A 41,848-nucleotide genomic window follows, 5' to 3' on the forward strand; every position below is an offset into this window, starting at 1 on the left:
GGGCGCTGGACCGCAGCGGCACCGGCTCGCCCGCCGGTCGCGGCAGGCCGGGACGTTCCAGCAGCGCGACGAGCATGGCGCGCAGGTGCACGCGCGCCAGCCGCGCGCCCAGGCAGGCGCGGCGCCCGAACCCGAAGCACAGGTGCGGCCAGGCGCCCTGGAGGAAGCGGTCCGCGACGAACCGCCCGGGCTCGGGATACACCTCCTCGTCGTGGTTCGCGGACACGAGCCACAGCGTGACCTGCTCACCGGCCAGCAGCGGCACACCGCCGATGACCGTCCCGCGCCGGACGGTCCGCCACACCTGGAGCACCGGCGTCCACCAGCGCAGCATCTCCTCCACGGCGCTGTCGACGAGCTTGTCGTCGGCCCGCTCCTCCCGCAGCCGGACGTACTCGGCGGGATGGCGCAGCAGCGCGTACAGGCCGCCGGCCAGGGTGTTGCGCAGCGTTTCGGGCAGGTCGCGGGCGACCTCTCCGACGAAGTCCACCGGTTCCCGGGACGGGATGCGGGCGAGCATGGCCCGCGCCGGAGGATCCATGTCGATGAGGGCCGCGTCGTGCGCATCGTCCGGGCCCGCATCGTCGCGGAACGCGTCCGCGTCGCTCGCCGGGCCGTGCAGGATGCCGTCCGCCTGCGGCGAGAACAGTTCGGGATGCACGAGGGCGTGGTGGACGTCGGCGTAGCGCAGCACGGCCCAGGCGCCCGGCCGTCCCGCGGTGCGTCCGTCCAGCCACACCACCGGTGTCCGCGCCCGCAGCCGTTCAAGCCGGTCATGGGGGACCCCGCGGGCATAGGTGTCCGCGCAGTCGAGGGCCCAGGCGTCGGAGATCGGTGGCGCGCCTCGCCGTTGCGGCATGGGAGACCTCCTCTCCGAGGCAGACGCTAACGCGTCCCGGCCGAACCATGAAGGGCCGGATTCGGCCGTCCCGGACAGTGTCGCCTGTCGGTCCGGGGGCGCCCCCTGGAACCCCCGTACGGCGAGCCGGGCGGGGGGTGGGGTGTGGCGCGTCCAGCTTGGGGTGGTGTGGCGGGTAACAAAGGGGTTGCTTCTGGGGTGGGTGGGGGTGATGGGGCCTGGGAGGTAGATCAACTTGGGTAAGGTTTGACCTGCGTATCTGGGGGTTGAAGGGGTGCGGGGTTGAACCGCAAGAGGCTCGGTCTGCTGGCCGTCGCGTTCATTCTGGTCGTCGGTGTGTTGGAAGTCGCGGTCCTGCGGATCGGGTCGCTGGAGTTCCCGGTGCCGCCCGGCTCACAGCATCCGGCCGTCGCCGACAATCCGGGTGAGCACTAGTTCCGTGTCGACGCCGGAGCGGTCGCCGGTGTTCGGCTCGTCCGTCAGGTGCCAGCCGTAGACCCTCGGGTCGTGCCCGAACTGCCGGACGGCCCGTTCTGCCGGGTCGCCATCCGCCGCTCCCTCCAGGGGGCTGAGCTGCACCGGCATCACCAACGCCTGGAACGCCCGCGTTTGGGGCCAATGTGCGAAAGAATGGGGGTGGCCGAGCGAGGAGGCGTTTTGAACGGCGATGCGCGGTTCACCGTCACGCGGACGCTGAGCAAGGATCAGCAGGCGCGCCGGGAGCGGCTGATCGAGTCGGCGCGGGAACTCGCGCTGGAGGGCGGCTACCCGGCCGTCACCATGCACGACGTGGCGGACCGGGCCGGGGTCGCCCGCGCGACGGTCTACCGGTACTTCGCCACCAAGGACCACCTGCTCACCGAGGTCGCGTCGGCGTGGGCGCACCACGTCACCGACGACATCGACGCGCTCGCGGTCGGTGACACCCCGCTGGAGCGGCTGACCGCGCTGCTGGAGCGCATCGTCCACGTGGCGGCGCGGGAGCCCACCCTCACGTCCGCGATCATCCAGGCGGTGACCTCGGACGACTCCAGCGTGGACGAGGCCCGCACCGTGCTGTTCCTGTTCCTGCGGGACCGGCTCTCGACGGCGATCGGCGACCCGGTGCCCGAGCGGGACGAGGTCGAGATCGTCCTCGGGCACATCCTGCTCGCCGCGCTGATCAGCCTGGCCTCGCTGCGGCAGCCGGTCGAGGAGGTCGCCGCGATGGTGCGGACGGCCGGACGCCTGGTGCTGGCGGGCGCGCTGTCCACCACCGCGCGCACCTGATTGGTCCATGTTCCAGCGGATCGATTGGACCTTTGGTGAGGTCCATCGCCGTCCGTAGCGTTCTGGCGTGACGAACCCTCTGCTGTTCCTGCTGGCCGCGTTCACGCTGGTCGCCATCCCGGGCCCGAACCACCTCTACATCACCACGCGCAGCATCGGTGAGGGCCGCCGTGCCGGCGTCGTCTCCGTGCTCGGCGTCGAGACCGGCACGCTCGTCCACATCGCCGCCGCCTCGGCCGGGCTGTCCGCCGTCGTCGCCGCGTCCGCGGCCGCCTTCGGATTCCTCCGCTACGCCGGTGCCGCATACCTCGTCTACCTCGCGTACCGGACGTTGCGCAGCCGCCAGGACCTCGGCGAGATGGACCTGAAGCCGCAGCCGCTCCACCGCGTCTACCTGGACGGCGTGCTCGTGAACGTCCTCAACCCGAAGGTCGTGCTGTTCTTCCTGGCGTTCCTGCCGCAGTTCGCCGACCAGGACGCGGGCGCGGTGCCGCTGCAGATCGCCGTGATGGGCCTGGCCACCGCGCTGATCGGCCTGCTCGGCGACCTCGGCTACGCGCTCGCCGCCGGCTCGATCGGCTCGTGGCTGCGGGCCCGTCCCGTCTTCCGGCGGCGGCAGCGGTACCTGACGGGCCTGATCTACCTCGGCCTCGGCGCCGTCGCCGTGTTCGCCGGGCCGAGCGCCCGCCGCGCCTGACCCGCCGCCCGGCCGGCGCGCGCCGGAGGCCGCTGCGGGCGCACCGGCTCCGCGCGTGATCAATCAAGCGATTGACCGAATGCGGGCCGCCGCCTAGCGTGAGGGTATGACCGGCAACGAATCGGGTCGGGAGCGGATCCTGGACGTGGCCACCCGGCTGTTCGCCGCGCTCGGCTACGACGGGACGTCCACCCGGATGATCGCCGAGGCGGCCGGGCTCAACGTCGCCACCGTCGCCTACCACGTCGGCGGCAAGCGCGATCTGTACCTCGCCGTGATGGAACGTGCCCACCTGGCCGAACGTGCGGCCCTGGAGGGCGCGCTCGCCAAGATCACCTTCGATGCGGAGGGCATCCTCACCCTCCTCGACGCCTACATCGACTTCTGCCTGTCGCGGCCGGAGATCCCGGCACTGTGGATGCACCGCTGGCTGTCGGACGCCAGCGACGTCGCCCACCTGGAGGAACAGTACGTCCGGCCGTTGATGGAGATTGTCGTCGACGCGGCCCGCAAGGTCGTCCCCGACGGCATCGACATCGAATACGCCGTGTGGACGGTCATCTGGTCCACCCACGGGTTCGGGTGCGGCGGTGTCCTGAGCGTCGACGGGCAGCGCCGCGGCCGGGAGGATCCGGACGCCGTCGCGCGGTTCCGCAGCCACATGCGCCGCACCGTCGCGCTGGGGCTGGGGCTCACCGACCGGCTCGCCGGATGACGACGGCGCTGCCCCGGCGGCGGCTTCTCGGCTACGGCGTCGGCTCGGTCGGCACGGGCGTGTTCTCCGCCGTTCCCGGCCTGCTGCTCCTGTACTACCTGACCGATGTCCTCGGTGTCTCCGCCGCGGTCGCCGGGGCCGTCCTCGTCGTGCCGAAGGCGTGGGACGTCCTGCTGAACCCGATCGTGGGCGCGGCCAGTGACCGCGAGGCCGTCCGGACCGGCCGCCGCACCCGGCTGCTGCTGCTCGGCGCCGGCACGCTGCCGTTCCTGTTCGCCGCCATGTTCGCCGTGCCCGCCGATTCGCCGGGGCTCGCCGCCGCCTGGGCCGGGGTCGCGTTCCTGCTGGCCGCGAGCGCGTTCGCCTGTTTCCAGGTGCCGTACGTGGCGCTGCCCGCCGAGATCTCCGCCGACCCGTCCGAGCGCGGGCGCGCCATGGCGTGGCGCGTCGTCTGCCTGACGCTCGGCATCCTCGTCGCGGGCGGTGTCGCGCCCGCCCTCACCGACGCCGCGGGCGGCGGACGCGCGGGATACGCCCTGATGGGCGGCGTGATCGGGCTCGTGATGGGCACCGCGATGGTGGCGAGCACGCTGGCGAACCGGTGGATCGCCTCCCGTCCCGGGCCCCGCCCGCTGGGGCTCGCCGCGGCGCTGCGGACCGCACGCGGCAACCGGCCGTTCTTCATGCTGCTCGGCGCGTACGTCTCGCACACCCTCGCCGTCGCGATCATGCTCGCGGGGGCGCCCTACGTCGCGGCGTACCGGCTGGACGACTACGGGCTGACCTCGGCGATGTTCGTCTGCATGGTCGGGCCGAGCGCGTTCGCGGTGCCGCTGTGGCGACGGCTGGCCCGCCGGTACGGGCTGGTCGGGTGCTATGTGGCGGCGCTGGTGCTGTTCTGCGCGGCGACCGTCGCGCTGTTCCCCCTGATCACGTCGCCGGTGGGCGTGCTGCTGCTCAGCGCCCTGATCGGGGTCTGCTACGCGGCCGTCCAGTTGCTGCCGCTGTCCCTGCTGCCGGAGACCGTGCACGCCGATACCGGACGTACCGGGCATGCCCAGTCCGGGGCGTTCACCGGACTGTGGACCGCCGCCGAAACAGGCGCGCTGGCCCTCGGACCCGGGATTTTCGCGCTGATCCTCGCCGCGTCGTCGTTCAGTTCGTCCGATTTCGAGACTCCCGTCGTCCAGCCGGACTCGGCGCTGACCGGGATGTCCGCCGGGTTCACCTTCGCCCCGGCGGCGCTGCTGCTGCTCAGCGTTCCCCTGCTGCTGGCGTACCGCCGGCTCGCCGCTCTCCACCGCCGCCCCGAGGAAGCACGGGAACATGCCGTCTGACACCCCCTCCGCCGTGCTCGCCGAAGAGGGCCGCCCGGCCGCCGAACTGCTCGCCGAACTCGCCCGGCTGCGGGAGGCGGACCTGCCCGTGCGCGGCGGCCAGGTCACCGCCTACGTCTACGACACCGGACGCGAGGCCGTGCACGACCTCGCCGCCACCGCCTACCGGGAGATGCTGGAGGTCAACTGCCTCGACCCGACCGCGTTCCCCAGCATCGTCGCGCTGGAACGGCAGATCATCGGGTCCGTCGCGGCCGAGCTCGGCGGTGGTTCCGGTGTTTTCACCAGCGGCGGCACCGAGTCGATCATGCTGGCGGTGAAGGCGGCGCGGGACGTCCACCCGGTGGAGGGACGGGCCCAGATCGTGCTGCCGACGACGGCGCACCCCGCGTTCCACAAGGCCGCGCACTACCTGGGCATGGACGTCGTGCACGTGCCGGTGGACGCCGCGTATCGCGCCGACCCCGCCGCGACCGCCGCCGCGCTGACCGCCCGCACCGCCCTCGTCGTCGTTTCGGCCCCCTCCTATCCCCAGGGCGTCATGGACCCGGTCCCGGAGATCGCGGCGCTCGCCGCGTCCGCCGGCGTCCCCTGCCATGTGGACGCGTGCGTCGGCGGCTGGGTCCTGCCCTGGCTGCGGGACGCGGGACGCGACGTCCCGCCGTTCGACCTGTCCGTGCCCGGGGTGACGTCCCTCTCCTGCGACCTGCACAAATACGGGTACGCACCGAAGGGGGCGTCGGTCGTGCTGTTCGCGGACGAGGCGCTGCGCCGGCATGCCTACTTCGCGTCCGCGCAATGGCCCGGCTACACCGTCATCAACGCGACCGTCCAGAGCAGCAAGAGCGCCGGCCCGCTCGGCGCCGCGTGGGCGACGCTGAACGCGGTCGGCGCACGGGGCTACCGCGACCTCGCCGAGAACGCGATGCGGGCGGCGGAACGTCTCATCGCGGGCGTCGCGTCCATCCCCGGTCTGCGGGTCCTCGGCGAACCCGTCGCGCCGCTCGTCGCCGTCGCGTCGTCCGACCCCGCGCTGGATGTGTTCGTCATCGCCGACGAGGCCCGCCGGCGCGGCTGGTTCTTCCAGCCGCAGCTCTCCTACCAGGGCATCCCGCCGAACCTGCATTTCACGCTGACCGGCGTCAGCGACGTCGGCGCGCTCCTTGCGGCGCTGACCGACGCCACGAAGGCCGCCCGCGCCGCCGGGCCGCCGGGCGTCCCGTCCGGACTGGTCGAGGCGCTCGCCGACCTCGACCTCGACAGCCTCGACGACGCGGGTTTCGCCGAACTCCTCGCCTCCGTCGGCGTCGACCTCGCCGGCGGCGGCGAACCCGAGATGGCCGTCGTCAACACCATCCTGGACGGTCTGCCGCCCGCCACCCGCGAGGCCCTGCTGATCCGCTTCCTGTCGGCCCTCTACGCCTGAGCGGGCCGCGCCCGGGTCCGCTACGTCTAGGCGAGCCTGATCAGCCGCTTGAGGTAGGACGGTTCGTCCAGCGTCCGGCCGAGTTCGAGCGGGATGGTCGCCGCACCGGCCCGCACGGCGCCGACCCGCTCACCGCCGTCCCCCCGGTGCGGCGGACGGCCCGTGGCGCCGACCGGCACGGTCAGCCCGGACCAGCCGACCACCGTCACCGGCGCCGCGGCCCGCAGCGGTGTCGTCCCGCCGAGCCCGTCGTCGACCCGCCCGACGGCGGCTCCCTTCGGTGCCAGCGTCACCGCGGTCAGCGCCCCCGCGGCCGCGGTGACGAGCCGCCCCGCCGCGTCGACGGCGCCCGCCGCGCTCGGCGAACGCTGCCCCATCACCGCGCCCACGATGAGCGTCCGCGCACCGCCGACGCTCCTGCGGGCCGCGAACACGAAGTTGCCGCCCGCCGCGTCCGTGTACCCGGTCTTGCCGCCGACGATGCCGTACTGCCCGAGGAGGAAGTTGCCGCCCGCCCGTGGGGCGCCGCCGTTGTCCGGCACATACGCCCGGTTGTTCACGATCTCCGTGAACGCCGGGATGGCCATCGCCGCCCGCAGCAGCTTGACCTGGTCCTGGGCCGTGCTCACGGTGCCCGAGTCGTAGCCGCTGGGATCGGTGTAGCGCGTGCTGGTCATCCCCAGCTCCGCCGCCGCCGCGTTCATCTTCGCCACGAACGCCTGCTCGTTCCCCGAGTCCCACCGCGCCAGCTCGTGCGCGACGTCGTTCGCCGAGATGACCAGCAGCGCCTCCAGTGCCTTGCGCTGCGTCAGCTGCTGGTTCGCGGTGACGCCGAGCAGCGACTCGCCCCGCTTCTTGCGCATCGGGATCTGCGCCGCCGCCTGCGGCGACACCGTCAGCACCGGCCCCGCCGCACCCGGCCGCAGCGGATGGGCGCGCAGATACACGTACGCCGTCATCACCTTCGCGACGCTCGCGGTGGGGATCGGCGCCGACCCGCCCGCCGCGCCCATCGTCCCGAGCCCCTCCACGTACACGACGGACTGCCCCGCCGTCGGCCACGGCAGCGCGGGCGCCTGCCCGGGGAACGCGTGACTGGACGCGAGCGCCAGCCTGATCGTCGGCTGCGGCACGGGCCGGACGAGCTGCCCCGTGACGACGCCGGCCACCAGCACCAGCATGGCCACGAGCACGATGAGCCAGCGCCGCCCCCGCTTGGCCCTCTCCTGGGGCGCCGCCTGGACGGGCTGGACGGGCTGCTGGGGGTGCTGGGGTTGCGCCGGTTGCACGGCGCCGTCCCACGGCATGCCCCACTGCTCGGACGACCGGGCCCCCGGCTGTTCCCCGGGCCTCTGCGGCAGCGGCACCGGCAACCGCTCGACCCGCGTGGGCCCGGCCGGATCGTCCAGCCGCGCAGGCGCGGCGTCCTGCGGCGGAGCCCCTTGCCAGGCCCCGTACTGCGGCGCTCCGGCATCGTTGACAGGACGATTCTCCGCAGGGCCACCGTGCGGCCGGGCGGCGTGCGGCGGTGGGGCGGCGTGCCAAGGGCCGCCGTGGGGCGGGCGCCGTCCCGGTCCGTCATGTGTCTGCGGGTGGTCCGTGCGCGTCTCGGAGACGCCGTCGCGGTCCTGCTCCTGAGCGCCCGCCGGTGGGACTCCACCCTGCGGCCGTTCTTCTCGCGCGGTTCCCCGCGCGTGCGCGGCGCGTTCCGGCTCGCCTCGCGGGGACGCGGGCTGTGCGGAGTCCGTGCGCGTGTCCGAGGTGCCGGCCTGCGGCCGTTCGTCTCGTGCGCTCGGGTCCTCGGCCGGGAGCTCCCGCCGGTGGCGGCCCTGCGTGGGCGCGGGCTGCGGCGGCTCGGCGGGCGTGTCCGAGATGTCCTCGTCAGGACGGTCCTGCCGGGCCTCGGGCCGCGCCGCGGCTGCTTCTTCGTCTTCCGGGGCGTCGTCTTCGGGGGCGGTGTCCGCCGCGGCCTCGTCCTGCACGGGCTCGTCCCGCGCGGCCTCCTCCTCCGCGGGCTCGTCCTGCGGGGGTGGGGCGGGTTCGTCGTCCGGGGCAACGGATCCGTCGGGGTCTTCCTCCGCGGGGGCCTGCGGAGTGCCGGCCTGCCCGTCCTGCGAGGGGAACTCCACGTACCACGTCCCCGAAGCGGTGGTCGGCCGCTCCGCCGCCGGCCTGGGGCGGCGGACCGCGATGTCCGGCCTGGTCAGGTTGACCTTGGGGACCTGGAACTCGGCGGTGGCGGTGCGGGAGGAGTCATGTTCGTCCTCGGTGCCGGGCGTGTCCGGTTCCCGCTCGTCGTCGTCCACGTCCCCGACCCTCTCGACTTGAGCCCGACAGGCACGCGCGGAGCGGTCTCCCCCGACAACCCCGTGCATAGTGAAGGATGCGCAGTTTATCGGGAAGGTTCGCGCCGATCGGCAGCGCGATCACGGTGTTCCCGGGCGGGCGTGAACCCGGAGGGGACGTTGCGGAGATACATCGCTGACAACGTCCCCGCACGGGAAGGCCCGGTGCGCATGCCATGGTGGCCGCGATGACCGTACCTCCGACGGCTCAGGACAGTGACGCCGCCCTCATCGAGGGTTCGCTCACCGATCCCGAGTCGTTCGCCGCGCTGTTCGACCGTTACTCCGCGATGCTGTACCGCTATGTTTCGCGCAGGCTGGGGCCGGAGGCCGCAGAGGACGTCGTGGGGGAGTCGTTCCTCGTCGCGTTCAGCAAGCGGCACCGCTACGACCTGGCGCAGTGGGACGCGCGCCCGTGGCTGTTCGGCATCGCGACCAAGCTGGTCGCGCGGCATCACCGGACGGAGGCCGCGCGCTACCGGGCGCTGCGCCGCAGCCCCGCGGACGGCCCGGTGGAGGGGCCCGCCGACCGGGTGGCGGCGGGTGTGACCGCGTCGGCGTCGCGTCCGCGGCTGGCGGAGGCGCTGGCCGTCCTGCCGAGAAGGGACCTGGACGTCCTGCTGCTGGTGGCGTGGGGCGATCTGGCGTACGAGGAGGTGGCGCGGGCGCTCGGCATTCCGGTCGGCACGGTCCGCTCCCGTCTCAACCGGGCCCGGCGCAAGGTGCGCGCGGCGCTGGGCGACATCGACCCGACGCGTGAGGAGGCGTGAGCATGGACGACCTGGACCTGATCCGTGACCTCGGCCGGGACCTGGAGCACGAGCCGCCGGCCTCGTTCGCCCGGCAGCGCAGCCGGTTGCTGGACGCCACCCGGCGGCGGCGCCGCGGCCCGGGACGCTGGGCGCTCCTCGGCGTGGTCGCGGCCGTCACGGCGGCGGCGATTCTCGTCCCGGTGACGATCTTCCAGGGGCGGCACGCGAGGCCGGTCGCGACGAATTCGGCCGAGCCGGCGGCGGGGCGGGCGATGAACGTGCTGGTCATCGGGGTGGACCGGCGGGTGGCCGCCCGCCCGCCGCGTTCGGACACGCTGATGCTGGTGCACGTCCCGGCCGACCGGAGGGAGCTGCGCGCGGTGAGCGTCCCCCGTGACTCGCTCGTCCGGATCCCCGCGTGCACGACCGGGAGCGGGAAGACGGCCCCGGCCCAGCTGGGAATGATCAACGCGGCGTTCTCGCTGGGCGGCGCCGACTGCACGGCGAGAACGGTGGAGTCGCTGACCGGCGTCCGGATCGACCAGACCGTGATGATCGATTTCGACGGCTTCCGGAAGGCGGTGGACGCGCTCGGCGGGGTCCGGATGACGCTGCGCCACCCGGTCGTCGACCCTGCGGCCGGGTTGAAACTGCCCCAGGGCGAGCAGCGGCTGAACGGGGCGCAGGCGCTCGCCTATGTCCGGGCCCGGCGCGCTCTCGGGGACGGCTCGGACCTGGGGCGGATCAAGCGGCAGCAGCAGTTCATGGCGGCGCTCGTGCGGGAGGCCAAGGAGCAGATGGGCGGGAACCCCGTCCGGTTCGCCAAGTTCCTCGTGGTCGTGACCGGTTCGTTCGAGACGGCGCCGAGGCTGGACGCGGGCAGGCTGCAGGCGCTCGCCCGCGCATTCGGGAAGGGGGGTTCGGTGGAGTTCAGCACGGTTCCGGTCCATCCGGCGCGCAGCGACCCGAACCGCCTGGAGTGGGATCGGGCCGGCGCGGCACGGTTGTTCGCCACGTTCAAGACGTCATGAGTGAGCCAAGGCGCCCTCCATGGTCAAGACGCCATGAGTGACCCCGTTTCCGTCGGGTAGGGGCGAGTCATCCCCGGGCCCGCAGAAACGATCCACGAGGCTCAAGGAGTGTGCGATGGCCACGAAGGTCCGCGAAGTCATGACCGGCTCCCCGACATCGGTGTCCCCGGAACTGGACATCGTGACGGTGGCGCGGGCGATGCGCGACGAGGACATCGGTGCCGTGCTGGTGGCGGAGGGCGACGACCTGCAGGGGGTCGTCACGGACCGCGACCTGGTGATCCGCGGGCTCGCGGCCGGCGGCGACCCGGCCCAGGCGAGGATCGGCGGCATCGCCAGCAGGGTCACCGCGACCGTCGGACCGGATGACACGCTGGACAAGGCCGCGCAGATCATGCGGGAGCGGGCGGTGCGCAGGCTCCCGGTCATGGAGGACGGCCGCCTGGTGGGCATCGTGTCCATCGGTGACCTGGCGATGGAGGAGGGCTCGACGTCGGCGCTCGCCGACATCAGCGCGGCGCGTCCCACCACCTGACGCCGGCCGGCACCCGACCGGTGGGCGCGTCCGGAGGCCGCCATCGGTGCCCCATCTCCCGGTCCCGGGCGCGCTCACTTCCGGGGCAGGGCGGAGAGCAGCCGGTCGAGTTCCTCTTCGGTGTTGTAGTAGTGCACGGAGGCCCGCACGGCCGTGGGAAGGACGTGCGGGTCATATCCGTGTGAGAGCGGATACGTGACGTTGATGTTGACGGCGCGTTCCCTTGCGGCGTCCTTGATGGCGGCGGGGTCGTGGCCGTCCACGGTGAACGTGACCAGCCCGGACGGCCGCGCGCCCTTGTCGAGGACGGTCACCCCACGACGCGCGGACAGTTCCTCACGCAGCTTGGTCGCGAACCCGGTCACACGGGTCTCGATGTCGGTCATCCCTAGGTCGGCTGCATAGTCGGCGGCCACGCCCAAGCCGATCTGACCGGCGGCATACCGTTCCCATGTCTCGAAGCGTTGGGCGTCGTCGCGCAGGTCGAAGCCGTCCGGTGCCTTCCAGGTGGCGGCCTGCAGATCGATGAACGGCGGCACGAGCGTCCGGACGATTCCCCGGCGCACGTACAGGAACCCGGTTCCGCGCGGTCCGCGCAGGTACTTGCGGCCGGTCGCCGACAGCATGTCGCAGCCGATCTCGCTGACGTCGATGGCGAGCTGGCCGACCGACTGGCACGCGTCCAGGAGATAGAGGACGCCGTGCTCACGGCACAGTTTCCCGACCTCCGCCGCCGGGTTGACGAGCCCGTTGTGCGTGGGGATGTGGTTGAGCGCCACCAGGCGGACATCGCCTTTGACGAGTTCGGCCTCCAGCGCCTCCAGCGAGAGCGTGCCGTCGGCCTGGTCCGGGACGACGTCCACCTTCGCGCCCTTGGCCGCCGCCACCTGCTGGTAGGCGATCGCGTTGCTGGAGTACTCGCTCGTGGTCGTCAGGATGCGGTCGCCCTCGGCGAAGGGGATCGAGTAGAACGCCATGTCCCATGCCCGGGTGGCGTTCTCCACGTAGGCGATTTCGTCTGCGCGCGCGCCGATGAGCCTAGCCACGGCGTCGTAGAAGTGCTGGAGTGCCGCCGCGTTCTGTTCGGCCGCCTCGTAGCCGCCGATCGTCGACTCCAGCGCGAAGTGGGCGGACACGGCCTCGATGACCGGACGGGGCGGCAGCGCCGCGCCCGCGTTGTTGAAGTGCGCCACCTTCGCGCAGCCGGGGGTGTCGGTCCGGATCTTCTCGATGTCCACGGTCGCCCTCCGGGAAATGTCGTACCCCCGCGCGATGCTGGGCGCGGCGACGGCTTGACCTCAACCTTCCTTGAGGTCACATGCTTGCCGTTCCAGGCTAACGATCACAGGGGGCTCCATGGACATGGAAGTCACGGCGTGGATGTCGCTGCACCACGCCATGAACGCGCAGGACGGCAGGCCCTTCTCCAAGGCGACCCTGCGCCGGATCAGAGGCTTCGCCCGCCCGCACGCCCGTCCGCTGGCCGCGTTCCTCTTCCTCAGCGTGGTGATGGCGGTCATCGCGGTCGCGACGCCCGTCCTCGCCGGATGGGTCGTCAACGCGATCGTCGACCACGCCGCCACGTCCACCGTCGTCCGGCTGTCCGTGCTCATCGCCGTGCTCGCGCTCGCCGAGGGCGGGCTCGGGCTCGCCAACCGGTGGCTGTCCGCCCGCATCGGCGAGGGGCTGATCCTCGACCTGCGCACCGCCGTTTTCGACCACGTCCAGCGGATGCCCGTCGCGTTCTTCACCCGGACCCGCACCGGCGCCCTGGTCAGCCGGCTCAACAACGACGTGATCGGCGCCCAGCGCGCCTTCAGCGACACCCTCTCCGGTGTGATCAGCAACCTGGTCACGGTGCTGCTCACCTTCGCGGTGATGGTCCGGATCTCCTGGCAGATCACCTTGCTCGCCCTGGTCCTGCTGCCCGTCTTCGTCCTGCCGGCCCGCCGCATGGGCACCCGCCTCGCCCGCCTGGAACGCGAGGCCGCCGCGCACGACGCCGCGATGAGCACGCAGATGACCGAGCGGTTCTCCGCCCCCGGCGCGACGCTGGTCAAGCTGTTCGGGCGCCCGTCCCGCGAGTCCGCCGAGTTCGCCGCGCGGGCCCGCCGCGTCCGCGACATCGGCGTCCGCACCGCGATGGTGCAGCACGTCTTCATCACCGCGCTGACCATGGTGTCCGCCCTGGCGCTCGCCCTCGTCTACGGGCTCGGCGGCTACCTGTCGCTGCGCGGCCACCTCGACGCCGGCGCCGTCGTCGCCCTCGCCCTCCTGCTCACCCGCCTCTACGCGCCGCTGACCGCGCTCGCCAGCGCCCGCGTCGAGGTGATGAGCGCCCTCGTCAGCTTCGAGCGCGTCTTCGAGATCCTCGACCTGGAACCGCTGGTCGCCGAGCGTCCCGAGGCCCGTGCCGTCCCGGACGGGCCGGTCGCGGTCGAGTTCGAGGGCGTCCGCTTCGCCTACCCGTCCGCCGACAAGGTCTCCCTCGCCTCCCTCGAAGAGGTCGCCACCCTCGACACCCGCGGCGGCGTCGACGTCCTGCACGACATCTCGTTCCGCGCCGAACCCGGGCAGATGATCGCGCTGGTCGGCTCGTCCGGCGCGGGCAAGTCGACGATCGCCCAGCTCCTCCCGCGCCTCTACGACGTCGGGTCCGGCGCCGTCCGGCTCGGCGGCGTGGACGTCCGCGACCTGTCCTTCCAGACCATCCGCGAGACGCTCGGCATGGTCACGCAGGACGGCCACCTGTTCCACGAGTCGATCCGCGAGAACCTCCTGCTGGCCCGCCCCGAGGCCACCGACGACGAACTGTGGGACGTCCTGCGCCGCGCCCGCCTCGACACCCTCATCGAGGGCCTGCCGGACGGCCTCGACACCATCGTGGGCGAACGCGGCTACCGGCTGTCCGGCGGGGAACGCCAGCGCCTCACCATCGCCCGCCTCCTGCTGGCCCGCCAGCGCGTCGTCATCCTGGACGAGGCCACCGCCCACCTCGACTCCACCTCGGAGGCCGCCGTCCAGGAAGCCCTCGCCGAAGCCCTCGACGGCCGCACCGCCATCGTCATAGCCCACCGCCTGAGCACCATCCGGGCCGCCGACCAGATCCTCGTCATAGAAGAGGGCCGCATCGCCGAACAGGGAACCCACGAGGTCCTCCTGGCCGCAGGCGGCCGATACGCGACCCTCTACAACACCCAGTTCGCCGACGAGCCGCCCCTGGAACCGGTCGGCTGAGCCGCGCCGCCACCGGTGCGACCTCACCGGATCTGGTCGAGGACGCGGCGGAGGTTGCAGAGGACGCCGGTGCCCAGCAGGCGCTCCTCGTCGAGGTCGGACGTCTCCAGCATCAGCCCGTGGACGCTTCCCGGCGACATGGGGACGGAGTTTCTCCTACCCGTCGAACGTCGGAGATCTCCTACGCATGGCCGGGCGGGTTTAGCGGGCGGGCGCGGTGGCAGGGTGGGGGAATGCGCGCCGTCACCTATGACTCGTATGCCTCCGACAACTCGCGGCTGGCGGTCGGGGACGTCCCCGGCCCGAAGGTCGGCCCAGGCCAGGTGCTGATCGAGGTCCGCGCGGCGGGGGTCAACCCGGTCGACTGGAAGGTCATGGCCGGCGGCCTGGACGCGATGATGGACGCGGTCTTCCCCGTCATCCCCGGCTGGGACGTCGCCGGGGTCGTCCGGGCGGTGGGCCCCGACACACCGGAGTACGCCCCCGGCGCCGAGGTCGTGTCCTACGCCCGCAAGGACGTCGTCGGCGCCGGAACGTTCGCGCAGTACGTCACGGTCTCGGCGGACCACGTGGCGCCCAAGCCCGCCGCGCTCGACTGGAACCAGGCCGGTGGGCTGCCGCTGGCCGGGCTGACCGCGCAGCGCGCCCTGGACCGGCTGGATCTCGCCAAGGACGACGTCCTGCTCGTCCACGCGGCGGCGGGCGGGGTGGGGGGCCTCGCGGTGCAGATCGGCCGCGACCGCGGCGCCCGCGTCATCGGCACCGCGTCCGAGAAGAACCATGACTACCTGCGGGAACTCGGCGCCGAGCCGGTCGCCTACGGGGACGGGCTGGTGGAGCGCGTCCGGGACCTGGTGTCCGGCGGGGTGACGGCGGTCGCCGACTTCGCCGGCGGCCAGCTGGACACGACGCTCGCCGTCCTGGCCCCCGGCGGGCGGCACGTGTCCGCCGCCGACAACACCGTGGAGGAGCACGGCGGCCACTGGATATGGGTCCGTCCGGACGGCGCGAAGCTCGCCGAGCTGGCCCGGCTCGCCGACCGGGGCGCGCTCACGGTCGAGGTCGCCGGCACGTTCCCGCTGGAGGAGACGGGCGCCGCCTTCGACGCCAGCCGCGGCGGCCACACCCGCGGCAAGCTCATCATCATCCCCTGACCCGCCGAAACGCCTCCAGATGTTACATTGGTAACATGGTAACAGTTGATCGAGTGCAAACCGGTTTGCGGATCGAGCGCAACGTGCTCAAGGTGCTCAAGGCCCTGGCCGAATACCTCGATCTCTCCTTGGGGGACCTGGTCGAAGGCATCGCCCTGCACGCCTTCGAGGGAAAGGCGCCCTTCTCGGCGGAGACCCTCACGAAGATCGAGCAACTCAAGGACGTGTACGGACTGACCCTCACCGCGGCGGACGCGCACACCCTGGACGAGACGCGATGACCCCGACCGGCGTCCAACACCGGCTCACCGGCCACCTGACCGTCGCGCTGCCCCCTGACCAGGCGTTCCACCTGTTCACCGCACGTGGCGAACAACCTCTGAGCACCACCGTTCACCGGACGCCGGCCCGTACCCATGGGGTTCCTGACCGGGAACGGCGCCCGGAGCCGGCTACTGCCGCCGCGTTTCCCCCCGTCTGGCCGGAAGGGGGCGATCACGGGTGCTTCACCGAGTCGATGGTCCAGGTCCGGCCTGTTGGGAGGGTTGCGCGTGTCCGGATGAATCGTCACCGTGGTGACACGGTGGGCGACGGGCGAGGTGGACGGCCATGGATGTGCAGCCGACAGGGGATACCCAGGCCACGCAGAGCGGTGTGCAGGCCGATGTCCTGAGCCGGCTGGCCGCGATGGACAGGCGCCGGCTGCGGGACGCCGAGACGGCCGGGGAACTGCACCGGTTCGCCGAGCGGGGACGGACGCGCGTCGTGGTGGTCGTGCTGGCACGGTCGATCGCCCGGATCCTGCCCGGTCCGATCACGCCGCTCACGGCGGCATCCTCGGTGCTGGTCATGGCGGGCTGGCCCTACCTGCTCGCCCTGGCCGCCGGCGGGATGGTGGAGGACAATCCGCTGCGCGGCACCACCGGTGCCCTGCTCGCGTTCTCCGCCACCGTCACGTCCGCCCTGATGCTGGCCGTCGGCTGGATCGCCTGGCGCTGGACGGCGGTCCTCGCCGAGAGCGTCACCGACCTCTTGGCCGCATCGGCCGAGCGGCGGGAGTTCCTCCACTGGCTTCACACGCGCTGCGGCCGGACACCGCAACTGGCCGCCGGGGCCGCCAGGGTGAGCCTCGCGGTACTCATCGTCTACGCGATGTCGCACCAGCACACCGGCTCGGTGGCGGTCAGCGCATGGATCTACGTGTGCTGCGCCTGGACGGGATTCATCGGGGGCGGCGTCCTCTACTGGCTCTACACGCTCGCCGAGGTTCCCCTGCGGTTGCACCGGTGCCGGGACCTGCAGATGGCGTGGATGGACCCCGCGCACACCCCCGCCGTCGTCCAGTTGTGCCGGGTCTACGGACGCGTCGCGGTCAGCACGGCGTTGGGCGTTCTCATCGCCGAACTGTCGACCGTGGCCGTGACCGGTGAGCACCCAGGCGCGCTCATGCAGGCATTCTTCGTCGGCTTCCCCGTTCTCGCGGTCGTCACGGCCTTATACGTCGGCGTCCAGCCCTACATCACGCTGGCCCATCTGGTCAGGCGCCATATCGACACGATCGTGGACCCGCTGATGGCACAGACGCACCGACCGCCGGGACACCTCCTGCTATCCCAGGACCTGGGCGGCGCATTCCAGGCTTACGCCCATTTTCGGACGCTGCGCCGACTGCCGGTCAAGACCGCCACGCTGTTGCAGTACGTGACCGGCATCATGGCGTCCCTCGTCGTCTTCTTCATCCAGCGCATAGTCGGCTGACCCGCCGCCCCAAGCCCCCTGGACTGCAGGTGCCGACCTCCAAGTGGGTGGGGTGTTTTTGGCGCGGCGTAAGGTGGGCGTGTGCATTCGACCCGGGTTTCTCGGCATGTGCGGGCCCGGCCTTCGGTCGTCTACCGGGCGCTTCTCGATGCGGACGCGCTCGCGAAGTGGCGGGTGCCGGACGGCATGAGCAGCCGGGTGCACGAGTTCGATCCGCGGGAAGGCGGCTCGTTCCGGATCTCGCTCACCTATGACGCGCCGGCCGGGACCGGGAAGTCGGCGGCGCACACCGACACCTACCACGGCCGCTTCGTGAAGCTCGTGCCGGACGCGCAGGTGGTCGAGGTCTTCGAGTTCGAGACCGCGGAGCCCGGCCTGCGGGGCGAGATGACGATGACCACCACCCTCACCGAGGCGGACGGCGGCACCGACGTCCTCGTCGTGCACGAGGGCATCCCCGACGGCGTGCCCGCCGCCGACAACGAGACCGGAACGCGGATGGCGCTGGAGAACCTCGCCAAGCTCGTCGAGACGGCCTAACCGGCGTTCTCACAGCCCATGATCAGGGCGCGTTCTGCCGCGGTTGGCCGTGCCCACCTGCTTTGTCATTGTGCCGTGTCCTGTTTTGCCGCCTCTTGACCGGGTAACCCGGCGCAGTACCCGAGTGGACGACGAGGTGGACAGGACATGAAAACGCGGACCGGCGCGGCCCTCGGCACGGCGGCCGGCGCGGGCGGGGCCGTGGCGGCCCTGTCGGCCCGGCGCCTCGGCCGCCGCGTCCTCGGCGGGCTCGTCACCCGGTTCGAGCGGCGGCTGGAGCGCGAGACCCGGAGTCTCGTCGCGAAGGCCGAGCAGGCGGGACCGCTCGGCCGGGCCGCGGTGGCCGGCGTCAAGGCGCTGCGGGAGGGCAAGTCCCCGTTCCGCGCGCTGCTGAGCTTCGGGTGGACGGCGCTGAAGGAGACCCTCGCCGGCATCTTCGGACGGGGACGGAGGGGAAAGCCGACCAACATCGTCGAGCAGATCGACGTGGGTGCGCCGCGCCGTCTCGTCTACGACCAGTGGACGCGGTTCCAGGACTACCCGTCCTTCATGAAGAAGGTCGTCAGCGTCGACCAGGCGTCCGACGCGAAGCTGAACTGGAAGGCGAAGATCTTCTGGTCCAGCCGGACGTGGGAGTCGACCATCACCGAGCAGATCCCCGACGAGCACATCGTGTGGCGCTCGAAGGGGCCGAAGGGCCACGTGGACGGGGCCGTCAGCTTCCATGAGCTGGCCCCGAACCTGACCCGCGTCCTGCTCGTCCTGGAGTACCACCCCCAGGGCTTCTTCGAGCGGACCGGGAACCTCTGGCGGGCGCAGGGCCGCCGGGCCCGCCTCGAACTCAAGCACTTCCGCCGTCACGTGATGACGCGGTCGCTCATCGCCCCCGGCGAGGTCGAGGGCTGGCGCGGCGAGATCCGCGGCGGCGAGGTCGTCGCAACCCCCGAGTAGAACCCCCCAACCCCTAGTGAGGTAGAAGCACATGGCACGCGGAACCCTGATGGGCAGGACGCCCATCGGACAGATCACGAAGCATCTCCCCGGCGGGCGCCGTCAGCGCATGCCCGACCTGGGGCGCATCTCCAAGAATCTCCCCAAGAGCCTGCCGGGCGGGCGGGCCATCGGCACCGCGGGCGGCGTCCTGCTCGGCGCGGGCGCGGCCGTCGCGGCGAGCCGGGTCCTCACCGGACGCGGCGGCGAGCAGGACTCGTCCGAGACGGACGAGCAGACCAAGGCCCCCGAGAAGAACGAGGCCAAGAAGACCGAGGCCAAGAAGACCGAGAAGGCCGAGGGCGAGAACGCGAAGAGCAACGGCCAGGGCGGCGTGCTGAGCCAGCTCAAGGACACCGTCGGCGGCGCCCTGCCCGGCGGCAGGGAAGGCAAGGACAAGAAGGGCGGCCAGGGCGGCGGCAAGAAGGTGAAGGTCACCAACATCGTCGAGCACATCGACATCGGTGCGCCGCGCCGTCTCGTCTACGACCAGTGGACGCAGTTCCAGGACTACCCGTCCTTCATGAAGAAGGTCGTCAGCGTCGACCAGGCCGACGAGACCAAGCTGAACTGGAAGGCGAAGATCTTCTGGTCCGCCCGGACGTGGGAGTCGACGATCATCGAGCAGGTCCCCGACGACCACATCGTGTGGCGCTCGAAGGGGCCGAAGGGGCACGTGGACGGGACGGTCAGCTTCCACGAGCTGGCCCCGAACCTGACCCGAGTCCTGGTCGTCCTCGAATACCACCCCCAGGGCTTCTTCGAGCGGACCGGGAACCTCTGGCGCGCGCAGGGCCGCCGGGCCCGCCTCGAACTCAAGCACTTCCGCCGCTACGTGATGACGCAGTCGCTCACCCGCGCGGACGAGATCGAGGGCTGGCGCGGCGAGATCCGCGACAGCGAGGTCGTCCGGACGCACGAGGAGGCCGTGGAGGACGAGGGGAAGAACGGCCGGCCGCAGAACTCCAAGTCGTCGTCCGGCACCTCCAAGAACTCCAGGAGTGGCAAGACGACCTCCAAGAACGCCAAGGAGCGCGAGGAGGAGTACGAGGAGGTCTGACCCGCGTGAGCGGAGCCTGAGCCGGGCGAAGACGCCGGTCGACCGTCCGCGCCGAGGCCCCCGGACCCGCGCGGCGGCCCCCTCCGGGACCCCGCTCGCCGCCCGTCCCCGCACCCACCCCGGGGGACGGGCGGCGTTCCGGGAGAAAGCTCCGGCGGGATGAGCCCGCGCGAGTACCGCAACGCCTCCGGGCGGGGCTCATAGGATCGGTGGGCAACCCGTCCCGCCGAGCGAAGTAGACCACACATGACGAATGGCGAGCGGCCCCGGCCGGAGAATCCGCTGGAGGCCCTCCGGGAATTGCGGGACGACTTCGGGATCGATGCCGTGCGCGTCGACCAGATCGGCCGGCTGCTGGCGGCCGGGGAATTCCGCTCGATCGAGGAGGTCGTCTCCCGGACCGGGACATCGCGGCGTACGGTCGAGGCGGTCTTCCGGGCATTGGAGCCGGATCTCGAATCGTCCGGAGACGGAAAACGCATCGCCGGACGTCACGCCGGGAAGTACGGCGGCGTTTTCGGTGCGGGGGAGCCGTTCGGTGTCCGGGACCCGTGGGCCGGACTCGCCGGTGACCCGGACGTCATCGCCGAGATGGCCCGGCTGATCGACGCGGCGCCGGCGCCGGTGCAGGCGCTCGACCACGTGCCCGCCACCGCCGAGACCGTCGTCAAACGGGCCCGGCTCATGCTCGGCGGCTTCGACCTGACCGGCGCGCACGTCCTCTTCGCCGGCGACCACGACCTGACCTCGCTCGGCCTGTTCCTCGCCGGGGGCGCGCCCGGCCTGCGGGCGAGCGTGGTGGACATCGACGAGCGGCTGCTCGCGTTCATCGACACCGAGGCCGGGCGCCGGGGCTGGGACGTGCGCTGCCACTTCGCCGACCTGCGGCTGGGGCTGCCCGCCGTGCTGCGGGAGTCGTGCGGTCTGGTGTTCACCGACCCGCCGTACACCCCGGAAGGCGTTCGGCTCTTCGTCGCCCGCGGCCTCCAGGGCATGGGGGATCATCGCAACGGCCGGGTTCTGCTGGCCTACGGGTTCGGCGAGCGGCAGCCGGCGCTCGGGCTCGCCGTCCAGCAGGCGCTCGGCCCGCTCCACCTCGTCTACGAGGCGGTTCTGCCGGCGTTCAACCGGTATGTGGGCGCGCAGGCCATCGGCAGCGCCGCCGCGCTGTACGTGCTGCGCCCCACCCGGCGGACGGCCGGTGCGGTCCGGGCCGTCGATTCCCGGGCCGCCCTGTACACGCACGGGTCCCAGGCGGTGGAGGCGACCGGCGGCCTGGAACGCGAGGCCGCCGCACGGATTCTCGAACTCGGCGGCGACCCGGGGGAGGGGACCCTGCTCGTCGGCGACGGCTGGCCCGCGGACGCCCCCGGCCACCGCCTCTCACTGCCCGCCTTCCTGGGCTCGCCCCTGCCCCGGAACCTGCAGGATCACGGGACGACGCTGGTCAACCTGTATCCGGGATTCGGCGCGTCGGCCGTCCGGGCGCTGCTGGCCGCGAACTCGCGCCGGGCCGGGCTCGTCTGCCGCAGCGACCTTCCCCTCCTCAAGGACGCCGCGGGCCAGCGGGAGTTCGCCCGGCTCATCGGACCCGGGTACCGGATCGTCCGGCTGCTGCGCAGCACACCCGGACCCGACCAGGCCCTCGTCCTCGCGGAAAAGGCGCGGCCGGACGGGTGGACGGGCACCGAGCGCGTCCTCGGGTACATGTACGCGCGCGCTCACGGAAAGCTCGGCAATTCCTGGCGGGAAGGGCTCATCAAACTCCAGAAGGAGGCCGGGCGTACGCTCACCAAAAGCGAAAGCCGGGCCGTGATCGAGGCGTCCGTGAGCCGTCCGGAACTGCTGGGACGATCGCTGATGGAACTGCCGCTGCATCTCTTCGCCGTCCTCGCGGAGGATGTCGGACGTTCGGTGGCGGCCCTTCCCGGCTGAGCCATCCGGGTCAGGCGCGGGAGCGGAGCGTTCCGCCGTTGCTGAGCAGGATCTGCCCGACGAGCGTCGGGAGCCGCTCATCGGTGAGGAACGCGACCGCCGCCGCGATCTCCTCGGGCGTCGCGATGCGGCCCAGCGGCACCCGCGCGGTCTCCCGGGCCCGGAGCTCCTCCGCCGTCACCCCGGCGGCCTGCGCCCTGGCCTCCAGTTGCGGCGTGTCGATCACGCTCGGCGCGACGGCGTTCACCGCGATGCCGAGCGGCGCCAGTTCCCGGCCGAGCGACTTGGTCAGCGCCACGATCCCGGCCTTGGCGGCCGAGCAGGCGCTCGCCCCCGCCTCTCCGGTGAGCCCGCATTCCGCCGCGACCAGCACCATCCGGCCGCCGCCGCGCTCCACCATCCCCGGCATGACGGCCTGCGCGCACGCGAACGCCCCGCCGAGGTCGACGTCGATGACCCGCCACCAGTCGTCCAGGTCGTGCTCGCCGAAGGTGCCGCAGCTGATGTGCGAGGCGGCGGCGACGAGGATCGCGATGTGCGAGCCCGTCCGCTGCTCGACGTCCTCGACCATCGCGGTGACCGCCACCGGATCGGCGACGTCGGCGGGTGCGGCGATGCCGCCCAGTTCGCGGGCGAGCGCCGTCACGTCCCGGTCGGGACGGTCGTTGAGCGCGACATGGTGACCGCCCGCCGCCAGCCGCCGCGCGACCGCCGTGCCGAGGCCGCCGCCCGCCCCGGTGACCAGCGCGACCGTCATCAGATCACCGCTCCCGCGTTGGGCGACAGGATCTCCCCGACGCAGAACGTCGCCTCCTCAACCAGATAGGCGGAGATGAGCGCGACCTCCTCCGGGGACGTCAGCCGCGCGGTCGGCAGCGTCTGCAGGAAGGAGGGCCGGCGCCACGGCGAGTCGGACGGCAGCAGCGACGTGTCGGTCGGGCCGGGTGCCACCGCGTTCACCCGCACGCCGGACGGTGCCAGCTCCGCCGCCAGCGACCGGACGAGCCCGATCACCGCGCCCTTCGCCGCCGTGTAGTGCGCCTCGGCCTCCCCGCCGCCGATGGCCAGGCCGGAGGTGATCGCGACCACGGCGCCCCGCCGGCGTTCCACCATTCCCGGTGTCACGGCCCTGCACACGTTCACCACGCCGCCCAGATGCACCCGCAGCATCCGCGTCCAGTCGGACCAGGCGATGTCGGACACCGGGACGATCGTGTAGTGCCCCGCCGCGCACAGCGCCGCCTCGACCGGCCCGAGCTCCCGCTCGATCCGCCGGACCGCGGCGTGCACCTGCTCCGGGACCGACACGTCCACGCCCACCGCGTGATCGGCGTCCGGCACCGGGCCGAGGTCGAGACCGGCCGTCCGCCAGCCGCGCCCGGCCAGCTCACGCACTATCGCGGCGCCGATCCCGCCCGCCGCGCCGGCGACGAGGGCGACTCGCCCGCCCATCTGACCACCCCGAATCGCTCCGAAGCTCCCAGGCAAACCCCGCGTAACCCGAGGTGACAAGGGGGCGGGTGATTTGTTGGCCGATCGCACCGCGCCGCGCCCGGGCGGTTGTGCCCTTCTCCAACGTACGGTTCTGCCAAAACACGGTCACGGCCCCGGGGCATCCCCGCGCCGGGGTGTGGCCGGGGTGAGAGGCTGAGGCTGTGACCAGCGAGCCCGCGCCGCCGCACCTCACCGTCCGGCAGTTCATCGAGGTGCCGCGCTTCCGGTTGCGGCTGGTCGCGGGCGAGCGGGGCCTCGACCGGCAGGTCCGCTGGGCGCACTCCACCGAACTGCTCGACCCCGGCCCCTACCTGCGCGGCTACGAGATCGTCCTGACGGTCGGCGCGTCGCTGCGGGATCCGGGCGCGTGCGCCGCGTTCGCCGAGTCGGTGCGGGCCGGCCGGGCGAGCGCGATCGGCTTCGGCGTCGGGGACGTGGCCGCCGAGGTGCCGGAGGCGCTGCGGGAATCCTGCGACCGGCTCGGCCTGCCGCTGCTGGAGGTGCCGCCCGAGGTGCCGTTCCTCGGCTTCACCGAGTGGTTCGCCGAGCGGGTCGCGTTCACCCGCGACGAACGGCACGAACGGGAGGAGACCGGGCGCCTGCTGCGCATGATCCGGCAGGGCCTCGCGTCCGCCGAGGTGCTCCGCGAGCGGATCGACGACGCCGGGCTCGACCCCGAGTCGCTGCTGGTGATCGCGATGGACGCCGGCGATGAGGAACTGCCGGGCATCCTCGGCCTGGACGGCGACACAGCGCTCCTCATCACCAACGACGCGCACGCCTGGACCGAGCCCGCCGGCGTCGGCAGCCCCGGTCCTCTCGGCCACCTGCCGGTCTCCCTCAACGAGAGCCTTGCCGCGCTGGACGCCGCGCGCCGTGCCGGCGGCGTCGTGCACGCCTCCGACCTCGCCACCTTCCAGGCGCTGCTCGGCCGCCTCGACCAGGAACAGCTGGCCCCGTTCGTCGAGCAGATCGCCCGCCCGCTGAACGAGTACGACAACGTGCACGGCACCCGCCTGGTCGAGACGCTCCGCACCTTCCTCGACATGGGCGGTGCCGTGGGCGCGACGTCCCGCGCCCTGTTCCTGCACCCGAACACCCTCCGCCACCGGCTGGCCCGCATCGAGTCCCTGACCGGCAAGGACCCGCTCAGCTTCGAGGACCGGGTGGCCCTGGCGATCGCGGTATGGGCGGCCCGCTGACCCGCGTCGCCCCGGCTTCCGCCGGCCCGGTTTTCCGGACGGACGAAACTGATGCCGGAAATGAGATAATTGTCGCGAATGACGGCCGGTTGGCCGGCGCTTTAATCGATGCCCTGAATGGTAAGGCGGACAGGGCCGAATTTCGGGTTTCTGGTCACTCCTGGTCACTCCGGGAGGGGTGGGTCTAGGTTTGCAGGACGCATGCCGAGATACGGCGCCGGACTCCCGGAAGGAGCGCCCGACCGATGACGAACACCGCTGAAGGCCCGGAGCAAGGGGCGGAAGTAAAGATCAATACGGACGTTCCGCAGTCGGCGCGGATCTGGAACTACTGGCTCGGCGGGACCGACAACTACGAGGTCGACCGGGTGGCCGGCGATGAGTATGTCGCGCTGTACCCCGGAATCGTGGAGATTGCTCGGGAAGGCCGCTACTTCATGGACCGCGCGATCCGCCATCTGGCGCTCGAACGCGGAATCCGCCAGTTCATGGACTGCGGGACCGGGCTCCCGACCGTCGACAACACCCACGAGATGGCCCAGCGCGCCGCCCCCGGCGCGCGGGTCGTCTACGTCGACAACGACCCGCTCGTCCTCGCGCACGCCCGCGCGCTGATGACGGGCACCCCCGCGGGCGGGACGGCCTACATCGGCGCCGACCTGCACGACCCCAAATCGATCATGGACGGGGCGTCGGAGGTCCTCGACCTGTCGCAGCCGGTCGGGCTGATGCTGATCGCGGTCATGGGGCACATCGTGGACCCCGACGAGGCGCTCGGCGTCGTCCGCGGGCTGATGGAGCCGCTGGCGTCGGGCAGCTACCTCGTCCTGCACGACTCCACCGACGCCAATGAGGCGTTCAACGCGGCGCAGCGCGCGTACGACGCGACGGGCGCCATCCCGTTCCGGCTGCGCAGCCCCGAGTTCATCCGCGGCTACTTCGACGACCTGGAGATCGAGGAGCCCGGGATCGTGACGGGCGGCGCGTGGCGCCCCGAGGTGGACTCGATCGACGTCGAAGATCTTCCGACGCTGTGCGGGGTGGCGCGCAAACCCTGACGCGGAAGTAAGGTAGCGCACCGTCTCCTCCTCAGCGCAGCGCGTGAAGATATAGTGAAATCGGTCGTTATCTCACGCCGATCCCTTCCACGCCGATCCCTCGACGAGGAGTCCCGTTGGCCTCCGTCACGATCACCGGCAGCAGGCAGTCGACACGCGCGCACGGGGACCCGCTCGTCCCCCGGATGCTGCTGGGCAGGCGGCTCCGCGAACTGCGCGAACGGCGCGGGCTCTCCCGGCGGGAGGCGGCCCGCACGATCGGCGGATCGGCGTCCAAGATCACCCGGCTGGAACTGGGCCGCTCCGCGAGCAGGCCGCGCGACATAGCCGCGCTGCTGACCCGCTACGGCGCCGACGACGAGCGCACGACCCTCCTCGCCCTCGCCGAGCAGACGGCCACGCGCGCCTGGTGGCACGACGACGGCGACATCGTCCCCGCCTGGGTGCGTCCCTACCTGAGCGCCGAGCAGGCGGCCAAGCTGGTCCGCACGTTCGAGGCCCAGTTCGTGCCCGGCCTGCTGCAGACCGAGGCCTACGCCCGCGCGCTGATCCGCCGCGTCAACCCCGAGCCGCAGGTCGAGCGGCGGGTGGAGTTCCGGATGCGGCGCCAGCGGGTGCTGCGCCGCCGGCCGCGTCCGCTCAACCTGTGGGTCGTGCTGGACGAGCAGGCGCTGTGGCGTCCCATCGGCGGCGCGGAGACGATGCGCGGCCAGATCCGGCACATCATCGAGCTGTGCGGGCGGCCGAACGTCACCGTCCAGATCGCGCCGTTCGGGATCTGCGGGCGGGCCGCGGGGGACGGGCCGCTCACCCTCATCCGGTTTCCGCAGCAGGGCCTGCCCGACATGGTGTACCTAGAACGCGCCAACGGCGCCGTCTACCCGGGGCGGCGCGCGGAGATCGAATGGCACTGGCATGTGTTCAACACACTGGTCACCGAGGCCGCGCCGCCCGAGCGCACCCCGCGGATCCTTGCCGGAATGCTTACCACCTACTGACCCTGACCCGTCCGCACCGGCCCGGAACCGGTCCATGATCAGAACCGGGGAAATGTGCCGGCCGGCGGTGCTCGCCGGCCGTGTCGATCACGCATTCCCAGCTGACCACTTCCGGCCTATCTTCCGGAACAGCGGATTCTTGGGAGGTTTCTCGCGGCGGTTCGGGGACGTACGCCACAGGGGCCTCATGATGGCCATGTTTACCGGGCGGGCGCCCGGTTATCGGGCATCAATGAACGTCCCGCGCCGCCGCCGCCTCGAAGGAACGCCATGTCCGTCAGCGAGCGTTTGTGGAACGAGACCGAGGAACGCCGCACCCGGATCGAACTGCAGGCCCGGGAGAACTTCCCGGTGGCCACCCGGCTGCTCCCCGTGCGCCACCGCGAGCACCTGCTGAACGTGTACGGCTATGCCCGGCTGGTCGACGACATCGGGGACGAGGCGCCGCCGGGGGACCGCGCCGACCTGCTCGACCTGGTCGAACGCGACCTCGACCGGGTGTACGCGAGCACCCGCCCGGAACTGCCCGTCATGCGCGACCTGGCGCGCACCATCGACGCGTGCCGCATCCCGGCGGAGCCGTTCCGCCGCCTGCTGGAGGCGAACCGCCGCGACCAGGAGGTCACCCGGTACGCGACCTTCGACGACCTGGTCGAGTACTGCGCGTACTCCGCCGACCCGGTCGGGCACATCGTCCTGCACGTGTTCGGCGCCGCCACCCCCGACCGGTTCCGGCTGTCGGACAAGGTGTGCACCGCCCTGCAGATCATCGAGCACTGCCAGGACGTCGGCGAGGACCACCGCAACGGGCGCGTCTACCTGCCGGGCGACGACCTGCGGCGGTTCGGCTGCACCGAGGACGACCTGACCGCCGCGGCCACCCCCACCCGGCTGCGCGGCGTCGTGGCCCTCCAGGCCGGGCGCGCGGGCCGGCTGCTGGACGAGGGCGCCGCGCTCACCGCAAGCCTCCGGGGTTTCGCCCGGGTCGCCGTCGCCGGATACATCGCGGGTGGCCGCAGCGCCCTCGCCGCCCTGGAGCGCGGCGCCTACGACGTCCTCGGGAGCCCGTCACGTCCGAGGAAGGCGCGGCTGCTGGCCGAGTGGTCGCGGACACTGGGAAGGAGATGAGCAGTCCAGATGGACGCACTCGGCGCCTACGGGCACTGTGAGAACGTCGTCCGTTCGCAGGCGCGCAACTTCTCGTACGGGATCCGGCTGCTTCCCGCGCCCAAGCGGCGTGCGCTCAGCGCCGTCTACGCGTTCGCCCGCCGCATCGACGACATCGGCGACGACCACGGCGCGCCGCCCGCCGGCCGGCTGGCGAGGCTGGCGGACGAGCGCGAACGCCTCGCCGACGCCGGCGCCCACCCGGCCGACCCGGTGCTCGTCGCGCTGTCGGACGCCGCGCGCCGCTTCCCGATCCCGCTGGAGGCGTTCGGCGAGCTGATCGACGGGTGCGAGGCCGACGTCCGCGGCGCGGCCTACGACACCTTCGACGACCTGCTCTGGTACTGCCGGTGCGTCGCCGGTGCCGTCGGCCGGCTGTCGTTAGGCGTGTTCGGCACGTCCGACCCGGAGACGGCCGTCCCCCGCGCGGACGCCCTCGGCGTCGCGCTGCAGCTGACGAACATCCTGCGGGACGTGCGGGAGGACGGGCTGAGCGGCCGCGTCTACCTGCCCGCCAAGGACCTCGCCCGGTTCGGGTGCACGCTGGGCCGGGACGGGGCGGGCCGGCTGACCGACGACCCCGGGCGGCTGGCGGGGCTCGTCCGGTTCGAGGCGGACCGCGCGGACGAATGGTACGAGACCGGGCTCGAACTGCTGCCCATGCTGGACCGGCGCAGCGCCGCGTGCGCGGGGGCCATGGCGGGCATCTACCGGCGTCTGCTGAAACGCATCAGGGCCGACCCGCCGGCCGCGCTCGCCACCCGCACCTCCCTGCCGGTCTGGGAGAAGGCCGCCGTGTCGGCGATGGCGCTGGCGGGGGTCCACCGATGAGCGGCGCCGCCGGCCCCTCCGGGGACGTCGCCATCGTCGGCGGCGGTCTCGCCGGGATCACGACCGCGCTGGCGCTCCAGGAGACGGGGGTGCGGGCGACGATCTACGAGGCGCGGCCCCGGCTCGGCGGCGCCACCCACTCCTTCAGCCGCGGCGGGCTGACGGTCGACAACGGGCAGCACATCTTCCTGAAGTGCTGCGCGGCGTACCGGGGGCTGCTGGCCCGGCTGGGCGCGCTGGACCGGGTCCGCGTCCAGGACCGCTTCGACGTCCGCGTCCTCACCCCGGACGGCCCCGGCGGGCGGCTGCGCCGCGCGGGCGCCCCGGGGCCGCTGCACCTGCTGCCCGCACTCGCGGGCTACCGGCTGCTCTCGCCCGCCGACCGGTTGCGCGCCGTCCGCGCGTCGCTGGCGCTCGACCGGCTCGACCCGGACGACCCGGCGCTCGACGGCCGCACCATGGGCGGCTGGCTCGCCGGCCGCGGCCAGCGGCGGCAGGCCCGGGACGCGCTCTGGGACCTGTTCGTCACGGCCGCGCTCAACATCCGGCTGGACGACGCCGCGCTCGGCCCCGCGGCGATGGTCTGCCAGATCGCGCTGCTTCGCCGCCCGGACGCCGCCGACATCGGCGTGCCCGCGATCCCGCTCGGCGACCTGCACGGCACCCTCGCCGCGGCGAGGATCGAGCGGGCCGGCGGGCGGATCGAGCTGGGCGCGAAGGTGACGGCGATCGACGCGGGGCCGAAGCTCGTCGTGAACGGCTCCCCGGTGGCCGCGGACGCCGTCGTGGTCGCGGTCCCGCACCGGGCGGCGTCGTCGCTCGTCCCAGCGGAGGCGTCCCCCGGCCGGGCGTCATGGGACGGTCTCGGCTCCAGCCCCATCGTCAACATCCATGTCGTCTATGACCGGCCTGTCCTGGACGAGCCGTTCGTCGCGGCGATCGGCTCGCCCGTCCAGTGGGTGTTCGACCGCACGCGGGTGAGCGGCCTGACCGGCGGCGGCCAGTATCTCGCGGTCTCGGTCTCGGCGGCCGACCGCTGGATCGACACGCCCACCGCCGAACTGCGCGCGGTGTACCTCGCCGCGCTGGAGCGGCTGTTCCCGGCCGCCCGCCGGGCCCGCGTCACCGACTTCTTCGTGACGCGGGAACGGCACGCCACATTCCGTCAGAGCCCCGGCAGCGGCGCGCTGCGCCCCGCGTCCGCGACCCGGCTGCCATGGCTCTTCCTCGCCGGCGCGTGGACGGACACGGGCTGGCCCGACACGATGGAGGGAGCCGTGCGCAGCGGCCTCACCGCCGCCCGCCTCGTCCGGCGGCACCTGCGGGAGAAGACCACGGACGAGGTGAGCGGCCGATGACCACCGTCCCGACCCCGATCACCGACGGGCGCGTGCTCGTCGACCAGGCGATGCGGACCTCGGCCGACCGGCTCGACCCGTGGACCCGCCGCGTCGTCGCCTACCACCTCGGCTGGACCGACGAGAACGGCCGCCCGGCCCAGGCGGGCGGCAAGGCGCTGCGTCCCGCGCTGGCGCTGCTGTCCGCGCGGGCCGCCGGGGCGCCCTGCGAGACGGCGCTGCCCGGCGCGGTCGCCGTCGAGTTCGTGCACGCGTTCTCGCTGCTGCACGACGACATCATGGACGGCGACCGGACCCGCCGGCACCGTCCCGCCGCGTGGACGGTGTTCGGCCCGTCCGCCGCGATCCTCGGCGGTGACGCGCTGCTCGCGCTGGCCGAGGAACTGCTGCTCGACCAGCACTCGCGGGGCGCGCACTGGGCGGCGCGCGCCCTGGCCGCCGCCACCCAGCGGCTCATCTCGGGGCAGGCGCTCGACCTCGGGTTCGAGCAGCGCGACGACGTGTCGCTGGAGGAGTGCCTCACCATGGCCGCCGACAAGACGGGCGCGCTGATCGCCTGCGCCTGCTCGATCGGCGCGATGCTCGGCGAGGGGCCGACCCGGCTCGTCACCGACCTGACCGGGTTCGGCGCCGAGATGGGCCTCGCGTTCCAGCTCGTGGACGACCTTCTCGGCATCTGGGGCAGGCCGGAGACGACCGGCAAGCCCGTCCTGTCCGATCTGCGGGCCCGGAAGAAGTCGCTGCCGGTGGTGTACGCGCTGAACGCCGGCACGCCTGACTCCGCGCGCCTCGCCGACCTGTACGGCCGGGCGGAGCAGCCGTCCGAGGACGTCCTGCGGGAGATGGCGCGGCTGGTCGAGGCGGCCGGCGGACGGGACTGGGCCGCGGCCGAGGCCGACCGCCGCATCGCGTCCGCCGAGCGCCACCTCGACCACTCCGGGATGGACGACCGGGTCGCCGCCGAGTTCCGCGACATCGCCCTCTTCGTCACCTCCCGGGACCACTGACCGGTCCCGGCACCGCGCGAGAAGGAGAGCGCCGAATGACCACGACCGAAGTACCGGGACTCACCGGCGCGGCGGCCGCCGCCGTCGAGGCGGCCCGCGACCACCTGCTCGGCATGCAGGCGCCCGAGGGCTGGTGGAAGGCCGAACTGGAGACCAACGTCACGATGGACGCCGAGGACCTGCTGCTCCGCCAGTTCCTCGGCATCCGCTCCGCCGCCGACACCGCGGACGCGGCCCGCTGGATCCGCTCGCGGCAGCGCGCCGACGGGACGTGGGCGAACTTCCACGGCGGCCCCGCCGACCTGTCCACGACGATCGAGGCGTACGTCGCGCTCCGGCTCGCCGGGGACCCGGTGGACGCGGGCCACATGCGCAGGGCCGCCGGGTACGTGCGGGACGCGGGCGGCATCGAGGGCAGCCGGGTGTTCACCCGGGTCTGGCTGGCACTGTTCGGCCAGTGGTCGTGGGACGACCTGCCGGTCATGCCGCCGGAGCTGATGTTCCTGCCGAGCCGGGTTCCGCTGAACGTGTACGACTGGGCGTGCTGGGCGCGGCAGACGATCGTCCCGCTGACCATCCTCGGGTCGCTGCGTCCCGTCCGGGCGCTGCCGTTCGACCTGGCGGAACTGCGCGGCGGCGGCGCCCCGGCGGCGGACGCGAAGGGCTGGGGGCGGGTGTTCAACGCGCTCGACCGCGTCCTGCACGTGTACGGCAAGCGCCCGGTGCGCCCGCTGCGCACCGCCGCGCTGCGCCGCGCCGCCGACTGGATCATCGCGCGGCAGGAGGCGGACGGCTGCTGGGGCGGCATCCAGCCGCCCTGGGTGTACTCGCTGATGGCGCTCAACGTCCTCGGCTACGACCTTGACCACCCGGTCATCAAGCGCGGGCTGGCCGGGCTCGAACGGTTCACGATCCGGGACGAGAGGGGCCGCCGGCTGGAGGCGTGCCAGTCGCCGGTCTGGGACACCGTCCTCGCCATGATCGCGCTCGCCGACGCCGGGGCCGCCCCCGACCATCCCGCGCTGCTGCGGGCCGCGCGCTGGGTGGTGCGGGAGGAGGTGAGAGGGCTGGGGGACTGGTCGGTGCGGCGGCCGGACGTCCCGCCCGGCGGCTGGGCGTTCGAGTTCGACAACGACATCTATCCCGACACCGACGACACCGCCGAGGCGATCATGGCGCTGCGCCGGGTGGCCCTGCCGGAGGCGGCGGCGCCGATCGAGCGCGCCGTCCGCTGGCTGACCGGCATGGCCTCGCGGGACGGCGGCTTTGCGGCCTTCGACGCCGACAACACCCGCGAACTGTGCACCAAGCTGCCGTTCTGCGACTTCGGCGCCGTCATCGACCCGCCGTCCGCCGACGTCACCGCCCATGTCGTCGAAGCGCTCGCCAAGGAGGGCCTCGCGGAGACGGCCGTCGTCAAACGCGCCGTCGTGTGGCTGCTGAAGGCGCAGGAGGCGGACGGCTCCTGGTTCGGCCGCTGGGGCGCCAACCACATCTACGGGACGGGCAGTGCCGTGCCCGCGCTCATCGCCGCCGGCGTCCGCCCCGGCAAGCCCGCGATCCGCCGCGCCGTGGCCTGGCTGGAGGAGCACCAGAACCCCGACGGCGGCTGGGGTGAGGACCTGCGCTCCTACGACGACCCGGCGTGGATCGGGCGGGGCGAGTCGACCGCGTCCCAGACGGCCTGGGCACTGCTGGCGCTGCTCGCCGCCGGTGAACGCTCCGGCGCGGTCGAGGCCGGCGTCCGGTGGCTGGTCCGCAGCCAGCGCCCGGACGGGACGTGGGACGAGGACCAGTTCACCGGCACCGGATTCCCCGGCGACTTCTACATCAACTACCACCTCTACCGGCTGGTGTTCCCGATCAGCGCCCTGGGCCGCTACCTGCGGGGTGCCACGTGACGCGGTCGTCGACGCCCTGCGCGGCCTCGGCCCGGTCGACATCAAGGAACACGCGGTCACGGTGGAGACGACCGAATTCACCCTGCCCAAGGAGGTTCGAACACCATGAGCATGCCGCTCCGCCAGAGCATCCGCATCGGCGCCCATATCCTCCGCAACAAGCTGCGCGGCAGGGAGAAGTTCCCGCTCATCGTGGAGCTGGAACCGCTGTTCGCGTGCAACCTGTCCTGCGCGGGCTGCGGGAAGATCCAGCATCCCGCCGACATCCTGAAGAAGCGGATGCCGGTCGAGCAGGCGGTCGCCGCCGTCGAGGAGTGCGGCGCCCCGATGGTGTCCATCGCGGGCGGTGAGCCGCTCATGCACCCGCAGATCCACGAGATCGTGGACGAACTCGTCAAGCGCAGGAAGTTCGTCTTCCTGTGCACGAACGCGCTGCTCATCCCCAAGAAGATCGACAAGTTCAGGCCGTCGCCGTACTTCGCGTGGACGGTCCACATCGACGGCCTGAAGGAACGCCACGACGCGTCCGTCTGCAAGGAAGGCGTCTTCGACGACGCCGTCGCCGCCATCAGGGAATGCCGGCGGCGCGGATTCCGCGTCACCACCAACACGACGTTCTTCAACACCGACACCCCGCAGACCGTCATCGACGTCATGAACTACCTCAACGACGATCTGCAGGTCGGCGAAATGATGATCTCGCCGGGGTACGCCTACGACAAGGCGCCCGACCAGGAGCACTTCCTCGGCGTCCAGGAGACCCGGGAGCTGTTCCGCAAGGCGTTCGCGGACGGGAACCGCAAACGCTGGCGGCTCAACCACTCCCCGCTGTTCCTGGACTTCCTGGAGGGCAAGGCCGACTTCCCGTGCACGGCCTGGGCGATCCCGTCCTACTCCCTCTTCGGCTGGCAGCGTCCCTGCTACCTGATGTCGGACGGCTACGCGCGGACCTACGGGGAACTCCTGGACGAGACCGACTGGGACTCCTACGGCCGTGGCCGCGACCCGCGCTGCGCCAACTGCATGGCCCACTGCGGCTACGAGCCGACGGCGGTCATGGCCACCGTCGGCTCGCTGAAGGAATCCATCAGGGCCGTCCGCTCCGCCTGACCGAACCTCCCGCGTTAAGAGCCGGCCAATATCGTTCGCGGGGTCCCCAAGAACCGGTCAACGCAGCTGGGATCGGCCGGCACGAGCCTGTCCCATGGGACTGTGCCCCATCGCCTGGCGACACCGAAACGCCTCCTCCTGGGACGTCCGCTGCGCAGCGAGCGGATGGGGGAGACCCTGCTGCCGAAGAAGCTGGCGCTTCCGGTGTTCTGCAGCGACCTGCTCTCGTCCAACGCGTACGCGACCGAGGAGATCCTGCTCGGGCTGAGCCTGGGCGGGCTCGCGCTGATCCACCTGGCCCCCTGGGTGGCGCTGGCGGTGATCGTCCTGCTGGTGGTCGTCATCCTGTCCTACCGGCAGACCTGCCACGCCTACCCGAGCGGCGGCGGCGCCTACACGGTGAGCCGCGCCAACCTCGGGGTGAACGCCTCGCTCACCGCCGCGAGCGCGCTGCTGGTCGACTACGTCCTCACCGTCGCGGTCTCGGTGGCGGCCGGCGTCGCCAACGTCATCTCGGCGATGCCGGCGCTCGGCCCCTACGCCGTGCAGATCTCCCTCGCCGGGGTGGCGCTGCTGGCGCTGCTGAACCTGCGCGGGATCAAGCAGTCCGGGACGATCTTCGCGATCCCCACCTACGGTTTCGCGGTCGTGGTCTTCATCGTGATCATCTGGGGCGCGCTGAGCCTGGCCACCGGCGGCACGCCCCGGGCCGAATCGGCCCACTTCGGCATCGCCGCGACCCACGGCACGACCGGCCTGCTGGGCGCCGCCCTGATACTGCGGGCCTTCTCGCAGGGCTGCACCGCCCTGACCGGCGTGGAGGCGGTCAGCAACGGCGTCCCGAGCTTCAAACCGCCGAAGTCCCGCAACGCCGCCGCCACCCTGACGATCATGGGTGCGCTGACCGTCACGATGTTCGCCGGCATCACCGTGCTCGCCATCGAATCCCGCGTGCGGGTCGGCGCGCGGCTGACCGGCACACCCCCCGGATACCAGCAGAAGACGGTCATCACCCAGGTCGCGGCGGCGGTCACCGGCAGCGGCTCGTTCCTGTTCTACCTGGTGGCCGGGTTCACCGCGGCGATCCTCGTGCTGGCGGCGAACACGGCCTACAACGGCTTCCCCATCCTCGCGTCCATCCTCGGCCAGGACGGCTACCTGCCGCGGCAGTTCGCCCGCCGCGGCGACCGGCTGGTCTTCAGCAACGGCATCATCATCCTGGCGCTCCTCGCGGGAATCCTGATCTGGGTGTTCAGTGCCAGCACGACGAGGCTGATCCAGCTCTACATCATCGGCGTCTTCGTCTCGTTCACGCTCAGCCAGACGGGGATGATCCGGCACTGGAACCGCGAACTGCGCACGGCACCGCCCGAGGACAGGCGCCGCATCCACCGGGCCCGGGCGATCAACGCGGTCGGCGCCGCCGCCACCGGCCTGGTGCTGATCATCGTCCTGGTCACCAAGTTCCGGCACGGCGCGTGGATCGTGGTGATCGCGATGCCGCTGATCTTCCTGATGATGAAGGGCATCCACCGCCACTACGGCCGGATAACCGCCGAACTCCAGCCCACCGGCGACGCCATGGCCCTCCCCAGCAGGGTCCACGCCGTCGTCCTGGTGTCCAGACTCCAGACCCCCGCACTCCGGGCCCTGGCCTACGCCCGCGCCACACGCCCGAGCACCCTGACGGCGGTGACGGTCCGCACCTCCGCCGGGGAGACCGAGGCCCTGGAACGAGAATGGGCGGAGCGCGAGATCCCGGTGACACTCACCGTGCTCGACTCCCCCTACCGCGACATAACGGGCCCGGTCCTGTCCTATGTGGCGGGAATCCGCCGCAAAAGCCCCCGCGACCTGGTGGCGGTGTTCATCCCCGAATACGTGGTGGGCCACTGGTGGGAACAGCTGCTCCACAACCAGAGCGCACTGCGCCTGGAGGCAAGGCTCCTTTTCCGTCCGGGGATAATGGTGATCACCGTCCCCTGGCAGGGCTCCGCGGTAGCCGCCGCTCCCCGGCCCCCGAGCCGTTGACGGCACCGTAAGCGGTCTCGCGGCCCGGGGCCGTCGTCAGAGATCAGGCTGGCCCGGGTCCCCGGCCTGAATGGGCCGGAAACCAGAGCACAGGATGCGCATCCATACGATCCGCTCGTCGGCGACGCTGTAGTAGGCCTGCTGTTCGACCAGATAACGGGCGGATCCGGTACGGACCTGCAAGCGGTAGGCGAGGTGTTCGCGGTCGCCCATGCGGGCGGTGGCGACGTGCAGGAGACGTTCGATCTCGTCGTCCCGTTCGAACCAGTGTCCGAGAATGATCCGGTCGACGACCTCGCCGGGGCTGTCGGCGTCCCAGTGGGTTCCGGGGGTGAGGGCCTTGAAGTCGACCCGGTCGGCGAGCAGGGCGCGCAGGGTGGCGCGGTCCTTGGCGGCAAGGGCCTGAGCGAACTTCTCGCCGAGTGCGTGTCCCGTCACCGAGGGTCGTCCTCCGCCTGGAAGGTCACGGGAAGGCCGCGCTCCTTCCATGCCTTGATGCCCCCATCGAGGTGGGCGACGTCGGTGTAGCCGAGTTCCTGCAGCGCAAGGGCGGCGAGCGCTGAACGGCCGCCCGATGCGCAGTACAGGACGGTCGTGACGGCGGGAGCGAACTCGGGCCGATGGTAGGGACTGGCCGGATCGGCCCAGAACTCGAGCATCCCCCGCGGAGCGAGCACGGCACCCGGAATGCCGCCGTCGCGGGTGACCTCGCCGGGTTCACGCAGATCGATCATGGTCACGGTGCCGGACTCCAGGGCCGCGGTCACCTCCGCGGCCGACAGGTTCCGAACCTGCGTGCGAGCGTGGGCGATCATATCGGTGACGGAGGTTGCCATCGTCGGTCCTTTCCTCGGGTTCCCGACCATCACACTTCCTTCTCGAAGCGAGCGCATCCGTGCTCAGTACGGAATCTTTCTGGGGGACGATCGCGTCATGGAAGACGCCGCGATGCCGGGGCCGTTGCGGGACGCCGGAGTCACCAGGCGGGAGGCGGAGGTCTTCTGGCTGGTCAGCGAGCGGCTGACGAACCGGGAGATCGCCGACCGGCTCGGGCTGTCGGAGCGGACCGTGGAGAGCCACGTGTCGTCCCTGCTGCGCAAGCTCGGCCACGCGGCCAGGCGGGACCTGGTCGAGGACGCGGCACGGTTCCGGCGCCGGGTGCACACCCTGCCCAGGCCGCTGTCGTCGTTCGTCGGCAGGGAGCGTGAGCTCCGCGACCTCGCCGGGCTGGTCGCCGGTGACCGCATGGTGACCGTGACCGGGCCCGCGGGCATCGGGAAGACACGCCTCGCCCTGCGCCTGGCCCACGAGGCCGCCGGGCTGCCTCCCGCGGTCCTGGTCGATCTGGCCTCGGTCCCGCCGGGCGGGCAGGTCGACCGGGCGTTCGCCGACGCCCTCGGCGCGGGCGGCGACGGCAGGACCCTCGGCCGGCAGATCATCACCGCGATCCGGGCACGCCCGCACTGGCTGCTGGTCGACAACTGCGAACATGTCGCCGACGCCGTCGCGGCCCTGCTGGCCGATCTGCTGGCGGCGACCGACGGCGTGCGGGTGCTGGCGACCAGCCATGGTCCGCTGGGCGTGAGCGGCGAGGCCGTCTACCGGCTTGCGCCGCTGCCGGTTCCGGGCGAGACCGCCGATTCCGCCGAGATCCTGGGCTGCGCCGCCGTCCGGCTGTTCACCGACCGCGCCGCCGCCGTCGCACCCGGCCGCACCACCACGCCGGCGGACGCGGCCGTGCTCGCGATGATCTGCCGGCGCCTGGACGGGCTGCCGCTGGCCATCGAACTCGCCGCCGCCCGCACCCGGTTCGCCTCACCCGCCGAACTGCTACGCCTCCTCGACGACCGCTTCGCGCTGCTGACCGGCGGGCCGCGTCCCAACCGCCACCGCACCCTGGAGGAGGCCCTGCGGTGGAGCTACGACCTCCTGGACGACGACGAACGTCTCCTGCTCGACCGCTGCTCGGTGTTCCCCGGCGAGTTCGACTACGACACCGCGGTGAAGGTGCTGGCCGCCCCTCCGCTCGGCGGCGCCGGCCTCACCCGGGTCTTCCCGCGCCTGCTGGACCGCTCGATGATCTCCATCCGCCGGCACGGCGGGACCACGCGGTACCGCCTGCTCGACAGCGTCCGCCAGTTCGCCCGCCACAGGCTGGCCGAACGGCGGGAGCACGAGCAGATCCTCGACCGGCACACCCGCCACCATCTGACGCACGCCGTGTCGATCGTCCCCGCGCTGCGGGGAGGGAACCAGGCGGCGGCCCTGCGCTGGTTCACCGACCGCTGGACCGATCTGAGGGCCGCCGTAGGACGCGCCCTCGACTCCGACGACACCACCGCGGCCTGGGCCTTCATCGCCGGAGTCGGCACCGGATGGGAGACGCTCGGGGCACGCGGCGAACTGTTCACCTGGCTGGACACGCTGCTGGACCGCCCGCTCCCGGAGGGCCCGGCGGGCGTCCGCGCCGCGGTCACCTCCTGCTTTCTGCTCTGCTACCAGGACACCGACAAAGCGCTGGAGCTGGCCGGCCGGGCGGCGGAGCGCGCGGCGACCGAGGAGGAACACGCGTTGGCCGCCTTGGCGACGGGCTGCGCGGCCACCCACCGGCGCGATCACGCCGAAGCGGCCCGGGCCCTCGACGGCGCCGCCGCGGTCTTCGCGCGGCTGGGCGATGACTGGCATCACGCACTGGCGCTGTCCCTGCGCGGCATCATGACGGCCGGCACCGCGACCGCGGTGGACCGGCAGCGCGCCGCGGCGGCCCTGTTCGGACGGCTGGGCGACCACGTGAAACGCGCCAACTGCCTCAACCATCTCGCGGGCCGGCTGATCCGCGACGAGGTCCGCCTGGCAGAGGCCGAGGCATGCCTGGACGAGGCGCTCGACCTCGCCCTGCGCACCGGAAACGACCACGAACGCCTCCACGCCCAACTCCACCGCGCCGGCCTGGCCCGGCACCGGAACGACCAGGAGGCGGCAACGGCGCTTCTCACCGACCTCCTCCCGGAGTTCCGCCGCATCGGAGATCTCCGCTGCGCGGCCCACTGCCTTCTGGGGCTCGGCCGCGCGGCCTCCTCGCACGGCCGCCACCGGCACGCGCGACGCCATTTCCTTGAGGGCGCGAGCATCGCGATCGCCATCAAGGACCACCACCTCATCGTCACCGGCCTGCGGCTGCTCGCCGAGACCGAGCACGCCGCCGGATCCGCGGCCCGGTCCGCCGAGTTGCTGGGCGCCGCGACGCCCGACGGCCGCGGCGGTCCGGGTGACAGCCGGCTGGGACTCGCGCTCCGCTCCCGGCTCGGCGAGGCGGCCTTCGCCGCCGCGCTCGCGGCCGGCCGCCGGACGGCGCCCGCCACCCTGCTCGAAACCCTCATGTCCGCGGGGCCCCCGGAGCACCGGCCGGACCAGTGATCTTGCGCGCGAATCCCGTTCCTCACGGCAGGGGCGGCGCGTCCTCGGCCGCGGTCCCGCTCAGCGGGCCGGCCGCGTTCGCATCCGGCGTGTTTCGAGCGCCAGAAAGCCCCCGAGCACGACGATGACGGCGAACTCCAGGCCGAGCGTGAGCACGATGACCGTGCGGTAGCCGTATTCGTGGAAGCCGAACAGCGTGCCGGCCTCGCTGATCAGCAGGCCGATGATCGTGCCGAGCGCGAACAGGATCGCTCCGAGTGCCACGAACGCGTGCGGCGTCCGGCCGGCGACCGTTATGGACCCGACCAGGGGAAGGGACTCCAGCGGGATCGCCAGCAGGAGTCCCAGCAGCACCGCGCCGGCGAAGTTCACCAGGAACAGCGGACCGATGATGGGGATGACGCTGTAGTGGTCGGCGAAGTACACGTACAGATGGACCGCGCCGATGCCGAACAGCAGGAGCACGCCCACGTGGCGCAACGTGTCACGCACGGCGATCACGGCGTGTCCGAGATCGGGAGCCGCCGTCCGAGCCCGCCTTCGTCTGGACCTGCTGTCCCTGCGGCGAGACGGCGTACCATTCGGCGCCGAACTGGGTGAGTCCCTGGCCGCGGGTTTCGCCGCTCCCGGTATCGCCTTGGTAGTAGTACAGCGGGTGGCCCGCGTAGACCAGTTGCCGAGGCCCGCTGGAGCGGGCGATCGTGGAGATCTGGGCCGCCTGCGCCGCACCGGCCGCGCTCGGCGGGCCCTGGGTGGTCGCCGGGGGCCAGATGCTCGCGCACGCACCGGAACAGGCCGACAGGTTCGGCGGGTCGGCGACGAACAGGTACAGGGTGCGTCCTCTGCCGTTCACCAGGATCTCTCCGAGCGGTGACTGGGCCGAGCGGATCTGCGTGCGGCCGGGATGCAGCGAGTTCGTCGCGGTCGTGCAACCGGTGACCGGCAACACCACCACCAGGATCCCGGACAGCACCCCCGGGAGCCGGGACGGCCGAGGGCGGCGCATGTCAGTAGCCGCCCATTTGGACCTTGTTGCCGGACGAGGACACCACGTACCACGCGGCGCCGAACTGGTTGAGACCCTCGCCCTTGGCGCTGCCGCTGGTGGTGCCGTCGGGCGCGTAGTAGTACAGCGGATGCCCGGCGTAGGTGACCTCCGTCGTGCCGTCGCTCCTGCTGGTGGTGCCCAGCAGCGACGCGTTCGCCCCCGAGCCCGCCTTCGGCTTGGCGCCGGTGGTGACCGGCGGCCACACCCCCGCGCACGCTCCGGAGCAGGAGGACTTGCCTCCCGTGTCCTTCTCGAACAGGTAGACCGTCCGGCCCTCGCCGTCGACCAGGACCTGCCCCAGTTTCCCCACGGTCGCCGTCTTGATCGTTTCGCTGGACGCGGTGCCGCCGGTGGGGGCCGACGTTTTCGGCGTCGTCGACTGGCCGGCCGTTCCTCCGCCTCCCCCGCCGCATGCGGTGACCGCGGCGGCCATGGCCACCAGGGCCGCCGCGGGCGCCGCCATCCGCGGTCCGGGGCGCCGTCGCGGCGGGAGAACCGGATCGGATGATCGAATCGTGCTGGTCGGGCTCGCTTGAGACATCGCACAACGTCCTTCCCCCGAAGGGCGTGGTACCGGCCGGCCCGATACCCCTTCCTCGGCGCCGCCTACCCCCGCGATCGGTGTGCGAACTGCCTCCATCCCAACCGTGACCTGCTCTTTCCCCTTCCGCGTGATGGTGGTCAGGTGAGGGAACGTGCCGCGTCGACGACCGCGTCCTTGACCGTGTCCGGGTCCGCCGGCGTCCACTCGGTGGACTCCGCGTCGTAGGGTGCGGCGAGGCCGGCGGCCTCCACGCGCTTGGCGTTGCTGTGGTAGACCCGGATCTTCTCCTGCGCCGGCGCGATCGGGTCCGCCACCTTGTCCGGGTTGCCGAAGTCCGGGTTGGGCACGGTGAGGTGCTTGGTCGGGTCCCAGTCGTAGCGGTCGAAGGCGTGGGTCTTCCAGGACGTGAACTTGACCGTGTAGTCGGCGGACTTCGGGACGGGGGTGGCCGTCACGACGACGTTCGACTTCAGGCCGAACGTGTGCAGGGACATCAGCACGTCCAGTTCGTCGGGATCGGCCAGGCCCAGGGCGGCCTTGGCCTGCACGCTCAGCGGAACGCTGACCGACTGCCCGGTGAACTCCATCGGGATGGGGGAGGTGCCGTCCCAGGCCGGGAAGCCCGGCATCTTCTTGATCCGGGGCAGCACCCCGACCCACTTGTCGCCGCCCTTGAGCTTGGCCTTGCGCTCGGTCAGCAGGATCGGCCGGACCTCGCTGCGCAGGTGCTCGACGACGAAGCTCAGCTTCTCCACCCGGGCGTGCGGGAACGTCAGCTTGGCCCCCTTGCCGTCCAGCCAGTGCAGCAGCATCAGGGCGGAGAGCGAGTCGCTCTGCTTCTTCTTGATCAGGCCGGCCAGGCGGCGGTACCAGGCCGCCACCTCGGCCGGTGTGTACGGGCTCAGCTCGTCGTCGGAGGCGGCCCCGGCGGGCTTCGGCCGCCCCGCGAGCGGGATGCCGAGGGCGCCCGAGCCGGCGGTGACCGGGCCGGCCGGCAGCGCTCCCGCGCCGTCGCCGGCCAGCGCCCGGGCCGGCAGCGGGG

General features: G+C 72.3%; 40 protein-coding genes. 28 read left to right on the forward strand and 12 right to left on the reverse strand.

Annotation, left to right across the window (positions count from 1 at the left end; all coding sequences use genetic code 11):
* Positions 1 to 859, reverse strand: an 859-nt coding sequence (locus tag AF1_RS16165) for a cytochrome P450 (protein WP_157419208.1), incomplete at its 3' end; no start/stop codon positions are given.
* A 282-nt stretch (positions 860 to 1,141) separates the two neighbouring features.
* On the opposite strand from AF1_RS16165, the gene AF1_RS34440 reads away from it, so the two are divergent.
* On the forward strand, positions 1,142 to 1,294 hold the full coding sequence (locus AF1_RS34440) for a hypothetical protein (protein WP_157419210.1): 153 nt from the start codon (positions 1,142 to 1,144) through the stop codon (positions 1,292 to 1,294).
* Here the strand turns inward: AF1_RS34440 and AF1_RS16170 are convergent.
* Positions 1,253 to 1,444, reverse strand: a complete 192-nt coding sequence (locus AF1_RS16170) for a hypothetical protein (RefSeq protein ID WP_169804040.1) — start codon at positions 1,442 to 1,444, stop codon at positions 1,253 to 1,255. The genes AF1_RS34440 and AF1_RS16170 overlap by 42 nt on opposite strands.
* A gap of 72 nt (positions 1,445 to 1,516) precedes the next feature.
* Between AF1_RS16170 and AF1_RS16175 the strand changes: the two genes are divergently transcribed.
* From AF1_RS16175 to AF1_RS16195, 5 genes are all read left to right on the forward strand, one after another.
* Positions 1,517 to 2,128, forward strand: coding sequence for a TetR/AcrR family transcriptional regulator (locus tag AF1_RS16175; protein ID WP_067799124.1), 612 nt, complete (start codon positions 1,517 to 1,519; stop codon positions 2,126 to 2,128).
* Between the two features lie 67 nt (positions 2,129 to 2,195).
* A complete protein-coding gene (locus AF1_RS16180; protein ID WP_067799126.1) occupies positions 2,196 to 2,825 on the forward strand; it encodes a LysE family translocator in 630 nt (209 codons plus the stop codon).
* A gap of 106 nt (positions 2,826 to 2,931) precedes the next feature.
* A complete protein-coding gene (locus AF1_RS16185; protein ID WP_067799129.1) occupies positions 2,932 to 3,540 on the forward strand; it encodes a TetR/AcrR family transcriptional regulator in 609 nt (202 codons plus the stop codon).
* On the forward strand, positions 3,537 to 4,877 hold the full coding sequence (locus tag AF1_RS16190) for an MFS transporter (RefSeq protein ID WP_067799133.1): 1,341 nt from the start codon (positions 3,537 to 3,539) through the stop codon (positions 4,875 to 4,877). Before AF1_RS16185 ends, AF1_RS16190 begins: the two co-directional genes overlap by 4 nt.
* On the forward strand, positions 4,867 to 6,303 hold the full coding sequence (locus AF1_RS16195; RefSeq protein WP_067799136.1) for a pyridoxal phosphate-dependent decarboxylase family protein: 1,437 nt from the start codon (positions 4,867 to 4,869) through the stop codon (positions 6,301 to 6,303). Before AF1_RS16190 ends, AF1_RS16195 begins: the two co-directional genes overlap by 11 nt.
* A gap of 26 nt (positions 6,304 to 6,329) precedes the next feature.
* On the opposite strand, the gene AF1_RS36395 is transcribed toward AF1_RS16195, so the two are convergent.
* Positions 6,330 to 8,609, reverse strand: a complete 2,280-nt coding sequence (locus AF1_RS36395; protein WP_067799139.1) for a hypothetical protein — start codon at positions 8,607 to 8,609, stop codon at positions 6,330 to 6,332.
* A 227-nt stretch (positions 8,610 to 8,836) separates the two neighbouring features.
* Here AF1_RS36395 and AF1_RS16205 point away from each other — a divergent pair, with 227 nt between their 5' ends.
* The 3 genes from AF1_RS16205 (at position 8,837) to AF1_RS16215 (ending at position 10,966) form a co-directional block, all read left to right on the forward strand.
* Positions 8,837 to 9,418, forward strand: a complete 582-nt coding sequence (locus tag AF1_RS16205) for an RNA polymerase sigma factor (protein ID WP_067799222.1) — start codon at positions 8,837 to 8,839, stop codon at positions 9,416 to 9,418.
* 2 nt (positions 9,419 to 9,420) lie between these two features.
* Positions 9,421 to 10,431 (forward strand): LCP family protein, encoded by a 1,011-nt coding sequence (locus AF1_RS16210; protein ID WP_067799142.1) that lies wholly within the window; start codon positions 9,421 to 9,423, stop codon positions 10,429 to 10,431.
* A gap of 115 nt (positions 10,432 to 10,546) precedes the next feature.
* Positions 10,547 to 10,966 carry a CBS domain-containing protein gene (locus tag AF1_RS16215; RefSeq protein ID WP_067799145.1) on the forward strand — a complete coding sequence of 140 codons (420 nt, stop codon included), beginning with the start codon at positions 10,547 to 10,549 and terminating at the stop codon, positions 10,964 to 10,966.
* A 74-nt stretch (positions 10,967 to 11,040) separates the two neighbouring features.
* On the opposite strand, the gene AF1_RS16220 is transcribed toward AF1_RS16215, so the two are convergent.
* Positions 11,041 to 12,204, reverse strand: a complete 1,164-nt coding sequence (locus AF1_RS16220; RefSeq protein ID WP_067799148.1) for an aminotransferase class V-fold PLP-dependent enzyme — start codon at positions 12,202 to 12,204, stop codon at positions 11,041 to 11,043.
* A 118-nt stretch (positions 12,205 to 12,322) separates the two neighbouring features.
* On the opposite strand from AF1_RS16220, the gene AF1_RS16225 reads away from it, so the two are divergent.
* The 8 genes from AF1_RS16225 to AF1_RS16260 all read left to right on the forward strand — a co-directional run bounded on the left by AF1_RS16225 (position 12,323) and on the right by AF1_RS16260 (position 21,640).
* On the forward strand, positions 12,323 to 14,203 hold the full coding sequence (locus AF1_RS16225) for an ABC transporter ATP-binding protein (RefSeq protein WP_067799151.1): 1,881 nt from the start codon (positions 12,323 to 12,325) through the stop codon (positions 14,201 to 14,203).
* 233 nt (positions 14,204 to 14,436) lie between these two features.
* Positions 14,437 to 15,357: an NADP-dependent oxidoreductase gene (locus tag AF1_RS16230; protein ID WP_067799154.1), complete on the forward strand. Its 921-nt coding sequence runs from the start codon at positions 14,437 to 14,439 to the stop codon at positions 15,355 to 15,357.
* Positions 15,358 to 15,410: 53 nt separating this feature from the next.
* Complete coding sequence (locus tag AF1_RS16235; protein WP_207394041.1) at positions 15,411 to 15,638, forward strand: hypothetical protein; 228 nt, start codon at positions 15,411 to 15,413, stop codon at positions 15,636 to 15,638.
* Between the two features lie 328 nt (positions 15,639 to 15,966).
* The gene (locus AF1_RS16240) at positions 15,967 to 17,115 is read left to right on the forward strand and encodes a hypothetical protein (RefSeq protein WP_157419212.1); all 1,149 of its coding nucleotides are present in this window, start codon (positions 15,967 to 15,969) and stop codon (positions 17,113 to 17,115) included.
* 81 nt (positions 17,116 to 17,196) lie between these two features.
* Entirely contained in the window at positions 17,197 to 17,655 is a 459-nt protein-coding gene (locus AF1_RS16245; protein ID WP_067799162.1) for an SRPBCC domain-containing protein, read from the forward strand.
* A gap of 147 nt (positions 17,656 to 17,802) precedes the next feature.
* A complete protein-coding gene (locus AF1_RS16250) occupies positions 17,803 to 18,606 on the forward strand; it encodes an SRPBCC family protein (RefSeq protein WP_067799165.1) in 804 nt (267 codons plus the stop codon).
* A gap of 31 nt (positions 18,607 to 18,637) precedes the next feature.
* Positions 18,638 to 19,705: an SRPBCC family protein gene (locus AF1_RS16255; protein WP_067799168.1), complete on the forward strand. Its 1,068-nt coding sequence runs from the start codon at positions 18,638 to 18,640 to the stop codon at positions 19,703 to 19,705.
* A 246-nt stretch (positions 19,706 to 19,951) separates the two neighbouring features.
* Positions 19,952 to 21,640, forward strand: coding sequence for a bis-aminopropyl spermidine synthase family protein (locus AF1_RS16260; RefSeq protein WP_067799171.1), 1,689 nt, complete (start codon positions 19,952 to 19,954; stop codon positions 21,638 to 21,640).
* A gap of 10 nt (positions 21,641 to 21,650) precedes the next feature.
* On the opposite strand, the gene AF1_RS16265 is transcribed toward AF1_RS16260, so the two are convergent.
* On the reverse strand, positions 21,651 to 22,397 hold the full coding sequence (locus AF1_RS16265) for an SDR family NAD(P)-dependent oxidoreductase (protein ID WP_067799174.1): 747 nt from the start codon (positions 22,395 to 22,397) through the stop codon (positions 21,651 to 21,653).
* The gene (locus AF1_RS16270) at positions 22,397 to 23,092 is read right to left on the reverse strand and encodes an SDR family NAD(P)-dependent oxidoreductase (RefSeq protein ID WP_067799178.1); all 696 of its coding nucleotides are present in this window, start codon (positions 23,090 to 23,092) and stop codon (positions 22,397 to 22,399) included. Before AF1_RS16270 ends, AF1_RS16265 begins: the two co-directional genes overlap by 1 nt.
* Before the next feature lie 203 nt (positions 23,093 to 23,295).
* Between AF1_RS16270 and AF1_RS16275 the strand changes: the two genes are divergently transcribed.
* The 10 genes from AF1_RS16275 (at position 23,296) to AF1_RS16320 (ending at position 35,797) form a co-directional block, all read left to right on the forward strand.
* On the forward strand, positions 23,296 to 24,336 hold the full coding sequence (locus tag AF1_RS16275; protein WP_067799181.1) for a PucR family transcriptional regulator: 1,041 nt from the start codon (positions 23,296 to 23,298) through the stop codon (positions 24,334 to 24,336).
* 245 nt (positions 24,337 to 24,581) lie between these two features.
* Complete coding sequence (locus AF1_RS16280) at positions 24,582 to 25,394, forward strand: SAM-dependent methyltransferase (protein WP_067799184.1); 813 nt, start codon at positions 24,582 to 24,584, stop codon at positions 25,392 to 25,394.
* 116 nt (positions 25,395 to 25,510) lie between these two features.
* Positions 25,511 to 26,392, forward strand: coding sequence for a DUF5753 domain-containing protein (locus AF1_RS16285; RefSeq protein WP_242608807.1), 882 nt, complete (start codon positions 25,511 to 25,513; stop codon positions 26,390 to 26,392).
* A gap of 270 nt (positions 26,393 to 26,662) precedes the next feature.
* Positions 26,663 to 27,520: a squalene synthase HpnC gene (hpnC, locus tag AF1_RS16290; protein WP_067799187.1), complete on the forward strand. Its 858-nt coding sequence runs from the start codon at positions 26,663 to 26,665 to the stop codon at positions 27,518 to 27,520.
* A 9-nt stretch (positions 27,521 to 27,529) separates the two neighbouring features.
* Positions 27,530 to 28,390 (forward strand): presqualene diphosphate synthase HpnD, encoded by an 861-nt coding sequence (hpnD, locus tag AF1_RS16295; protein WP_067799190.1) that lies wholly within the window; start codon positions 27,530 to 27,532, stop codon positions 28,388 to 28,390.
* On the forward strand, positions 28,387 to 29,748 hold the full coding sequence (hpnE, locus tag AF1_RS16300; protein WP_067799193.1) for a hydroxysqualene dehydroxylase HpnE: 1,362 nt from the start codon (positions 28,387 to 28,389) through the stop codon (positions 29,746 to 29,748). The genes hpnD and hpnE overlap by 4 nt, the downstream gene beginning before the upstream one ends.
* Complete coding sequence (locus AF1_RS16305) at positions 29,745 to 30,755, forward strand: polyprenyl synthetase family protein (protein WP_067799196.1); 1,011 nt, start codon at positions 29,745 to 29,747, stop codon at positions 30,753 to 30,755. The genes hpnE and AF1_RS16305 overlap by 4 nt, the downstream gene beginning before the upstream one ends.
* Positions 30,756 to 30,790: 35 nt before the next feature.
* Entirely contained in the window at positions 30,791 to 32,656 is a 1,866-nt protein-coding gene (gene shc / locus AF1_RS16310; protein WP_067799199.1) for a squalene--hopene cyclase, read from the forward strand.
* Positions 32,657 to 32,761: 105 nt separating this feature from the next.
* Complete coding sequence (hpnH, locus tag AF1_RS16315) at positions 32,762 to 33,766, forward strand: adenosyl-hopene transferase HpnH (protein WP_067799201.1); 1,005 nt, start codon at positions 32,762 to 32,764, stop codon at positions 33,764 to 33,766.
* Between the two features lie 102 nt (positions 33,767 to 33,868).
* Positions 33,869 to 35,797, forward strand: coding sequence for an APC family permease (locus tag AF1_RS16320; protein WP_207394042.1), 1,929 nt, complete (start codon positions 33,869 to 33,871; stop codon positions 35,795 to 35,797).
* Between the two features lie 36 nt (positions 35,798 to 35,833).
* Here the strand turns inward: AF1_RS16320 and AF1_RS16325 are convergent, their stop codons facing one another.
* Both AF1_RS16325 and AF1_RS16330 read right to left on the reverse strand, forming a co-directional pair.
* A complete protein-coding gene (locus AF1_RS16325) occupies positions 35,834 to 36,235 on the reverse strand; it encodes a hypothetical protein (protein WP_067799207.1) in 402 nt (133 codons plus the stop codon).
* A complete protein-coding gene (locus AF1_RS16330; protein ID WP_207394043.1) occupies positions 36,232 to 36,663 on the reverse strand; it encodes a rhodanese-like domain-containing protein in 432 nt (143 codons plus the stop codon). The genes AF1_RS16325 and AF1_RS16330 overlap by 4 nt, the downstream gene beginning before the upstream one ends.
* 67 nt (positions 36,664 to 36,730) lie before the next feature.
* On the opposite strand from AF1_RS16330, the gene AF1_RS16335 reads away from it, so the two are divergent.
* On the forward strand, positions 36,731 to 39,214 hold the full coding sequence (locus AF1_RS16335; protein ID WP_067799213.1) for an ATP-binding protein: 2,484 nt from the start codon (positions 36,731 to 36,733) through the stop codon (positions 39,212 to 39,214).
* A gap of 60 nt (positions 39,215 to 39,274) precedes the next feature.
* Here the strand turns inward: AF1_RS16335 and AF1_RS16340 are convergent, their stop codons facing one another.
* The 4 genes from AF1_RS16340 to AF1_RS35165 form a co-directional block, all read right to left on the reverse strand.
* Positions 39,275 to 39,706, reverse strand: a complete 432-nt coding sequence (locus AF1_RS16340; RefSeq protein ID WP_131732626.1) for a hypothetical protein — start codon at positions 39,704 to 39,706, stop codon at positions 39,275 to 39,277.
* On the reverse strand, positions 39,699 to 40,220 hold the full coding sequence (locus tag AF1_RS16345; protein ID WP_067799219.1) for a COG4315 family predicted lipoprotein: 522 nt from the start codon (positions 40,218 to 40,220) through the stop codon (positions 39,699 to 39,701). Before AF1_RS16345 ends, AF1_RS16340 begins: the two co-directional genes overlap by 8 nt.
* Position 40,221: 1 nt before the next feature.
* The gene (locus tag AF1_RS16350; protein WP_084263001.1) at positions 40,222 to 40,725 is read right to left on the reverse strand and encodes a COG4315 family predicted lipoprotein; all 504 of its coding nucleotides are present in this window, start codon (positions 40,723 to 40,725) and stop codon (positions 40,222 to 40,224) included.
* A gap of 218 nt (positions 40,726 to 40,943) precedes the next feature.
* Positions 40,944 to 41,848 (reverse strand): hypothetical protein (locus tag AF1_RS35165; protein WP_217999825.1); only part of this gene is annotated, 905 nt, incomplete at its 5' end.

The sequence above is a fragment of the Actinomadura formosensis NBRC 14204 genome (genome assembly GCF_001552155.1).
Classification (GTDB): Bacteria; Actinomycetota; Actinomycetes; order Streptosporangiales; family Streptosporangiaceae; genus Spirillospora; species Spirillospora formosensis.

What these genes read in the sequence shown, in the direction of transcription:
- AF1_RS16170 (WP_169804040.1), bottom strand. Translation starts at nt 1,444, where the DNA reads ATGCCGGTGCAGCTCAGCCCCCTGGAGGGAGCGGCGGATGGCGACCCG.
- AF1_RS16185 (WP_067799129.1), top strand. Translation starts at nt 2,932, where the DNA reads ATGACCGGCAACGAATCGGGTCGGGAGCGGATCCTGGACGTGGCCACC.
- AF1_RS16190 (WP_067799133.1), top strand. Translation starts at nt 3,537, where the DNA reads ATGACGACGGCGCTGCCCCGGCGGCGGCTTCTCGGCTACGGCGTCGGC.
- AF1_RS16195 (WP_067799136.1), top strand. Translation starts at nt 4,867, where the DNA reads ATGCCGTCTGACACCCCCTCCGCCGTGCTCGCCGAAGAGGGCCGCCCG.
- AF1_RS16205 (WP_067799222.1), top strand. Translation starts at nt 8,837, where the DNA reads ATGACCGTACCTCCGACGGCTCAGGACAGTGACGCCGCCCTCATCGAG.
- AF1_RS16210 (WP_067799142.1), top strand. Translation starts at nt 9,421, where the DNA reads ATGGACGACCTGGACCTGATCCGTGACCTCGGCCGGGACCTGGAGCAC.
- AF1_RS16215 (WP_067799145.1), top strand. Translation starts at nt 10,547, where the DNA reads ATGGCCACGAAGGTCCGCGAAGTCATGACCGGCTCCCCGACATCGGTG.
- AF1_RS16225 (WP_067799151.1), top strand. Translation starts at nt 12,323, where the DNA reads ATGGACATGGAAGTCACGGCGTGGATGTCGCTGCACCACGCCATGAAC.
- AF1_RS16230 (WP_067799154.1), top strand. Translation starts at nt 14,437, where the DNA reads ATGCGCGCCGTCACCTATGACTCGTATGCCTCCGACAACTCGCGGCTG.
- AF1_RS16240 (WP_157419212.1), top strand. Translation starts at nt 15,967, where the DNA reads ATGGATGTGCAGCCGACAGGGGATACCCAGGCCACGCAGAGCGGTGTG.
- AF1_RS16250 (WP_067799165.1), top strand. Translation starts at nt 17,803, where the DNA reads ATGAAAACGCGGACCGGCGCGGCCCTCGGCACGGCGGCCGGCGCGGGC.
- AF1_RS16255 (WP_067799168.1), top strand. Translation starts at nt 18,638, where the DNA reads ATGGCACGCGGAACCCTGATGGGCAGGACGCCCATCGGACAGATCACG.
- AF1_RS16260 (WP_067799171.1), top strand. Translation starts at nt 19,952, where the DNA reads ATGACGAATGGCGAGCGGCCCCGGCCGGAGAATCCGCTGGAGGCCCTC.
- AF1_RS16265 (WP_067799174.1), bottom strand. Translation starts at nt 22,397, where the DNA reads ATGACGGTCGCGCTGGTCACCGGGGCGGGCGGCGGCCTCGGCACGGCG.
- AF1_RS16270 (WP_067799178.1), bottom strand. Translation starts at nt 23,092, where the DNA reads ATGGGCGGGCGAGTCGCCCTCGTCGCCGGCGCGGCGGGCGGGATCGGC.
- AF1_RS16280 (WP_067799184.1), top strand. Translation starts at nt 24,582, where the DNA reads ATGACGAACACCGCTGAAGGCCCGGAGCAAGGGGCGGAAGTAAAGATC.
- hpnC (WP_067799187.1), top strand. Translation starts at nt 26,663, where the DNA reads ATGTCCGTCAGCGAGCGTTTGTGGAACGAGACCGAGGAACGCCGCACC.
- hpnD (WP_067799190.1), top strand. Translation starts at nt 27,530, where the DNA reads ATGGACGCACTCGGCGCCTACGGGCACTGTGAGAACGTCGTCCGTTCG.
- hpnE (WP_067799193.1), top strand. Translation starts at nt 28,387, where the DNA reads ATGAGCGGCGCCGCCGGCCCCTCCGGGGACGTCGCCATCGTCGGCGGC.
- AF1_RS16305 (WP_067799196.1), top strand. Translation starts at nt 29,745, where the DNA reads ATGACCACCGTCCCGACCCCGATCACCGACGGGCGCGTGCTCGTCGAC.
- shc (WP_067799199.1), top strand. Translation starts at nt 30,791, where the DNA reads ATGACCACGACCGAAGTACCGGGACTCACCGGCGCGGCGGCCGCCGCC.
- hpnH (WP_067799201.1), top strand. Translation starts at nt 32,762, where the DNA reads ATGAGCATGCCGCTCCGCCAGAGCATCCGCATCGGCGCCCATATCCTC.
- AF1_RS16330 (WP_207394043.1), bottom strand. Translation starts at nt 36,663, where the DNA reads ATGGTCGGGAACCCGAGGAAAGGACCGACGATGGCAACCTCCGTCACC.
- AF1_RS16335 (WP_067799213.1), top strand. Translation starts at nt 36,731, where the DNA reads ATGGAAGACGCCGCGATGCCGGGGCCGTTGCGGGACGCCGGAGTCACC.
- AF1_RS16345 (WP_067799219.1), bottom strand. Translation starts at nt 40,220, where the DNA reads ATGCGCCGCCCTCGGCCGTCCCGGCTCCCGGGGGTGCTGTCCGGGATC.
- AF1_RS16350 (WP_084263001.1), bottom strand. Translation starts at nt 40,725, where the DNA reads ATGGCGGCGCCCGCGGCGGCCCTGGTGGCCATGGCCGCCGCGGTCACC.